General features: G+C 72.3%; 52 protein-coding genes (1 of these 52 cut by a window edge). 28 read left to right on the top strand and 24 right to left on the bottom strand.

What is annotated here, in order from left to right:
- Positions 1-65: the final stretch of a macrolide family glycosyltransferase gene (locus Psi01_RS30630; RefSeq protein WP_204067602.1), read on the top strand. The gene continues 1,108 nt to the left of window position 1, outside the view; the window shows 65 of its 1,173 coding nt (coding positions 1,109-1,173); its start codon lies beyond the left edge, outside the window; the stop codon is at positions 63-65.
- A 181-nt stretch (positions 66-246) separates the two neighbouring features.
- Here Psi01_RS30630 and Psi01_RS30625 read toward each other — a convergent pair whose 3' ends face one another.
- From Psi01_RS30625 to Psi01_RS30605, 5 genes are all read right to left on the bottom strand, one after another.
- Positions 247-1,875 (bottom strand): penicillin-binding transpeptidase domain-containing protein, encoded by a 1,629-nt coding sequence (locus Psi01_RS30625; RefSeq protein WP_204067601.1) that lies wholly within the window; start codon positions 1,873-1,875, stop codon positions 247-249.
- Between the two features lie 201 nt (positions 1,876-2,076).
- Positions 2,077-2,727, bottom strand: a complete 651-nt coding sequence (locus Psi01_RS30620; protein ID WP_204067600.1) for a lysophospholipid acyltransferase family protein — start codon at positions 2,725-2,727, stop codon at positions 2,077-2,079.
- Positions 2,728-3,116: 389 nt separating this feature from the next.
- On the bottom strand, positions 3,117-4,376 hold the full coding sequence (locus Psi01_RS30615) for an RNA polymerase sigma factor (protein WP_204067599.1): 1,260 nt from the start codon (positions 4,374-4,376) through the stop codon (positions 3,117-3,119).
- 32 nt (positions 4,377-4,408) lie between these two features.
- Positions 4,409-4,753, bottom strand: coding sequence for a YciI family protein (locus Psi01_RS30610; RefSeq protein ID WP_204067598.1), 345 nt, complete (start codon positions 4,751-4,753; stop codon positions 4,409-4,411).
- 111 nt (positions 4,754-4,864) lie between these two features.
- Positions 4,865-5,494 carry a TetR family transcriptional regulator gene (locus Psi01_RS30605; protein ID WP_204067597.1) on the bottom strand — a complete coding sequence of 210 codons (630 nt, stop codon included), beginning with the start codon at positions 5,492-5,494 and terminating at the stop codon, positions 4,865-4,867.
- Between the two features lie 190 nt (positions 5,495-5,684).
- Between Psi01_RS30605 and Psi01_RS30600 the strand changes: the two genes are divergently transcribed.
- Genes Psi01_RS30600 through Psi01_RS30585 form a run of 4 tightly spaced genes read left to right on the top strand, consistent with a single transcriptional unit; the run spans position 5,685 to position 11,322 of the window.
- Positions 5,685-7,334, top strand: a complete 1,650-nt coding sequence (locus Psi01_RS30600) for an ABC transporter substrate-binding protein (RefSeq protein ID WP_204067596.1) — start codon at positions 5,685-5,687, stop codon at positions 7,332-7,334.
- Positions 7,331-8,266 (top strand): ABC transporter permease, encoded by a 936-nt coding sequence (locus Psi01_RS30595; protein WP_204067595.1) that lies wholly within the window; start codon positions 7,331-7,333, stop codon positions 8,264-8,266. Before Psi01_RS30600 ends, Psi01_RS30595 begins: the two co-directional genes overlap by 4 nt.
- Entirely contained in the window at positions 8,259-10,349 is a 2,091-nt protein-coding gene (locus Psi01_RS43595) for a dipeptide/oligopeptide/nickel ABC transporter permease/ATP-binding protein (RefSeq protein WP_239128136.1), read from the top strand. The genes Psi01_RS30595 and Psi01_RS43595 overlap by 8 nt, the downstream gene beginning before the upstream one ends.
- Positions 10,339-11,322: an ABC transporter ATP-binding protein gene (locus Psi01_RS30585; RefSeq protein WP_204067594.1), complete on the top strand. Its 984-nt coding sequence runs from the start codon at positions 10,339-10,341 to the stop codon at positions 11,320-11,322. The genes Psi01_RS43595 and Psi01_RS30585 overlap by 11 nt, the downstream gene beginning before the upstream one ends.
- Positions 11,323-11,332: 10 nt before the next feature.
- On the opposite strand, the gene Psi01_RS30580 is transcribed toward Psi01_RS30585, so the two are convergent.
- A complete protein-coding gene (locus Psi01_RS30580) occupies positions 11,333-12,307 on the bottom strand; it encodes a tyrosine-type recombinase/integrase (RefSeq protein WP_204067593.1) in 975 nt (324 codons plus the stop codon).
- Between the two features lie 109 nt (positions 12,308-12,416).
- On the opposite strand from Psi01_RS30580, the gene Psi01_RS30575 reads away from it, so the two are divergent.
- Together Psi01_RS30575 and Psi01_RS30570 are read left to right on the top strand one after the other, a co-directional pair.
- Complete coding sequence (locus tag Psi01_RS30575) at positions 12,417-12,962, top strand: MOSC domain-containing protein (protein ID WP_204067592.1); 546 nt, start codon at positions 12,417-12,419, stop codon at positions 12,960-12,962.
- Between the two features lie 134 nt (positions 12,963-13,096).
- Entirely contained in the window at positions 13,097-14,191 is a 1,095-nt protein-coding gene (locus Psi01_RS30570) for a winged helix DNA-binding domain-containing protein (RefSeq protein WP_204067591.1), read from the top strand.
- 46 nt (positions 14,192-14,237) lie between these two features.
- On the opposite strand, the gene Psi01_RS30565 is transcribed toward Psi01_RS30570, so the two are convergent.
- Both Psi01_RS30565 and Psi01_RS30560 read right to left on the bottom strand, forming a co-directional pair.
- Entirely contained in the window at positions 14,238-15,947 is a 1,710-nt protein-coding gene (locus tag Psi01_RS30565; protein ID WP_204067590.1) for an ATP-binding protein, read from the bottom strand.
- A complete protein-coding gene (locus Psi01_RS30560; protein ID WP_204067589.1) occupies positions 15,944-16,678 on the bottom strand; it encodes a response regulator transcription factor in 735 nt (244 codons plus the stop codon). The genes Psi01_RS30565 and Psi01_RS30560 overlap by 4 nt, the downstream gene beginning before the upstream one ends.
- Before the next feature lie 153 nt (positions 16,679-16,831).
- On the opposite strand from Psi01_RS30560, the gene Psi01_RS30555 reads away from it, so the two are divergent.
- The 5 genes from Psi01_RS30555 (at position 16,832) to Psi01_RS30535 (ending at position 20,234) form a co-directional block, all read left to right on the top strand.
- Positions 16,832-17,422 (top strand): GAF domain-containing protein, encoded by a 591-nt coding sequence (locus Psi01_RS30555; protein WP_204067588.1) that lies wholly within the window; start codon positions 16,832-16,834, stop codon positions 17,420-17,422.
- 73 nt (positions 17,423-17,495) lie between these two features.
- Entirely contained in the window at positions 17,496-18,137 is a 642-nt protein-coding gene (locus Psi01_RS30550) for a LysE family translocator (protein ID WP_204067587.1), read from the top strand.
- Between the two features lie 141 nt (positions 18,138-18,278).
- On the top strand, positions 18,279-18,641 hold the full coding sequence (locus Psi01_RS30545) for an STAS domain-containing protein (RefSeq protein WP_204067586.1): 363 nt from the start codon (positions 18,279-18,281) through the stop codon (positions 18,639-18,641).
- Between the two features lie 184 nt (positions 18,642-18,825).
- Entirely contained in the window at positions 18,826-19,218 is a 393-nt protein-coding gene (locus Psi01_RS30540; protein ID WP_204067585.1) for an ATP-binding protein, read from the top strand.
- A gap of 119 nt (positions 19,219-19,337) precedes the next feature.
- Positions 19,338-20,234 carry a GDSL-type esterase/lipase family protein gene (locus Psi01_RS30535; protein WP_239128135.1) on the top strand — a complete coding sequence of 299 codons (897 nt, stop codon included), beginning with the start codon at positions 19,338-19,340 and terminating at the stop codon, positions 20,232-20,234.
- An 18-nt stretch (positions 20,235-20,252) separates the two neighbouring features.
- Here Psi01_RS30535 and Psi01_RS30530 read toward each other — a convergent pair whose 3' ends face one another.
- Positions 20,253-21,137 (bottom strand): hypothetical protein, encoded by an 885-nt coding sequence (locus Psi01_RS30530; RefSeq protein WP_204067584.1) that lies wholly within the window; start codon positions 21,135-21,137, stop codon positions 20,253-20,255.
- A 198-nt stretch (positions 21,138-21,335) separates the two neighbouring features.
- Between Psi01_RS30530 and Psi01_RS30525 the strand changes: the two genes are divergently transcribed.
- Entirely contained in the window at positions 21,336-21,911 is a 576-nt protein-coding gene (locus tag Psi01_RS30525; protein WP_204067583.1) for a MarR family winged helix-turn-helix transcriptional regulator, read from the top strand.
- 76 nt (positions 21,912-21,987) lie between these two features.
- On the opposite strand, the gene efeO is transcribed toward Psi01_RS30525, so the two are convergent.
- On the bottom strand, positions 21,988-23,133 hold the full coding sequence (efeO, locus tag Psi01_RS30520) for an iron uptake system protein EfeO (protein WP_204067582.1): 1,146 nt from the start codon (positions 23,131-23,133) through the stop codon (positions 21,988-21,990).
- Between the two features lie 13 nt (positions 23,134-23,146).
- Positions 23,147-23,989, bottom strand: coding sequence for an iron uptake transporter permease EfeU (gene efeU, locus Psi01_RS30515; protein WP_204067581.1), 843 nt, complete (start codon positions 23,987-23,989; stop codon positions 23,147-23,149).
- Positions 23,990-24,270: 281 nt separating this feature from the next.
- On the opposite strand from efeU, the gene clpX reads away from it, so the two are divergent.
- Positions 24,271-25,569, top strand: coding sequence for an ATP-dependent Clp protease ATP-binding subunit ClpX (gene clpX / locus Psi01_RS30510; protein WP_204067580.1), 1,299 nt, complete (start codon positions 24,271-24,273; stop codon positions 25,567-25,569).
- A gap of 172 nt (positions 25,570-25,741) precedes the next feature.
- Positions 25,742-26,578, top strand: a complete 837-nt coding sequence (locus Psi01_RS30505) for a putative protein N(5)-glutamine methyltransferase (RefSeq protein ID WP_204067579.1) — start codon at positions 25,742-25,744, stop codon at positions 26,576-26,578.
- Here Psi01_RS30505 and Psi01_RS30500 read toward each other — a convergent pair.
- The 4 genes from Psi01_RS30500 to Psi01_RS30485 form a co-directional block, all read right to left on the bottom strand.
- The gene (locus Psi01_RS30500) at positions 26,565-26,840 is read right to left on the bottom strand and encodes an isoamylase early set domain-containing protein (RefSeq protein WP_204067578.1); all 276 of its coding nucleotides are present in this window, start codon (positions 26,838-26,840) and stop codon (positions 26,565-26,567) included. The two genes, Psi01_RS30505 and Psi01_RS30500, sit on opposite strands and share 14 nt — an antisense overlap.
- A gap of 178 nt (positions 26,841-27,018) precedes the next feature.
- Positions 27,019-28,179, bottom strand: a complete 1,161-nt coding sequence (locus tag Psi01_RS30495; protein ID WP_204067577.1) for a serine hydrolase domain-containing protein — start codon at positions 28,177-28,179, stop codon at positions 27,019-27,021.
- Between the two features lie 111 nt (positions 28,180-28,290).
- Complete coding sequence (locus Psi01_RS30490; protein ID WP_204067576.1) at positions 28,291-29,694, bottom strand: sensor histidine kinase; 1,404 nt, start codon at positions 29,692-29,694, stop codon at positions 28,291-28,293.
- Positions 29,695-29,714: 20 nt separating this feature from the next.
- Positions 29,715-30,389: a response regulator transcription factor gene (locus Psi01_RS30485; RefSeq protein ID WP_204067575.1), complete on the bottom strand. Its 675-nt coding sequence runs from the start codon at positions 30,387-30,389 to the stop codon at positions 29,715-29,717.
- Positions 30,390-30,555: 166 nt separating this feature from the next.
- Here Psi01_RS30485 and Psi01_RS30480 point away from each other — a divergent pair, with 166 nt between their 5' ends.
- The 6 genes from Psi01_RS30480 (at position 30,556) to Psi01_RS30455 (ending at position 37,923) form a co-directional block, all read left to right on the top strand.
- On the top strand, positions 30,556-31,419 hold the full coding sequence (locus Psi01_RS30480) for an SDR family oxidoreductase (RefSeq protein WP_204067574.1): 864 nt from the start codon (positions 30,556-30,558) through the stop codon (positions 31,417-31,419).
- A 102-nt stretch (positions 31,420-31,521) separates the two neighbouring features.
- Positions 31,522-32,004 carry a hypothetical protein gene (locus Psi01_RS30475; protein WP_204067573.1) on the top strand — a complete coding sequence of 161 codons (483 nt, stop codon included), beginning with the start codon at positions 31,522-31,524 and terminating at the stop codon, positions 32,002-32,004.
- 203 nt (positions 32,005-32,207) lie between these two features.
- Complete coding sequence (locus Psi01_RS30470; protein ID WP_204067572.1) at positions 32,208-33,878, top strand: histidine kinase N-terminal 7TM domain-containing diguanylate cyclase; 1,671 nt, start codon at positions 32,208-32,210, stop codon at positions 33,876-33,878.
- A gap of 139 nt (positions 33,879-34,017) precedes the next feature.
- The gene (locus tag Psi01_RS30465; protein WP_204067571.1) at positions 34,018-35,439 is read left to right on the top strand and encodes an amidase; all 1,422 of its coding nucleotides are present in this window, start codon (positions 34,018-34,020) and stop codon (positions 35,437-35,439) included.
- A gap of 132 nt (positions 35,440-35,571) precedes the next feature.
- Positions 35,572-36,570, top strand: coding sequence for an Acg family FMN-binding oxidoreductase (locus Psi01_RS30460; RefSeq protein ID WP_204067570.1), 999 nt, complete (start codon positions 35,572-35,574; stop codon positions 36,568-36,570).
- A 117-nt stretch (positions 36,571-36,687) separates the two neighbouring features.
- Positions 36,688-37,923: an MFS transporter gene (locus tag Psi01_RS30455; protein ID WP_275424614.1), complete on the top strand. Its 1,236-nt coding sequence runs from the start codon at positions 36,688-36,690 to the stop codon at positions 37,921-37,923.
- Between the two features lie 81 nt (positions 37,924-38,004).
- Here the strand turns inward: Psi01_RS30455 and narI are convergent, their stop codons facing one another.
- The 4 genes from narI to Psi01_RS30435 are packed head-to-tail and all read right to left on the bottom strand — an operon-like array spanning position 38,005 to position 44,753.
- Positions 38,005-38,739 carry a respiratory nitrate reductase subunit gamma gene (narI, locus tag Psi01_RS30450; protein WP_204067569.1) on the bottom strand — a complete coding sequence of 245 codons (735 nt, stop codon included), beginning with the start codon at positions 38,737-38,739 and terminating at the stop codon, positions 38,005-38,007.
- Complete coding sequence (narJ, locus tag Psi01_RS30445; protein WP_204067568.1) at positions 38,736-39,362, bottom strand: nitrate reductase molybdenum cofactor assembly chaperone; 627 nt, start codon at positions 39,360-39,362, stop codon at positions 38,736-38,738. Before narJ ends, narI begins: the two co-directional genes overlap by 4 nt.
- Complete coding sequence (narH, locus tag Psi01_RS30440) at positions 39,359-41,017, bottom strand: nitrate reductase subunit beta (protein ID WP_204067567.1); 1,659 nt, start codon at positions 41,015-41,017, stop codon at positions 39,359-39,361. The genes narJ and narH overlap by 4 nt, the downstream gene beginning before the upstream one ends.
- 40 nt (positions 41,018-41,057) lie before the next feature.
- Entirely contained in the window at positions 41,058-44,753 is a 3,696-nt protein-coding gene (locus tag Psi01_RS30435) for a nitrate reductase subunit alpha (protein ID WP_204067566.1), read from the bottom strand.
- A 317-nt stretch (positions 44,754-45,070) separates the two neighbouring features.
- Between Psi01_RS30435 and Psi01_RS30430 the strand changes: the two genes are divergently transcribed.
- The 3 genes from Psi01_RS30430 to Psi01_RS30420 all read left to right on the top strand — a co-directional run bounded on the left by Psi01_RS30430 (position 45,071) and on the right by Psi01_RS30420 (position 48,641).
- Positions 45,071-45,787 (top strand): CBS domain-containing protein, encoded by a 717-nt coding sequence (locus Psi01_RS30430; protein WP_204067565.1) that lies wholly within the window; start codon positions 45,071-45,073, stop codon positions 45,785-45,787.
- A 17-nt stretch (positions 45,788-45,804) separates the two neighbouring features.
- Complete coding sequence (locus Psi01_RS30425; RefSeq protein WP_204067564.1) at positions 45,805-46,845, top strand: Acg family FMN-binding oxidoreductase; 1,041 nt, start codon at positions 45,805-45,807, stop codon at positions 46,843-46,845.
- A gap of 107 nt (positions 46,846-46,952) precedes the next feature.
- The gene (locus Psi01_RS30420) at positions 46,953-48,641 is read left to right on the top strand and encodes a sensor histidine kinase (protein ID WP_275424613.1); all 1,689 of its coding nucleotides are present in this window, start codon (positions 46,953-46,955) and stop codon (positions 48,639-48,641) included.
- Positions 48,642-48,695: 54 nt separating this feature from the next.
- On the opposite strand, the gene Psi01_RS44430 is transcribed toward Psi01_RS30420, so the two are convergent.
- Positions 48,696-50,297, bottom strand: a complete 1,602-nt coding sequence (locus Psi01_RS44430) for a DUF4389 domain-containing protein (protein WP_204067562.1) — start codon at positions 50,295-50,297, stop codon at positions 48,696-48,698.
- A 110-nt stretch (positions 50,298-50,407) separates the two neighbouring features.
- Positions 50,408-51,082 (bottom strand): hypothetical protein, encoded by a 675-nt coding sequence (locus Psi01_RS30410; protein ID WP_204067561.1) that lies wholly within the window; start codon positions 51,080-51,082, stop codon positions 50,408-50,410.
- A gap of 261 nt (positions 51,083-51,343) precedes the next feature.
- Between Psi01_RS30410 and Psi01_RS30405 the strand changes: the two genes are divergently transcribed.
- Positions 51,344-52,063, top strand: coding sequence for a relaxase domain-containing protein (locus Psi01_RS30405; RefSeq protein WP_204067560.1), 720 nt, complete (start codon positions 51,344-51,346; stop codon positions 52,061-52,063).
- 143 nt (positions 52,064-52,206) lie between these two features.
- Here Psi01_RS30405 and Psi01_RS30400 read toward each other — a convergent pair whose 3' ends face one another.
- Both Psi01_RS30400 and Psi01_RS30395 read right to left on the bottom strand, forming a co-directional pair.
- Entirely contained in the window at positions 52,207-52,815 is a 609-nt protein-coding gene (locus Psi01_RS30400) for a nitroreductase family protein (RefSeq protein ID WP_204067559.1), read from the bottom strand.
- 81 nt (positions 52,816-52,896) lie between these two features.
- Entirely contained in the window at positions 52,897-53,670 is a 774-nt protein-coding gene (locus Psi01_RS30395) for a pirin family protein (protein ID WP_204067558.1), read from the bottom strand.
- Positions 53,671-53,792: 122 nt separating this feature from the next.
- Between Psi01_RS30395 and Psi01_RS30390 the strand changes: the two genes are divergently transcribed.
- Positions 53,793-54,257 (top strand): MarR family winged helix-turn-helix transcriptional regulator, encoded by a 465-nt coding sequence (locus Psi01_RS30390; protein ID WP_204067557.1) that lies wholly within the window; start codon positions 53,793-53,795, stop codon positions 54,255-54,257.
- A 146-nt stretch (positions 54,258-54,403) separates the two neighbouring features.
- Here the strand turns inward: Psi01_RS30390 and Psi01_RS30385 are convergent, their stop codons facing one another.
- Positions 54,404-55,288, bottom strand: coding sequence for an NAD(P)-dependent oxidoreductase (locus Psi01_RS30385; protein WP_204067556.1), 885 nt, complete (start codon positions 55,286-55,288; stop codon positions 54,404-54,406).
- A 49-nt stretch (positions 55,289-55,337) separates the two neighbouring features.
- Between Psi01_RS30385 and Psi01_RS30380 the strand changes: the two genes are divergently transcribed.
- Positions 55,338-55,745: a MerR family transcriptional regulator gene (locus Psi01_RS30380; RefSeq protein WP_204067555.1), complete on the top strand. Its 408-nt coding sequence runs from the start codon at positions 55,338-55,340 to the stop codon at positions 55,743-55,745.
- Between the two features lie 185 nt (positions 55,746-55,930).
- Complete coding sequence (locus Psi01_RS44215) at positions 55,931-56,416, top strand: Tn3 family transposase (RefSeq protein ID WP_204067554.1); 486 nt, start codon at positions 55,931-55,933, stop codon at positions 56,414-56,416.
- Positions 56,417-56,695 lie beyond the last annotated feature (279 nt).

Genomic DNA, 56,695 nt, shown 5'->3' with positions numbered 1-56,695 from the left:
TGACGGCCGCGGGCGGGGCTCCGGTGGCGGCCGACGCGGTGGAGGAGATCCTCGCCGGCCGGTGACGTCTCTGCGGGGGCGTTCCGCGGTGGCGCGGCGGGAGCAGGGCCGTGACCCCGCTGGATCGAAGCCGGCGCGCCGAGTGGAGGACCGTGACCCGGGATCGGAGGCGACGCGGCGGGCGGAAGGCCGCGGTCAGCGTGGATCAAGGGTGACGTACCGGATGCGGGGCTGTGGTCCGGGTGGTCATCCCAGGGCGCGCAGGAAGTCCGCCGCCACCGGGGCGGCGACCGTACCGCCTCCCTCGCCCTCCTCGACGATCACCGCGAAGGCCAGGTCGTCCCGGTAGCCCATGAACCAGGCGTGGGTCTTCAGGTCGCCGGCCGGGCCGAACTCGGCGGTGCCGGTCTTGCCGCGGGTGCCGGACGGCAGGCCCGCGTCCTTGGCGGTGCCCTTGGTGACCACCGCCGACATCATCTGCCGCATCGCGGTCGTGACCCCCTCGGGCAGCTCCTGCGGCTCGTTGCGCTGCTCGATGGAGGGGACCAGGGTCGGCGGCCGCCAGGTGCCGTCGGCGAACGCGGCGGCGGCCGAGGCCATCAGCAGCGGGCTGGCGGTGATCCGCCCCTGGCCGAAGGACTCGGCGGCCAGCTCGGCGTCGCTCTCGGCGCGGGGGAAGCTCCCCTTGGCCACCGGGACGCCGATGCTGAGCTGCTTGTTGAAGCCGAACAGCTCCGCCGTGCGCACCAGCTCGTCGGCGTCCAGGTGCTCCTTGGTCAGCGGGGCGAAGGTGGTGTTGCACGAATGGGCGAAGGAGTCGGAGAAGGTGACCGAGCCGTAGGCCGAGTGGTTGGAGTTGCGGATCGGCAGGCCGCCGACATTGACGTCCTTGGGGCAGGTGACCCGGGAGCCGGGCTCCAGCCCGGCCTCCAGCAGGCCGACGGCGGTGATCGCCTTGAAGGTGGACCCGGGTGGGTAGGCGCCGTCCAGGGCGCGGTTGAAGCCGCCCCGGTTGTTGACCACCGACAGGATCTCGCCGGTGGAGGGCCTGATCACCACCATCGAGGCGGTCTGCTTCAGGTCGCGTACCGCGCTGACCGCGGCCCGGTGGACCCGCAGGTCCAGGGTGGTCTGCAGCGGCTCGCCCGCCTCGCCCTCGATCGTGCCGACGGTCTCGGCCTTCTTGTCGGAGCCGACGATCTGGATCTCGGTGCTGGGCGTGCCCGCCAGGCGCTGCTGGAAGGTCTCCTGCAGGCCGCCGCGGCCGACGGCGTCGCCTTTCTTGTAGGAGGATCCGAGCTTCTTGAGGTCCTTGTCCCCGGCCTTGTCCAGGAACCCGACGAGCTGCTGGATCGAGCCGCCGACGTCGGGGCCGTCGATGCGCTCGCCCTCGGCGGCGGTGATCGCCGCGCGCTGCGGCCATCTGGTCTTCAGCGCGAAGGAGGACCCCTGGGAGAACTCGGGGTGCACGGCCGCCGGCGACCACCTGACCCGCCAGTGCCGGTCGGCGACCGCCAGGTCCACGGTCCCGGAGTAGCTCCACTCGCCGACGTTCTTCAGCTTCAGCGTGGCGGTGTAGGCGGCCTGGGCGGTGTCGTCACCGGTCTCGCGCACCGAGTCCAGCCGTACGGCGGTGCTCTCCACCGCCCAGCCCTTGAGCATGTCCTGGTAGGCGCGGTCGAGGGCGGGGTCGGGCGCGGCCAGTTCGGCGCGCATGGCCGCCAGGTCGCCGCGCTGCCAGGCCTGCGTGAAGCGCTGCGCGGTCTCCTGGGGGGTGCCGCGGGTGTGCAGGTACCACCACGCACCCCCGCCGGCGGCCCCCGCCACCAGCGCGACGCTCACCGACGCGATCGCGATCGTCCTGCCGCTCGGCACTCGGCCACCCCCGTTCGTCCGGTCCGGCCCCCTGGACCGGCGCCCGCCGCGGCGGGCGCTCAGCGGACTCACCCTAGCGATCAATCGGACATATGTCAGGAAGAGCGCAATAAGCCCAGCAGCCCCTCGTCAGAGGAGACCGATCCGAGCGTACGGCCCGCGGGACCGGCCGGGGCGGGCTCCGGGAACAGCCGGGCGGGGTCAGCCGGTCCGGGTGCGGGCGGGGGCGTAGCTTCCGACGTACTCCTGTCCGGAGAGTTTCTGGATCGCCGTCATGATCTCGTCGGTCACCCGGCGCCGGTCGCGGGCGCTGGTCTCCGAGCCGGTGAACCTCAGAGGCTCGCCGATGCGCACCCCCACCCGGCCGAGCCGGGGGGTCGAGGCGCCGATCGGCAGGACCTTGTCGGTGCCGGACATGGCGACCGGGATCACCGGCGCCCCGGTGGCCAGGGCCAGCCAGGCGACCCCGACCTTGCCCCGGTAGAGGCGGCCGTCGGGGGAGCGGGTGCCCTCGGGGTAGATGCCGAACAGCCCGCCCTCCTTGAGCACCCGGGCGGCGGCGTCGAGCATGTCCTGGGCGGCGGTGGGGCTCTGCCGGTCGATGGGGATCTGGCCGGTGGCCCGCATCCACGCCGCGGTGACGGGGTTGCCGGTGAAGTACTCGGCCTTGGCGACGAAGCGCACCTGGCGGTGCAGCACCAGCGGCAGGAACGTGGAGTCGAGGACCGACAGGTGGTTGGAGGCCAGGATGGCCGGGCCCGAGTCGGGGACGTGCTCTGCTCCGGTGACCCTGGTCGGCCACAGAAGGTGCAGGAAGGGAGCGCTGACGACCTTGGTCAGGCGATAGAGCACGGGCTCTCCTCACGGGGCGGGTTCACCACATTAGGCGGTGCCCCGCGGACCGGCGGGTGTGCCCATTCGCACAAGAGGGGCCCCGGGGTTTGTAGGGCTCCTCCAAATTCATCCTCTATTTCTCCGACAACCAGAACAATCCGGTCAAAAGCATGCACCGAACGGCGGAGAGGAGAAAGGAGGCGGAGACGAGAGCGCCCCGCGAGGCGCGGGGCCTCGCGGGGCGGGAAGTCTAGGCCGATGTGGCGGTCGCCTCCTCGGCGAGAGGCACAACACGGCTCCAGCCGAACGGTATTCCGTGAAGGCGGTAATTTGCGGCCCGGGGGACACAAACCACATCGGCACGATGACTCTAACGGACGCAGGGGGGTGGTTATTCCACTTCCGGGTTACGGGTGTGCCCGGTGGGGACCGCCGGGACCCGTTTCCGGCCCGGTGGCGGACCCCGAGAGGTCCGCCCGGCGCGACAGCAGGAAGGCGCGTTCCGGGTCGGTGCCGACGGCCTCCAGAGCCCGGCCGTATGCCTCCAGCGCCTCCCGGTCACGGCCCAGCCGGCGCAGCAGTTCGGCCCGGGTGGCGTGCAGGAGATGGTGGCGGCCCAGCGCCCGGTCCAGCCCTTCCAGCAGTTCCAGGCCCGCCTGCGGCCCCTCGGCCTCGGCGACCGCCACCGCCCGGTTGAGCCGGACCACCGCCGATCCGGTGATCTGCTCCAGCGCGCCGTACAGCCGGGCGATGGCGGGCCAGTCGGTGTCCTCGGCGCGGTCGGCGGTCGCGTGCTCGGCGGCGATCGCCGCCTGCAGCAGGTAGGGGCCGGGCGGGCCGTACGGTGCCCTCCGCCGCAGCAGGGCGACCGCCTCGGCGATCTCCTCGCCGCGCCATCGCGAGCGGTCCTGGTCGGGCAGGCGGACCAGCTCGCCGGCGGGGCCCAGCCGGGCCTCGCGCCGGGCGTGGTGCAGCAGCATGAGCGCCAGCAGCCCGTCCACCTCCGCGTCGGCGGGCAGCAGTTCCCGGAGCATCCGGCCCAGGGCGATCGCCTCGGCGGCGAGGTCCTCGCGGATGAGCCGGTCCCCTCCGGTCGCGGCGTACCCCTCGGTGAAGATCAGGTAGATCACCGCCAGCACGCCGTCGCGGCGCTCGGCCAGCTCCGCCTCCGAGGGCACCCGGTACGGGATCCCGGCCTGGGCGATCTTCTTCTTGGCCCGGGTGATCCTGGCGGCCATGGTGGCCTCCGGGACCAGGAACAGCCGGGCGATCTCCCGCGTGGTCAGACCTCCCACGCAGCGCAGGGTCAGAGCCACCCGGGCGTCCGTGGACAGCGCCGGGTGGCAGCAGACGAAGATCAGCCGGAGCCGCTCGTCGGGGATGGCGGAGGGCGGCTCCGGCTCGTCCACGATCAGCAGCGGCAGCTTCCTGGCCACGACGGCGCCGTGCCGGAGCCGGTCCATGGCCCGCCTGCGCGCCGCGGTGAGCAGCCAGGCGGGCGGGTTGGCCGGTTCCGGCGGCCAGGCGGCGACCGCCGCGGCGAAGGCGTCCTGCAGGGACTCCTCGGCGAGATCCAGGTCGCGCAGCTCGGCGGTGAGCAGGGCCAGCAACCGCGCCCAGTGCTCCCGGTAGGCCCGCTCGGCCCCCGTCGCCCCGTCCCCCGCCATGGAGATCCCCGCATCCGCCCGCACGTGGAGACTCAGCCCTGGTACTCGACCACGGGGCGGATCTCCACGGTCCCCGAGGGGCAGGCCCTGGCGAACTCGATCGCCTCGTCCAGATCCCTGGCCTCCACGATGACGAACCCGCCGATCTGCTCGGTCGCCTCCGCGTAGGGGCCGTCAGTGATGATCACCTGGTCGCCGTCCTTCCTGACGACGGTGGCGCTGCCGGAGGGGGCCAGCTCCTCGCCGCCCCGGTCGGCGTTCCTGGACTTCAGCAGCCGGTCGAAGCGCTCCCAGCCGGCGAATACGGCCTCCCGCTCGGCCGGGCCGGCCTGCTCCCAGACCTTCTCGTCACCGACGGCCAGCAGCACGTACTTCATCGCGTGTCCCTTCCCTGTGCTCCACGCGCGCCCGGGCGGCGCGCGTGCCTCTATGACGTGCGACCCGCGCCGGAATCGACACCCCGCCGGAGGAATCTTCGCGGCGGGCCGTCAACCGGAGGTCTTCAGCGCGTGCATGCATCCCTTGGAGAAGGCCACCAGGACGTCGACGGTCTCCTCCACGTCGGGGTAGCGCCCCTCGATGTGCCCCAGCGCCATGGCGTTGGTCAGCGCGTTGAGCCCGTCGGCGACCATCTCCAGGCGGCGCCGGCCGCGCTCGTCGTCGGCGGCCCAGCCGAGGGCGGCCAGGTCGGCGGCCAGGTGGGCGCGGTAGACGGCGGCGGTCTCGGCCGCGAACCCCTGCAGCGGCGAGGACGGGTCGTGCCGGGCGCGCAGCTGGATGCGCAGCAGCTCCGGATGACGGCAGATGGCCTCCAGCGGGATGCGGAAGGTGTCGCGGTAGGGCTCCTCGTCGCTGGGCGTTTCGCCCGCCCGGCGCCGGGCCTCGCGCATGGAGGCGCGCAGCCGTTGCCCGCTCTCGACGGCCAGGGCCTTGAGCAGGTCCTGCATGTCCTTGAAGTGCACGTAGAAGCTCGACTGGGCGATCCCGGCCGCCTTGGCCACCTTGACCGTGGTGAGGCCGGCCTCCCCCTCCTCGTCGAGGATGGCCAGGGCGGAGCGGAGCAACCGGCGCCTGGTCCGGTCCTTGGCCTCACTCCTGGTGAGCGGTGTGCTCGTCACGGCCACTCCAATCCTGTGCGCCCGACTCTAGTGGCAGGTCCGCCGGCCCGGCCGCCGTGCTCTCCCGCTCCGAGGGAGGCGAAGGTCCCTCACATCCCGGCGGCAACAATCCACCGGGAACCCTTGTGAGAAATCTCACCGATAGTACTATCGGTGAAATTGCTCTCGGGGGCCACGGGAGAAGATGCCAATGAAGCGCTGGAAAATCTTTCTGCTGTCCCTGACGTCACTTTCCCTGTTCTCATCGGCGCTGGTCGCCTGCAGCGGGGAGCGGCCGACGGCCACCCAGGCCGGATCCCCTTCCGGCTCATCCTCCGGCGCCTCCTCGCCGGTCAAGGGCGGGCGCCTGGTCTACGGGCTCAGCGCCGACGCCGCCGGGCTCAACCCGGTCACCGACCAGTTCGCCTCGCAGAGCTACAGCATGGTCGGGACGATGGTCGAACCGCTGGTGAGCGTCGACGCGAGCGGGGCCTGGAAGCCGTACCTCGCCCAGTCCCTGACGCCCAACTCCAACAGTGACGAGTGGACGATCAAGGTGAGGAACGGGATCACCTTCTCCGACGGCACTCCGCTGAACGGCGAGGCGGTCAAGGCCAACCTTGAAGCGCAGAAGGCCTCCCCGCTCACCAGCTCGGTGTTCGGGCCGGTCGACTCCTTCGAGCTGGTCGACCCGATGACGGTGAAGGTCAAGCTCAAGCAGCCGTGGGTGGCCTTCCCCTACTATCTGGCCGCGCAGATCGGCATGGTGCTCGCGCCCGCCTCGCTGGCCGACCCCGAGGCCGCCAGCCGCAAGCCCATCGGCACCGGCCCGTTCACGCTCAAGGAGTACGTGCCCGACAGCCGCATGGTCGTGACCAGGAACCCGGGCTACTGGCGCAAGGGCCTGCCGTACCTCGACGAGCTCGAGTTCCGGATCCTGCCCGACAGCCAGACGCGCGCGCAGACCCTGGAGGCCGGCGGGCTGGACGCCATGGGCACCAGCCGCGACGAGGACGTGACCAAGTTCGGCGGGATGACCGACGCCTACAGCGTGCACAGGGCGCAGGGCATGGCCGTCCCCGAGTACATGTTCCTGCTCAACACCGCCGTCGCGCCCCTGGACGACGTCCGGGTCCGCAGGGCGCTGGCCCACGCCACCGACCGCAAGACGGTCATCTCCACCCTGCGCTCGGGGCTGACGGAGGAGGCCGACGGCCCCTGGTCGAAGGACTCGCCGTGGTACGCGCCCGGCGGCACCTATCCGGCCTACGACCTGGCCAAGGCCACCGCCCTGATCAAGGAGGTCGAGGCGGAGAAGGGCCCGGTCTCCTTCGAGCTGCTGTCCACCCCCGACCCCAACACCATGCAGGGCGTCGAGCTGGCCCAGGCCATGTGGCGCAAGGCCGGCGTGGACGTGACGATCAAGCAGGCCGACCAGGCCGACCTGATCAACCGCGCGGTCACCGGCAACTACAGCGCCACGGTGTGGACGCAGTTCTCCTCGCCCGACCCCGACGGCGAGTACATCTGGATGCACCAGAACTACGCCCAGCCCGTCGGCTCGGTCGCGCTCAACTTCACCCGCCTGAAGGACGCCCAGCTCAGCAACGCCCTCGACAGCGGCAGGAGCAACCCGCAGCCCGAGGCCCGCAAGGAGGCCTACGCGATCGTGCAGCAGCGGCTGCGCGAGCTCGTGCCGTTCGTGTTCATCGACCACCTCAACGTGGGCGCCATCGTGGCCAAGGCCAAGGTCCGGGGGATCGGCGAGCAGCTGCTGCCCGACGGCGAGAAGGGCCTGCCGCTGACCGGCTCGCCCATCCCGTACCACCCGTTCTCGCAGATCTGGGTAAACCAGCAGTGATCCTCCACCGGCTGGTCCGGCTCCTGGTGGTGCTGCTCGTCGTCACCTTCCTGTCGTTCGCCCTGCTCGCGCTGCTGCCGGGCGACCCGACCACCCAGATCCTGGGGGTCTCGGCGACGGAGGAGGCGCGCGCGCAGCTCCGCCAGGAGCTGGGCCTGGACGACCCGTTGTTCGTCCGCTACGCGGCCTGGCTGGGCGCCCTGTTCACCGGCGACCTCGGCACCTCCTACATCACCAGCGTCCCGGTGACCGAGGCCCTGGTCGAACGGCTCCCGGTCACGATCGAGCTGCTGATCGCGGCCGAGATCGTCGCGATCGGGCTCGCCGTGCCGATCGGCGTGGCGGCGGCCCGCAGGGCCGGCAGCACGACCGACCAGGCGCTGACCGCGCTGTGCTTCGGGCTGCTGTCGACCCCGGTGTTCGTGCTCGGCGTCCTGCTGATCCTGGTCTTCGCCGTGAAGTGGCAGGTCCTGCCCGCCACGGGATGGACCCCGATCTCGCTGGACCTCGGCTGGAACATCACCTCGGTGCTGCTGCCCGCCATCACGCTGGGCTGCGGGCAGCTGGCCGTCTACGCGCGGCTGCTGCGCGCCGACATGATCGCCACCCTGCAGGAGGACTACATCACCCTGGCCCGCGCCCGCGGCCTGTCGCCGCGGCGCATCCTGTGGCGGCACGCGCTGCGGCCCTCGGCGATCTCGCTGATCACCGCCATCGGGCTCAACCTCGGCGCCCTCGTCGGCGGCACGGTGATCATCGAGACGCTCTTCGGCCTGCCCGGCGTGGGCCGCCTCATCGTGGACTCCATCTTCTCCCGCGACTATCTGACGGTGCAGGGAGGCGTCGTGCTGATCTCGGTCGGCTACGTGCTGGTCAACTTCGCGGTGGACCTGGTCTACGCCGCGGTCGATCCCAGGATCCGGCATGCGTAGGCGCCTGGGTAAGGGTTTCTGGATCGCCTCGGGGTGGATCGGGCTGGTCCTGGCCGCCGCCGTGCTGGCCGACCTGCTCCCGCTGCCGGGCTACGACGAGACCCTGGTCGGGCCGCCGCAGGCCGGGCCGAGCCTGGCCCACCCCTTCGGCACCGACGGCCTGGGCCGCGACGTGTTCAGCCGTGTGGTGTACGGCGCGCGCGTCTCGCTCGGCGTGGGCATCGGCGCGGTCCTGCTCGGCCTGCTGATCGGCGCGCCCCTCGGCCTGCTGGCCGGATACCGGGGCAAGGCGACGGACGCGGTGATCATGGCGGTCAACGACATCGCGCTGGCCTTCCCCGCGCTGGTCTTCGCGCTGGCCGTGGTCGCCTTCGCCGGGGCGAACCTGCGCAACGTGCTCATCGTGCTGGGCGTGCTCGGCGTGCCCGCCTGGACCCGGCTGGTCCGCGGGACGACGATGGCGTTCGCGGGACGGGAGTTCGTGCTGGCGGCCCGCGCCCTGGGCGTGCGCGACCGCAGGATCCTGTGGCGCGAGATCGTGCCCAACGTGTCGGTGCCCGCGGCCTCCTACGCCTTCCTCGGGATGGCCGTGGTGATCGTGGCCGAGGGCAGCCTGGCCTTCCTCGGCCTGTCGGTGCAGGCGCCCACCCCCACCTGGGGCGGTCTCATCAACGAGGGCCGCACCATCATGGAGAACGCCCCCCATCTGGTGCTCGCGCCCGCGCTGGTGATGTTCCTGACCGTGCTGTCGTTCAACGTGGTCGGCGACAGGCTCAGGGCGCTGACCGACGTGCGCCAGAGCGGCCTGGAGCACGTACGGCGGGCCGCCGCGCAGCCGCTGCCGACGGCGCCCCACACCCCGGGCGGGCAGCTGCTGCAGGTGGCGGATCTGCGCACGCACTTCGTCACCGAGCGCGGCGTCGTCAAGGCCGTCGACGGGGTCTCCTTCACCCTGGAGCGGGGCAGGACTCTGGCCGTCGTCGGGGAGTCGGGTTCGGGCAAGTCCATGCTCATCCGCTCCATCCTCGACCTGCTGCCCGGCGCCGGGGTGGTCCGCGGCGGCAAGGTCTATCTCGACGGCGACGACCTGACCGGGTTCAGCCCGAAGGAGATGCGCCAGGTCCTGGGCACCCGGCTGGCCGCGGTCTTCCAGGACCCGATGACCGCGCTCAACCCGGTGCGCACCATCGGCACCCAGGTGGCCGAGCCGCTCCGGGTGCACCTCGGGCTGAGCGGGAAGCGGGCGCGGGCGCACGCCGCGGTGCTGCTGGCCTCGGTCGGCATCCCCGAGCCCGAGCGGGTGCTGCGCCGCTATCCGCACCAGCTGTCCGGCGGCATGCGCCAGCGCGTGACGATCGCGATGGCGCTGTCGTGCGGGCCCGACGTGCTGTTCGCCGACGAGCCGACCACCGCCCTGGACGTCACCGTGCAGGACCAGGTGCTGCGGCTGATCCACCGCCAGCGCCAGGAGCGGAACATGGCCACCGTGCTGGTCAGCCACGATCTGGCGGTGGTCGCCGAGTGGGCGGACGAGGTGATCGTGATGTACGCCGGCAAGGTGGTCGAGCGCGGACCGGCCGCCGACCTGTTCGAGCGGACCCGCATGCCGTACACCGAGGCCCTGCTGCAGTCGGTGCCCCGGCTGACCGACCCGGCCCACCACCGGCTGCGGGTCATCACCGGCCGCCCGCCCGACCTGGCCGCCCTGCCCTCGGGGTGCGCCTTCCACCCCCGCTGCCCCTACGCCCGCGAGCGCTGCGTCACCGAGGCGCCCCCGCTGTTCCAGGAGACCCGCGAGCACCTGTACGCCTGCTGGTACCCGCGGGGCACCGAGGCGGCGGTCGGCGACCCCGTGCCCGTCGCCCTGGGCGAGTCCGGACCCGCGGACCCCGTGCCCGTCGCCCTGGGCGAGTCCGGACCCGCGGCTCTCGGTGAACCGGCCGCCGGTCCCGTGCCCGCGGGCACGGACCGCAACGGCTCCGAGCCCGGCGGTCCCGAGCACAACGGGGCCGGAAGCGCCGGTCCGGACCTCAAGAGACCCGAACTCGCCGGACCCGAAGGAGCCGACAACCGTGGCAGGTAGCGGAAGCGCCCATCTCCGTCCCCCCGGCCAGGCGGTGCTCAGGGCCGAGGACCTCGTCGTGGAGTTCCCCGCCGGCCGCGGCCGCAGCGTGCGCGCGGTGTCCGGGGTCAGCTTCGACCTGCTGCCCGGCGAGACCCTCGGCATCGTCGGCGAGTCGGGCTGCGGCAAGTCGACCACCGCGCGGGCGCTGATGCAGCTGCCGCCGCCGCTGTCGGGCTCGGTCCGGCTGGACGGGGTCGAGCTGACCCGGCTGAAGGGCGAGGCGCTGCGCCGTACCCGGCGGCGGCTGCAGATGATCTTCCAGGACCCGATCTCGTCGCTGAACCCCCGCCGCCGGGTCCGCGACATCGTCGCGGAGGGGCCGCGGGTGTGGGGCGTCGGCGGCGACCGGGTGGACGAGATCCTGGAGGCCGTCGGGCTCGATCCGGACACCGCGGCCACCCGCCGGCCGCACGAGTTCTCCGGCGGGCAGTGCCAGCGCATCTCGATCGCCAGGGCCCTCGTGCTCGAACCCGAGGTGGTGATCTGCGACGAGCCGGTGTCGGCGCTGGACGTCTCGGTGCAGGCGCAGATCCTCGGCCTGCTGGAGGACCTCAAGGAGCGCTACCGGCTCACGCTGGTCTTCATCGCCCACGACCTGGCCGTGGTGAAGAACGTCAGCGACCGCATCCTGGTGATGTACCTGGGCAAGACCTGCGAGCTGGCCCCCGGCTCCGAGCTGGTCGAGCGGCCCGCCCACCCCTACACGCGGGCGCTGCTGGCCTCCATCCCGCGCAGCGGCCTCGGCCTGCCCCCGGCCGACCAGCTGATCAGCGGCGAGCCGCCCTCACCGGTCACCCCGCCCAGCGGATGCCGCTTCCGTACCCGCTGCCCGAAGGCCGCCCCCCGGTGCGCGCAGGAGGAACCCGAGATGCGGTCCCTCGGCGGGGACCGCTGGGTGGCCTGTCACTATCCGGAGGTGGAGACGGCCTGACCTCGGCGGTTCACAGCGGCCGGGAGGCCGGCAGGGTGATCCTGTCGACCGCCTCCCGGCGGCGCCGTTCGGGACGGCGGTCGTAGCGGGCCGTGGTCGCCGGGGAGGAGTGGCCCACCAGTGCCTGGGCGGTGGCCAGGTCCACGCCCGCGTCGAGCAGCTCGCCGATGAAGGTGCGCCGGAAGTCGTGGGGGGTGCGCGGCATGGCCCCGGCCTGGGCCATCCGCCGGGCCAGGATGTCGGCGACGGCCTGGCCCGTCATGGTCGCCGGGCGGCCGTCGCGCACGCGCAGGGAGCCGTGCCTGCCGATGGGGCAGAACAGCGCTCCGGCCGCGCGGCCGCGCACCGCCAGCCACCGCTCCAGCCGGCCCACGGCCTGGGTGGTCAGATAGACCATCCGCTCCTTGTCGCGCTTGCCGCGCACCCGCAGCGAGCGCGCCCCGGGGTCGTAGTCGGCCAGCGTCAGCCCGGCGATCTCGGCGCGGCGGCAGCCGGTGGAGTAGAGCACGGCCAGCAGCGCGGCGTCGCGGGCCCCGGCGGGGGAGTCGTCGCCGTCGCAGGCGGCCAGGGCCGCCCCCACGACCTCCGGCGGGACGTGCTGGCCGGTGGGCAGGCGCGTGTGCTCGACGGTGGGCAGGTCGGCGGCGCGCTGGTAGTCCTCGGCGGTCATCTGGCCCAGCCGCCAGGCCTCGCGCAGCACCCGGCGCAGCGCGACCAGGTGCTTGTTGACGTAGGCGGGCGACCAGCCGCGCTCGGTCATCAGGGCGCGCATGCGCACGGTGTGCTCATAGCGCAGCAGGTGCCAGGGCTGGCCCGCGCCACCGGCGTCGTCGTCCCCGGTGATGAGCGCGGCCAGGCGGTCCAGGCAGCCCCTCATGGTGCGCCGGGACTCGGCGCTGGTGAGGGAGTCGAGATAGACCCGGTAGGGGTCGCGTGCGGGCTCGACGGCGGGGCCGGGCGCGTGGGGAACGGCGGGCAGGCTCACCTCGCCGATCTTACCGCCTACTGCGGATCTACAACGTAAAGGCGCTGGACAGGATCCGAAACCGCCCGGATAGGATCATCATCCCGGCACCGAGAGAAAGCGGTCGTCCATGGCGGAGGCGATGGTGGCGGCGGTCAGCCGCAGCGGTTCGCACACCTTCAGCAAGTACGGCGAGGCGGGCATCCGGCTGGTGGCGGGCCTGGGAGTGGAGGGGGACGCGCACTCCGGCACGACGGTGAGGCACCGCTCGCGGGTGGCGCAGGATCCGACCCAGCCCAACCTGCGCCAGGTCCACCTGATCCACTCCGAGCTCCACGAGGAGCTGCAGGCCGCCGGGTTCGAGGTGAAGGCCGGAGAGCTGGGCGAGAATGTGACGACGCGGGGGCTCGACGTGCTGGCCCTTCCGACCGGCACGCTGCTGCGGCTGGGCGAGGAGGCGGTGGTCGAGGTGACGGGCCTGCGCAACCCGTGCGCCCAGATCGACGGGTTCCAGCCGGGCCTGCTCAAGCAGGTGGTGGGGCGCGACGACTCCGGCCGGCTGGTGCGCAAGGCCGGGATCATGGGCGTGGTGGTGACCGGCGGGCTGGTGCGCCCGGGCGACGCGATCCGGGTGGAGCTCCCGCCCCCGCCTCACCGGCCGCTGGACCGGGTCTGAGCCGCCGCGAGCCCGCACACGACCGTTCCGTGCGGCCGCCCGATCACCCGACGCGCACGACCGTCCCGTACAGTCTCCGGACCGCATGACGCGCACGACCGTCCCGTGCGGCCGCCCGATCACGTGAGAGACCCATGCCCGAGGTTCTGAGCCGCCGCGCCCTCAACAGGGCCACCCTCGACCGCCAGCTGCTGCTCACCCGCGGCGCCGTACCCGCCCTGGAGGCGGTCCGGCGCCTGTACGGCATGCAGGCCCAGGCGCCGAATCCGCCCTATCTCGGACTGTGGAGCCGCCTGGACGGGTTCGCCCACGAGGACCTGTCCGGGCTGCTGCAGGACCGCCGGGCGGTACGGCTGTCGCTGATGCGCTCCACCATCCACCTGGTCACCGCCGAGGACGGCCTGGCGCTCCGCGCGCTGCTGCAGCCGATGATGGACCGGTCCCTGCGGGGGTCGTTCGGCAGGGGGCTGGCGGGGCTGGACCTGGCCGAGGTCGCCGCCGCCGGGCGGGCCCTGGTGGAGGAGTGCCCGCTCACCTTCAGGGAGCTGGGCAAGCTGTTGGCCGAGCGGTGGCCCGACCGCGACCCCGCCGACCTGGTCAGGGGCGTCAGGCAGACGGTCCCGCTGGTCCAGGTGCCGCCGCGGGGCATCTGGGGGGTGGGCGGCCAGCCGGCGCACACGAGCCTGGAGGCGTGGCTTGGCCGGCCGCTGGACGCCTCGGCCCGCCCGCAGGAGATGGTCCGGCGCTACCTGGCGGCCTACGGCCCGGCCACGGTGATGGACATCCAGCAGTGGGCGGGCCTGACCAGGCTGGGGGAGGTGGTGCGGGAGATGGACCTGCGCGCGTCCGTCACCGAGGACGGCGCGCAGGTGCTCGACCTGCCGGACGCGGCGCTGCCGGACCCCGACGTCCCGGCCCCGGTGCGCTATCTGGCGGAGTTCGACAACATGCTGCTGTCCTTCGCCGAGCGCACCCGCACCCGGATCATGGATGACGAGTATCGCGGGCGGGTCTTCACGGTCAACGGGATCATCAAGGCGACGGTGCTGGTGGACGGGTTCGTCCGGGGCCTGTGGCGGGTGAGCGCGCAACGGCGCGAGGCGGTGCTGGAGGTGGAGCTGTTCGCGCCGGTGACGGCCGCGCAGCGGGCCGAGCTGGAGGCGGAGGGCATGCGGATGCTGGACTTCGCCGCCGCCTCGGCGCAGAAGCGGGAACTGCGGTTCGTCTGAACGCTCCGGGCGGGCGCGGCAGGCGAGAGGGGCCGCGAGACCCGCCCTAACGCGGCAGCCGGTCCGTCCAGCGGTGCAGCAGGTCCTCCAGGTCGGAGATGGCCACCGGTTTGGTCAGGTGGACGTCGAAACCGGCCCGCAGAGCGGCGGAGTGGTCGCTCTCCCGGCCGAGGCCCGACACGGCCACTATCAGGGGCGGCAGGCGCTCCGACGGCAGCAGGAGCAGCCGGCGGGCGACCTCGTGGCCGCTGACGTCGGGCAGGCTCAGGTCGCACAGCACCAGGTCGAAGCGGTGCTCGCGGGCGGCGGACACCGCCTCGCGGCCGGTGCCGGCGGTCACCACGGTGTCGCCGCGCCGTTCCAGCAGTTCCTGGTAGGTGAAGGCCAGATCGGCGTTGTCCTCGACCACCAGGACGCGCAGCGGATTCCTGTGACGTGCCGGGTGGCCGGCCCGGTGCGCCGCGGGCCGGTGGCGGGCCGGGGCCAGGGGGAGACTGATGGAGAAACGCGCCCCGGTGCCGGGGCCGTCGCTGTGCGCGGAGACGGCCCCGCCGTGCAGTTCGGCGATGCTGCGCACGATCGGCAGGCCGAGGCCGAGGCCGACGGTGCCCGTGGGGACGTCCTCGGAGTCGGCGGCGATGGGCCGGGTGAACATCTCGAACAGCGAGTCGGCGGTGGCGGGGTCGAACCCGAAGCCGTCGTCCGACACGGTCAGGATCGCCTCCTTCTCGGTGCAGAGGAGTTCGACGTCCACTTCCCCGCCGGGCCGGGTGTACTTCACGGCGTTGCCGAGCAGGTTGCCCAGCAGCTGGGCCAGCCGGACGCGGTCCCCGCGGACCGGCACGGGCCGCTGCGGCACAGTGGTCTCCACCCGCCGTTCGGCCTGCGCGTACTCCAGGCGCATGTCGCGGACGGCGGCGGTGACCACGCTCCGCAGGTCCAGGTCCTCCGGGACCATCCGCAGCCCGCCGCTCAGCGCCTGGCTGGAGTCGAGCAGGTCGTCGGCTATCCGGGTCAGGGCCTCGACCTGCCGGCGCAGCACCTCCAGGGCGGGGTGTCCGGAGATGTCCAGGGCGAGCAGCTCGCCGGCCGCCTGGATCGCGGCCAGCGGGTTGCGCAGCTCGTGGGAGAGGGTGGCGATGAAGCGGTCCTTGCCCTGCTGCTGCTCCATCAGTTTGCGGCCGGCCGTGGACAGGCGCAGGTTGGCCTCGCGCAGCTGCTGGTTGAGGTCCTGCAGCTCCCGGCCGCGGGCGATCAGGTCGCTCTCCATGCGGTCGGCCCGTTCGAGCCGGTCGGCGTCGGTCCGGTCGCGGCACCCGGCCCGGCGCAGGCGCACGAACTCGGTGACGTTCTCCACCCGGTGGATGATGTGGCGGACCCGCCCGGCCTCGTCCAGCACCGGGGTGTTGACCGGGCTCCAGTAGCGCTCTTCGTACGGCCCGTCCGGGCCGGTCCTGACGTCATAGCGTTGCAGCGCCATGGTGTCGGGGCGGCCGGTCTCCAGCACGGTCAGCAGGGAGCGGGCCAGGTTGGCCCTGCCGTCGGCGGAGACGTCGTCCGGGTGTCCGGGGAACAGGTCCAGGATCGGCCTGCCGACGATCTGCTCCCGCTCGGTGAGGAACTCCGCGAGATAGGCCCGGTTGACCGCGGCGACGACCAGGTCGGTGTCCAGGATCACGCAGGGCGTGGGGGCCGCGTCGAACAGCCGCGCGTAGTCGGGGTCCCCGCCGGGTCCGCCGGCGCCGGCCGGCCTCATCCGTCCAGCCGGTAGCCGTAGCCGCGCACGGTGGTGATCCGCGGCGTGGTGACCCCGTGCGCGGAGAGCTTGCGGCGCAGCCGGTAGACGTGCTCGGCCACGGTCGAGGGGTCCTGCCAGCCGGGCATCGCCTGCCACACCTGGTTCAGCAGCTGCTCGGGGGAGAAGGTGCGGCCGGGGGCGGAGGCCAGGAACTCCAGCAGCGCGTACTCCCGGGGGGCGAGGTCGAGCGACACGTCGCCGGCGTGGGCCTGGCGGGCGCCGGTGTCGACGGACAGCTCGCCGATCCTGATCACCGGGACGGACTCGGCCGGCTGCACCCTCCGCAGCACCGCCCGGATCCTGGAGGCCAGCTCCCGCTGGAAGAACGGTTTGACCACGTAGTCGTCGGCGCCCAGCTCCAGCCCGATCACCCGGTCGGTCTCCTCACCGCGCCCCGTCACGATGATCACCGGGATGCGGCTGGTCCGGCGCAGGGACCGCAGTACCTCCAGCCCGTTGCCGTCCGGCAACCCCAGGTCCAGCACGACCAGATCGGCGTCGCCCCGGCCGGCCTCGGCCAGCCCGCCGCGCCCGTCGGCCGCGTGCACCACGCGGAAACCCTCGTGTTCCAGGCAGGCGCGCGACATCGCGGCGAGGTCGGTCTCGTCTTCGATCAGCACGATCAGCGGGCGGTACGGGGGCTGCGGTGTGCCCGGGGCGCCCGCTGTGGGGGAAGCGGGGGTGCGCAATGTTGATCCAGTGTTGAACGGACATGGAAAGCGCGGCCAAATCAGCAAGATATCACTGGAATCGCGGTAGAACGATCCAACGCTTACCGGCTTGTGCAACCGAATCTGATGAAGGGCGGCACCGCGAGAGGAAGCCGGACGAGGGGGGATGGGGTGAACATCCGCGAGCAGAGCGCGCGGCGCGTCTTCATGGAACTGGCGGACACGTTCGTGGAAGGCTTCGATCTCGGCGCCTTCCTGGACACCTTGGCGCGGCGCTGCGCGGGTCTGCCCGGCGTGGCCGCCTGCGGGCTGCTGCTGGCCGGCCGGGGTGGGACCCCGGCCGCGGTGGGCGCCTGCGGCGAGCCGGTCCGGGCGCTGGGGTGGCGGCAGCTGCGTGACCGGGAGGGGCCGGGCGTGGACTGCTTCCGTAGCGGGCAGCCGGTGTCCTGCCTGGACCTGGAGCGCGCCGCGGCCTGGTGGCCGGCTTTCGCGCCCGCCGCCCGCGAGGCGGGATTCGCCGCGGTGCACACCGTGCCGATGCGGCTGCGCGCCGACGTCATCGGGGCGGTGAGCCTGTTCCGCCAAGACCCCGGCGCCCCGGCCGCCGAGACGCTGGGCTCGGCGCGGGAGATGATCGACGTGGCCACCATCGGCCTCGTCCATGAGCGCATCCTGCGGGAGAAGAAGCTGCTCGCCGAGCGGCTCCGGGCGCAGCTCGACGGCCGGCCCCGGGCAGGGGTGATCGACCGGCCGTCCTTCTGAGGCCGTTGTCCTCTAAGGCCATTCAAGGGAATTGGCTGTTTTCCGGGCCGGGGAAAAGGGCGAGGATGCCCTCATGATCTCTGTCAGCGCGTTCCTCGGCATGGCGGCGGTGGCCCTCGGGATGGTCCTCACCCCGGGCCCCAACATGATCTATCTGGTGTCGAGGTCGGTGACGCAGGGACGCAGGGCCGGCCTGATCTCCCTGGGCGGCGTCGCGGCGGGGTTCGCCGTCTACCTCCTGGCCGCGGTCGCCGGGATCACGGTGCTCTTCGCCGCGGTGCCGGCCGCCTACACCGCGCTCAAGCTCGCCGGCGCGGTCTACCTGCTCTGGCTCGCCTGGCAGGCGGTACGGCCGGGCGCGCCGCCCGTCCTGGAACCCGGGAGGCTGCCGGTCGACCGGCCGCGCAGGCTCTTCTCCATGGGGCTGGTCACCAACCTGCTCAACCCGAAGATCGCGATCCTGTACGTGTCGCTGCTGCCCCAGTTCGTCGATCCGGCCCGGGGAGACGTCGCGCTGCAGAGCCTTCTGCTGGGTCTGACCCAGATCACCGTGGCCCTTTCGGTCAACGCGGTGATCGTGCTGACCGCCGGGTCGGTGGCCGCACTCCTCGGCGGCCGGCCGCTGTGGGCACGCGTGCAGCGGTACCTGATGGGCACGGTGCTGGGCGGGCTGGCCGTACGGGTCGCCGCCGACCCCGGCCCGTCCGGCGGGTGATGACCGTAACGGGTGCCCCTGCGGGGCGGAACGTGACACTCTGGAGGCAGCGAGCAACGACTTCGTGGCATCGGCGGCCCTCAGCCGCCGGTCGGTCGTGCCGCGGCACGGGATGACCGTGTCCGAAGACGGAGGTGTCCGGTGACCGTCGCCGTTGAGCTCGTCGTCCGCCCGGACGCCTCCCTGGAGCGGGTGGCGGTCCTGGGCCTGGCCGGTGAGCTGGACTACACCAACGCCGAACAGCTGCGGCAGGACATCGTCGAGGCGTTGCCGCCCACCAGCCGCGATCTCATCGTGGACCTGGCGCACCTGACCTTCTGCGACTCGACCGGGATCAGGGTCTTCCTGGCGCTGCGCAAGCTGGCCGACGAGCGCGGCGGCGTCGTCGCCCTCACCGACCTGCAGCCCCGCCTGACCAGGATCTTCCGTACGACGGGCCTGTCGCACTTCTTCGCCGTGCTGCCCAGCGTCGCCGACGCCGCCGACCTGCTCCGGTCGCGATGAGGCGCCCGCCCCTTGGAGGAACCCGCCGGTGCGCCGGAAGATCCGCGCCGATGGTGATAATTCCGCGCCGAACGGGCAGAGTAGCCCGCGTTGTGCCGTTCATCGGGAACGGCACGCTTCTGCCAGGTGATCCGGTGCGCCCCCCGGTACCGGCCGGAGGAGAAGACCAGCAGGGGGGTTCGTCATGACCGGCATCAACGATCGGCACTGGCCGATCACCACTGACCTCGGAGCTCTGCGAGGGCACGTCTACTCCCACGCGGCCATGGCGGGACTCAGCGGTGAGCGTCTGGACAACCTGCTCATCGCCGCCAACGAGGCCGCGATCAACGTGCTCGAGCACGGCGGGGGACACGGGACCCTGTCGATGCGGAGGGACGGTTCCTATCTCACCGTCGAGGTGGCCGACAGCGTCGGCAAGCTGAGTCCCCAGGACGCGCTCCGCTCCCGCCCGGCCACGGGCGCCTCCAGGGGGTTCGGGCTGTGGCTGATGGGGGAGCTGTGCGACCAGGTCGACATCCACCAGGACGACGAGGGCTCGCGGGTGTGCCTGAGCATGCGCCTGAACGGTCCGTGAGTCCGGCGGAGTGATTCTTACTGGCGAGTCATTAATATGTGAGGCCGACTTGTAAATCTTGCCACGCGGGCTGACATTCTGAGCATCGAGCCGATCGGGGGACGACCCCAGGAGGCCTCATGAATGTCCCGCGCCGTCCCCTCACCCTCCTCGCGGCGCTCATCACGGGTGCCGTTCTCGTCTCGGTTCCGGCCGCGCCCGCATCGGCGGCGACCGTGCCCGGCTCCGCCATGACCGTCTCCACGGCGTCCGTCCCCACGGTGCCCGTCTCCGCCGGGACCGCGACGTCCATCGGGGCGATGGCCTCGCTGGGGGACTCCATCACCCGGGGGTTCAACGCCTGCGGCTTCTACGTCGACTGCCCGTCCAGATCGTGGTCGACCGGGTCCAACCAGACCGTCAACAGCCACTATCTGCGCCTGCGGGCCGCCGAGCCCTCCCTGGTCGCCCACAACGACGCCAGATCCGGCGCCAAGGTCGCCGACCTGCCCGGCCAGGCCGAGCTGGCCGTCTCCCAGGGAGCCGGCTACGTCACGATCCTGATGGGCGCCAACGACGCCTGCACCTCCTCGGAGGCGTCCATGACCACGGTGGCCGCCTTCGAGGCCGCGTTCCGTACGGCGATGCGGACGCTCACCACCGGCCTGCCCACCGCGTCGATCTTCGTCTCCAGCATCCCCGACATCAGGCGGCTGTGGGAGGTCGGCAGGAACAGCTCCTCCGCCCGCACGGCCTGGGCGGCCCTCGGGATCTGCCAGTCGATGCTGGCCAGGCCGCGCTCCACCGACCAGGCCGACGTCGACCGGCGCGAGCGCGTGCACCAGAGGGTGGCCGAGTTCAACGCGGTGATGGCCCGGGTCTGCGAGGAGCAGGCCACCTGCCGCCACGACGGCGGCGCCGTCTTCGGCTATCCGTTCACGCTGTCGCACCTGAGCCGCTGGGACTACTTCCACCCCAGCACCGCCGGGCAGAGGCTCCTGGCGGAGGTGACCTATCCGGCCGTCCCCGTCCTGTGATCCGGAATCGGGCGGACCTCAGTCCTTCTTCTTGCCCGCCCTCCGCTCCGGTGACTTCTTCGCCGGCTTCTCCGGTTTCTCCGTCGTCTTCGCCGTCTCCTCCGCCGGGGCCTCAGACGAGGCCTCGGGCGGGGCCGCCGGCGGAGGCGCCGAGGGCGTGGCGAACTTGAAGATGCCCTCCAGCAGGCGGCCGTACGCGCCGGCGCCGGGGATCACGTCACAGTAGGGATAGGTCCATCCGGTCATGGGGATGGCGCCGCAGACCTCCGTCCCGGCCGGCGGGACCACGGGGACGGAGGGCGGGTGCGGTCCGACCGCACCGGTGCCTATGCCGGTGGAGGGCCGTGCGCGGGGCGTGACGGCGGCCTTCGCCCGCGCCGCCCGCTTGGCGGCCGCCCGCTTGGCCCGGGCCTGCCGGCGCGCCTGGAGATCCCGGGACCGGTCCCGGCCCTCCTGCGCGCGGGGAACGGGCGCCGGGGCCGTGGGTCCCCGCCACAGGCCGCTCTGGGGCACGTCGGGACGGTCGCGGCCGGCCGCGTCGCGCCCCTGCCGCACGAGGGCCTTGTCGGCGCGGCGGCGTGCCGGAGAGTCCCCGCCGGCCCGGCGGCCGGACCCGGCCCGCACCCGCGGGGGTTCCAGGGTGAGCGCGAGCGCGTGCGCGCCGTAGGGCCGCTGGAGCTCGACCCCGGTGGGAGCGTCGCCTGAGGATCCGCGGGAGAGGCTCTCGCCGGATTCCACGGTGAACGCACCGGCCACCGCGGCGGCGGCGACCAGCGCCGCGCAGACGGTCATGTACGGCCGCCAGTCGCGTGTCCTGGTGGCCCAGGTCACGGCGGCGGGCTCGTCTGGATGAGGACGCCCATCGGGAGCGGGGTCCGCCGTGACGGGATCGTCGTTCTGCATCCGGCCTCCTCGATCGCCACTCTGTGTAATCAGTGTGTCACCATCTCGGGTGAATAGATGCGATCTCTGCGGCGCGTCGTGTGCTCTCCGTGCGCGGACGGGCTCATCCCGTGCGCGGTGCGAAGGTCGGCCCCCGGTCAAGGAGTAGGGTTCCTCATTGACAGTCAAAATCATTGATCGGTTGTTGCGGAGACGGTCATGGAGAACGGCGCGGGCGAGCAGGCGCCTCCCGACCTCGGGATGCTGGTCGGCCAGCTGATGTTCTCCGTGCAGCAGGAGCTGTTCGAGACCCTGGCCCGGCAGGGGCACCCCCACGTCCGGCCCCGGCACGGGACGGTGCTGGCCTATCTGGCCCCGGATGGCGTACGGGCCACCGAGCTGTCCCGGCGCTCCGGCCAGCACAAGCAGATCATCGGCAACATCGTCGACGAACTGGTCGAGCTGGGATACGTCCGCCGCGAGCCCGACCCGCGCGACCGCCGGGCCAAGCTGATCGTCCCCACCGAGCACGGGATCGACGAGATCGCCAAGGCCCACGCCATCCTGGCGGGCATCGAGCGGCGCCACCGGCGGGCCCTGGGCGAGGAGGCCTACGCCGCCTTCAAGAACGCCTTCCAGGAGGTCGCCCGCCTCCAGCGGGCCTGGCGCCGCTCCACCGAGGAAGTCCCACCGCAGGAGGATCCCTCCGAGCGCCGGTCCGCCGAGGAGGCCTCGCCGCAGGCGGCTCCTCCCCGGGACGTCCCGCCGGAGGCCGCCGCCTCCGCGACCGGCTGACCGCCGGGGCTTTCCGCCCCTTTCCGCAAGGATTACCCGGAAGGCCGGTCCGCGCAGTGGCGGACCGGCCCCCGGGTCACTTGGTGACGACGGCGGCGACCTGGCTGATCGGCTCGGCCAGTGCGTTGATCGTGTCGGACAGCTTCTTCAGCTCCGCCTCCGACAGCTCGTTGTGCAGCCGCCAGCCGTCGCCTTTGCGGTGCTCGCCCAGGGCGGCCTCGGCGGCGGCGAACTTCTCGTCGAGCGTCTTGACCAGATCGGGCGCGCGCTTCTCCAGGACCGGGCGCAGCGACTGGACGGCGGCCCGGGAGCCCTGCAGGTTGGCGTCGAAGTCCCACAGGTCGGTGTGCGACCAGATGTCCTCCTCGCCGGTGATCTTCCCGGTGGCCACCTCGTCGAGCAGTTCCTTGGCGCCGTTGGCGAGCTGGACGGGGGACAGCTCCGCGGCGTTGGCCTTGTCGACGATCGTCTTGACGTCGGTCATGAGCTTGTCGGCGATCGGGCCGTCCCCGGAGACGTCCTTGGTGATCCACAGGTCCTTCTCGATCCGGTGGAAGCCGGTCCACTCCTGGCCTTCCTCCAGGTCGGCCTCCCGCGCGTCGATGGCGGGGTCGAGGTCGCCGAAGATCTCGGCGACCGGCTCGATCCGCTCCCAGTAGGTGCGCGAGACCGGGTAGAGGGTCTTGGCCTTGTCGATGTCACCGGCCTTGACGGCGTCGACGAACTCCTGGGTCTTGACGAGCAGGGTGCCGCTCTGCGACTTGACGTAACGCTTGTAGCCGGCCGTCGCGGCGGCCAGCTCGGCGTCCTCGGTCAGGGGCTTGTGCTGGCCGGTGGCCTTCAGCGGGGTGCGGATGCCCTTGCCGATCATGCCGGGCTTGCAGGCGGCCTCGTAGCCGCCGGGCGGCAGTTCGACGATGAGCTCGCGGGTCAGGCCCGGGACGATGTTCTCCACCTCGCCCATGACCCGGTCTCCCGGCGCGTAGACGTAGAACTCGGTGACCTTGGAGCCGTTGTTGGTGACCGCGAAGGTCGAGGTGCCGGCGTTGACCTCGCTGACCGCGACCTTGCACTCGGTGTCACCGGCGGCGACGGAGATCTTGCCGTCCTCGGCGGGGCTCGCGCCGCCGTTCGCGGCGCCGCCCGGCTGGGACTCGCCCGAGCAGGCGGACAGCGCGACCAGGACAAGTCCCGCGGCGGTGAGGGCGATGGGGGTGCGCATGATTCTCCTGTTTTCAGGCGGTGGTGGGAGTGGAGGAGGGAGCGGACCGCCGGGGAGAGGCCGGCCGCAGGAAGAGGATCAGGGTGGGCACCGCGTAGGCGAACCAGGCGACGGTCTCCAGCACGGTCGGCTGCGGTGTGATGTTGAACATCCCCGCCAGGAGGGCGCCCCACCAGGAGTCGGCGGGCAGGACGGCGCTGATGTCGAACGCCTGGGTCGACAGGCCCGGAAGGACGCCGGCCTCCTGCAGGTCGTGCACGCCGTACTTGAAGATGCCGGCGGCGACCAGGATCAGCAGCAGGCCGGTCCAGGTGAAGAACGTGGTGAGGTTGATCTTCAGGGCGCTCCGGTAGAGGCCCCAGCCGATCACGATCGAGGTCAGGACGCCGAGGGTGATGCCGATCAGCGGGCTGGTGTTCGAGGACGCGCCCTGGGCTGAGGCGAAGAACAGCAGCGCGGTCTCCAGGCCCTCGCGGGCCACCGACAGGAACGCCATGACGATCACGGCGAGTGGGCCGAGCCGCAGCGCGTCGCTGAGCTTGGCGCGCAGCTCGCCCGAGAGCGAGCGGGCGGCCCGGCGCATCCAGAAGATCATCCAGGTCACGAAGGCCGTGGCGAGCAGCGAGGTGACCGCTTCGAAGAGCTCCTGCTGCCGGTACTCCAGGCGGGCGGCGGTGAAGGTGAGCAGCGCGCCGAACCCGATCGACAGGACCACCGCGGCGCAGACCCCCGCCCACACCAGCGGGAGCCGGTCCCTGCGGTCACTCTTGACCAGGAACGCGACGAGGACGGACACCACCAGTGTGGCCTCCAGTCCCTCGCGCAGGCCGATGAGATAACTGGCGAACACCGTCACTCCAGAATGTTAGGGAAGGGTCACCTAAATTAGGGCAGGGAAACCTTAGTTCATGCAAGGTGGCGATCGGGTGACGGGTCCCACTTCCCGGGGCCGGATCGCCTCCGGATGGCGCTGCGGCGTTTCCCTCACCCTCCGCTCGCCGTACCCTCGAAGGAGGCGGGGCGTGTTCCCGGCCCGGGCGCCCGGCGCCCGGAGTCACCTCCCGTATCCCTCCGACCCCGAGGGCCGGCCCGATCCCACCGGGGCCGGCCATCCCGACTTCGAGGAGATGTACTCGAGTGACACGCACCGGCGACCGCAGTGACCTGCTGCAATGCACCTTCTGCGGGAAGAGCCAGAAGCAGGTCAAGAAGCTCATCGCGGGTCCGGGCCGCATCTGCATCTGCGACGAGTGCGTCGAGCTGTGCAACGAGCTCATCGAGGAGGAACTCGGCGAGAGCACCGAGGCGACGTCCTGGAACCTGCCGAAGCCGCGGGAGATCCACGAGTTTCTCGGGCAGTACGTCGTCGGGCAGGAGCGGGCCAAGAAGGCGCTGTCGGTGGCGGTCTACAACCACTACAAGCGCATCCGGCCGGGCGCCGGCGGGGCCGTACGGCAGGCTGCCGCAGGAGAGCAGATCGAGCTGGGCAAGTCCAACATCCTGCTGGTCGGCCCGACCGGTTCCGGCAAGACCCACATCGTCCAGACGCTCGCCCGGATGCTCGACGTCCCCTTCGCCATCGCCGACGCCACCGCCCTGACCGAGGCGGGCTACGTCGGCGAGGACGTGGAGAACATCCTCCTCAAGCTGATCCAGGCCGCCGACTACGACGTCAAGAAGGCCGAGACCGGCATCATCTACATCGACGAGATCGACAAGATCGCCCGTAAGAGCGAGAACCCGTCGATCACCCGCGACGTCTCCGGCGAGGGCGTGCAGCAGGCGCTGCTGAAGATGCTGGAGGGCACGGTCGCGAGCGTGCCGCCGCAGGGCGGGCGCAAGCACCCGCAGCAGGAGTTCATCCAGATCGACACGGGCAACGTGCTGTTCATCTGCGGCGGCGCCTTCGCCGGGCTGGAGAAGATCATCGAGGAGCGGACCGGCCAGCGGGGCGCCGGGTTCGGCGCCGAGATCCGCGCCGGGCACGACGAGGCGGACCACGACGCCTTCGCCGACGTCATGCCCCAGGACCTGCTGAAGTTCGGCCTGATCCCCGAGCTGGTCGGCCGCCTGCCGGTGGTGTCGACGCTGCGGCCGCTGGACCGCGCGACGCTGATGCGGATCCTCACCGAGCCGCGCAACGCGCTGGTCAAGCAGTACCGCAGGCTCCTGGAGCTCGACGGGGTCGAGCTGGAGATCACCGAGGACGCCGTCGGCGCGATCGCCGAGCAGGCGCTGCTGCGCCGCACCGGCGCCCGCGCCACGCGGGCGATCCTCGAGGAGGTCCTGCTCAACGTGATGTACGAGGTGCCCAGCCGCGACGACGTGGCCAGGGTCGTGGTCGACCGCGACACCGTGCTGGACAACGTCAACCCCACCCTGGTGCCCCGCGAACGGCCGGGCCTCGGGCAGGAGCGCCACGACAGGTCCGCCTGAGCACGGCCGCGGATCACCGCCTGTAGTAGGGTTGCCGTCCCGGAAGTGAACGATCGCGAGGAGGTGAGTCCCCATTACCGCCGGATCAGTTCGGGTGCTCTCACCTCACGGTCGCCGGTAGGCCCGGCGCGGGTGGCGTGGGGAGCGCCCTCGGCCCTTCGAAGGGTTCCCCATGTCGGTTCACTGTCCTTCACCGTCGCGCTCCGCGGTCGTCGCCAGGCTCAGGGACGCCGGCTGCGTCTTCGCCGAGGACGAGGCGCGGCTGATCATCTCCACGGCGCGCACGCCGTCCGACCTCGCCGCGATGGTGGAGCGGCGGGTCGCCGGTCTGCCGCTTGAACACGTCGTCGGCTGGGCGCGCTTCTGCGGCCTGCGGGTGAGCGTGGATCCCGGGGTTTTCGTGCCCCGCCGCCGCACCGAGTTCCTCATCCGGCGGGCCGCCGACCTCGCCCGCCGGTCCACCGGACCGTCGCCGGCCGTCATCGTCGACCTGTGCTGCGGCTCGGGCGCGCTGGGCGCCGCGCTGGCCACGGCCCTGGGGGAGGCCGAGCTGCACGCGGCCGACATCGACGCCGCCGCGGTGCGCTGCGCCCGCCGCAACGTCGCCGCCGTGGGCGGCCGGGTCTATCACGGTGACCTCTACGACCCGCTGCCCGGCACGCTGCGGGGCCGGGTGGGCTTCCTGCTGGCCAACGTCCCCTACGTGCCAACCGGGGAGATCGGCCTGCTGCCCGCCGAGGCGCGCCTGCACGAGGCCAGGGTGGCGCTCGACGGCGGCGCGGACGGGCTCGACGTCCTGCGCAGGGTGGCCGTCGCGGCGCCGTCGTGGCTGGCGCCGGGCGGCCGGCTGCTGTTCGAGACGAGCGAGCGCCAGACGTCGGCGGCCGTCGGGATCGTCACCCGCGCCGGGCTGGTCCCCGAGGTGACCGGATCCGCCGAGCTGGAGGCGACCGTCGTCGTCGCGACCAGGCCCGCCCCGCCGGGGGCGGGCGGGACTACAGGCGCATGATGCTGCTGTGCTGGTCGATGCCGTCGGCGGTCTCGTCGTCGAACCACACCCCGCCGGTGGCCAGATAGCGGAAGCGGTGGACGCCCGGGGGCAGGATGACGGAGACGGTGCGGACACCGTTGCGTCGGTGGCGCAGCTCGTGCAGGCCGGGCTGCCAGCCGTTGAAGTCGCCGACGACACTGACGGTGCCGCCCGGCTGGTCGACGGGCAGGGTGAAGGTGACACGGGTCTTGCTGCCGAACAGCGGTGTACGCCTGAGCATGGTCGATGTTCCTCCCCGAGAGGTGTGGGATGAGGCCAGCTTCCCGCGTGCGCGGGATCGGCGATAGGGGTGGGCCCAGGCCGTAACACAGTGTTCACTTCGAGGTAGTACCGTCCGGCGATCCCCGTGATCACCTCCCGCCCGGGCTCTCCCACGTCCGCCGCCGTGCCGTCTCCGCTCAGCGGGTCCGGGCGACCTCCCCGGCCACGGCGCGGAACGCGACCAGCGTCTCCTGCCTGGCCGGGACCGAAATGGAGCGGACCGATTTGACGATGACCACCCCGTGCCGGGGCGAGACGTAGATGTACTGCCCGCCCAGCCCGGCGGCCATGAAGTCGCCCTCGCCGCCGCCGAGCCACCAGTGCAGGCCGTACCGGGAGTTGAAGGCGGCCGAGGGCCTGGTCGACCGGCTGACCCAGGAGCGCGGCACCACCTGCCGGCCGTGGGCCTTCCCGCCGCGGAGATAGAGCAGACCGAAACGGGCGAAATCGCGGTCCGTGGCGTAGTAACAGCAGTATCCGAGGCCGTCGCCCTCGGAGTCGGCGCCGATGTACGCCGCGGAGGCCATGCCGGCGGGCTTCCAGATCCTCGTCTCCACGTACCGGTGGTACGGCATGCCCGTGACCTCGGAGACGAGCCTGGCCAGCACGTGGGAGTTCATGCTGGTGTACTCGAACCTGCTGCCGGGCTTCCAGCCGCGCACCTGGCGCGCGGCCATCTCCCCGGCCGGCACGCCCCGGTTGACGGCCGCCTGCAGCCGCGGCACGTCGGAGCGCTCATCCCAGGCGATCCCCGACGACATCCGCAGCAGGTCGCGGACGGACACGCCGTCGTAGCCCGAACCGCGCAGCTCGGGCAGGTAGCGGGTCACCGGATCGTCGATCGAGCGGATGCGGCCCTCGTGCAGGGCGATGCCGACCGCGGCGGAGGTGAAGGACTTCGCCACCGACCAGGACTGGAAGAGCGTGTCACGGTCCGCCCCGGCGTAGCGCTCGTAGACGATCTCCTGCCCGTCCAGGACGACGAAGCCGTTGGTCTTCGTGCGCGACAGGAAGTCCTCGAGGGTGTGTTCACGCCCCCGGTAGGTGTACTTCACGGAGAGCCGCCTGGGAGCGCTCCGCAGTTCGACGGGGTGCGCCGAGGCCTCCACGCGGTCGGGCGGGCCCGGCTCGCCGCGGGCGGGGGAGGCGGGGGATGCGGAGGCGGGGGACGGCGGCGCCGTACGGGAGAGTCCCCGTGCGGGGGCCGCTCCGGCGGTGGTCGCCAGGGCGCCGAGGGCCGTGGCGAGGGTCACGGCGAGGCCGGTTCGCAGGCGGCGGTCGAGGGTGGTCTTTCGCATGTTCCCTCCGGCGGATCGGTCGGGCGGGTGGCCGGGCACGGCGGGAATCGTGGCGCGCTTTCCTGGCAGATCTCTGGCAGTCCCCTGTCCTCCCGGTTTCTCCCGGGCGGTTCAGGCTCCGGTGGTACGGCCGGCCGCCGGCAGCCGCACCTCGACGCGCGTGCCGGGACCCCGCCCCGGGTCGGTCACCGAGACCGTGCCGCCGTGCAGCAGAGCCTGCTGGCGCACGAGGGTGAGCCCGAGACCCGAGCCGGGGCTGCCGGGCCGGCGGTGGAAGCGGGTGAACACCGACTCGTGCTCGGCCTCGGGTATGCCCGCTCCGGCGTCCCGGACGGCGAGCACGGCGGTCCCGCCGCCGGCGGACAGCGTCACCTCCACCGTGGCGCGGCCGTCGTCGCCGGCGCCGTGGACGGCGGCGTTGTCCAGGAGGTTGTCGGCGATCATCCTTAGCCCCTCGGCCCACCCCCGCACCGGCAGGCCGTCCGTCCGGGAGAAGGCGATCTCGGCGTGCGGGTGACGGCGCCGCGCCTCCTCGACCGCGACGGCGACGATCTCGGTCAGGTCGGCCTCGGTGAAGGCGGCGGGGTCGGCGAGCTCGCCGTCGGCCAGCCGGCGCAGCATGGTGATCAGCCGCTGCGCCCGGACGTGCTCGGCGCCCAGGTCCGTGACGATCTCGGCCCGCTCGGCCGGATCCAGGTCCGGGCGGCCGAGCAGGGTGAGGTCGATCCCCATGCTGGTCAGCGGGGTCCGCAGCTCGTGCGCCACGGAGGCGGCGAAGGAGCGGGCGGTCTCCAGCGCCTCGCCGGTGCGCCGCACCGCGGCGTCCCGCCGGTCCAGCAGGTCGTTGAGGCGGCCGGCGAGCTCGTCGATCTCGGTGACCCCCGAGGAGGTCGCCAGCCGGGCCGCGCCGGGGGAGGGAACGTCGATCCTCCGTGCCTGCGCGCGCAGCGCGGTCAGCGGCCGCACCGCGAACCGGCCGAGCAGCAGACCGGCCACGGCGCCCGTCCCCGCCGCGGCCAGGGTGATCAGCACCAGCCGTTCGCGGAGCAGATCGAGCTGCCGGTCGAGACGCTCCTCGGACTCGAACACCCGCAGGCGGGCCAGATTCCCCCGCCGTCCCAGAGCGGCGGCCACGAACCGCCACCGTCTCCCGTCCCGGGTGAAGGTGGCGGGCCCGTCCTGATCGGCCGGGGGCATCACCGCGGGCACGTCCCCGACGACGAGCGGGGCGGCACCGGGCACCTCCAGGTGCACCCCTCCGGGGCCGCCGGACTCCAGGGCCGCCCCGGTCAGCCTCTGCTCCAGGAAGTCCGGCGGTACGGCGGGCGCCAGCAGGACCCGGAAGGAGTAGGAGGCCGCCATCGGCTCCAGCGCGCGCGAGCGCAGCACCAGCTGCCGGTCCCGCTCGGCGCGCAGGTCGTGGGAGACCACGCCCAGCACGATCATCCCCGTGGGCAGCATCAGCGCCGTGACGAGCGCGGCCAGGCAGATCGCGAACCGGGTGGACAGCCTCATCGGAGGTCTCGTCGGCAGTCTCATCGCAGGACGAATCCCACTCCCCGCACCGTGTGCACCATGCGGGGCTCACCGCCCGCCTCCAGCTTGCGCCGCAGGTAGCCGACGAAGGTGTCGACGGCGTTGCCGGTCACCTCGAAGTCGTAGCCCCAGACCCGCTCCAGCAGCACCGGCCGGGACAGCACGATGCCGGCGTTGCGCGCCAGCACCTCCAGCAGGTCGAACTCCCTGCGGGTCAGCTCGATCTCCCGGCCGTTCAACGTGACGCGGCGGGCGGCCGGATCGACCGTCAGCGGCCCCGCCCTGACCGCCCCGCCGGCCGGGCGCCCGGCCCGGCGCAGCAGCGCGCGCAGCCGCAGGACCAGCTCGTCCAGGTCGAACGGCTTGACGACGTAGTCGTCGGCGCCCGCGGCCAGCCCGGCCACCCGGTCGGCGACCTCGTCCATGGCCGACAACATCAGGACCGGCACCTCCGCCCCGCCCGCCCGCAGTCGCGCGCACACCTCGATCCCCGACAGCCCCGGCATCGAGACGTCGAGGACGATCGCGTCTGGCCCGTCGCCGCCGGTCAGCTCCAGCGCCCGCTCACCGGAGCCGGCCGTCTCCACCCGGAATCCCTCCAGCAGCAGGCCGCGCCGCAGGGAGCGCAGGATCGAGGCGTCGTCGTCGACGACGAGGATCCGGTGACCGTTCATCACAGCGCTCCCGTGCGCGTCGGAGGTCGAGATCGCGAAGCGCCGTCCGGGGACGGCAGACAGGCATCCTGGCAGAAGTCCGGCCGCGGGGGCAGCCCGCCGGCGCCGGGCAAACCCTGGCCGTCTGCGGGCGTTAGGCGGGCACGAGGACGGGCACGCGATGGTCATGCCAGAGGAACCGAACACCACACCACCGCCGCAGAGCCAGCCGTACCCCGGGCACAGCGGGGACATGGATCCCGAACCCCGTGACGAGATGCGCGACTACGTCGGCAGGGAACTGCTGGCCGGCAGGCGCGCCCTGATCACCGGGGGCGACTCGGGCATCGGCCGCGCCGTCGCGATCGCCTTCGCCAAGGAGGGCGCCGACATCGCGATCGCCTACCTCAACGAGCACGAGGACGCCAACCACACCAGGAAGCTGGTGGAGGCGGCCGGACGGCGCTGCGCGCTGCTCCCGGGCGACCTGGGCGACCGCGACCACTGCGGCTCGGTCGTCGAGCAGGCGGTCTCCGAGCTCGGCGGCCTGGACATCCTGGTGAACAACGTGGCCTACCAGGCTCCCGTGGAGTCGCTGGAGGAACTGAGCGACGAGCAGTGGGAGCACACCTTCGCGGTCAACATCCACAGTTACTACCGGGTCACCAAGGCCGCGTTGCAGCACATGCGCGAGGGCAGCGTGATCATCAACACCTCGTCCATCAACGGGCTGCGCGGCAACAAGACGCTCATCGACTACGCCGCGACCAAGGGCGCGATCAACGCCTTCACCTACTCGATGGCGCAGAACCTCGTCGAGCGGGGCATCAGGGTCAACGCCGTGGCGCCGGGCCCGGTCTGGACGCCGCTGATCCCGGCGACCTTCCCGCAGGAGAAGGTCGAGAAGTTCGGCGAGCAGGTGCCGATGAAACGCGCCGCCGACCCGGACGAGATCGCGCCCTCGTACGTCTTCTTCGCGGCCGGTCGGCTGTCGTCGTACTACACCGGCGAGATCCTCGCCCCGATCGGCGGGGAGACGCTGCCGGGCTGACCGGGCGGGACCCGGGACGACGAGTCTGCGGACAACGGGACGGCAGGCCCGGATAATGTCGGTGACGGTCGGTAGCATCAGCGCTCTGACGAGGAGGCCGCCATGATCCACCCATTGATCATCCCTGTGCTGGTCACCACCGACCTGCCGCCGGAGACCGATCTGGCCGCGTTCGGGCAGCTGCTGGCCGACGCGGTCGTCGTCCTCGGTCCCGGTTCCGGCGAGCCCTACCCCGGACATCTGCACGGGCGGACGTTCTGGCTCGACCGGCCGGTGCCGCCGGTCGAACCCGGCGTGGCCCCGTCGCCCGCCGAGCAGTTGCGCTTCGCCGCGACGCTGGGGTTCCTGTCCGCCGCCGTCGACCGCCCGGACGCCTCGGTCAAGACGGTGATCGCCGACGCCCGCGCGGCGATCACCGCCGCGGTCACCGCCTGTTACGGCGACCTGGGCAGCCCGCCGGCGGTGCTGGCCATCCGCGCCGAGGACGTCCGCGAGCGCACCCCGGAGACCGCCGTCGTGACGGTGACCGCCGACGCCGCCCCCCAGCTGGCCCGGGCCGCCCACGCCCGGTTCCAGCTCGTGTGAGGCATCTCACCGCCTGACCCCCCACCGGACCCGGCTCCGGCCGTGCGCGGGGCCTCATCGGCCGTGCCCGCCGGGTGCGGGTCCCGGTGACCCCGAGATCGGACGGGGCTCTCAATGTGACGCTGAGGAATCCTCAGGTCACGCTGTGGTCGTGCCGATGATGCGCTCGTACCGGTCCACCGCGGCAGTGAGAGGAGATGATCGTGGCGGGGGATTCCCTTCTGGCGTTGATCTTCGTGCTGTCCGCAGTGGTGGCCTTCACGGTGGCCGCGCTCGCCTGGCGGCGGCGGCACGTGACGCCCGCGGTCAGCACGCTGGCCTTCCTGGCGGCGGGCATCGGCGGATGGTCCACGACGGACGTCGTGCTGGTGCTGACCGGAGTCCCGGTGACGGCCCCGCTCGCGGCGGCCGCCAAGTTCGCCGCGGTCAGCTGCGTGGTGGCGGGCTTCTTCTGCCTGTCGCTGGCGGTGGTCGACCGCGCCTGGCGCCTGTCGCGCCGTACGGCCGCGCTGCTGGCCGTCGAGCCCGTGCTCCTGCTGGCCACGGTGCTGACCGACCACATGCACCACCTGTTCCACGCCTCGCAGGCCTCGTCCGGCGCCCAGGTCCCGGCCTTCGGCCCGCTGTTCTGGGTGCACGCCGTCTACAGCTACCTGCTGCTCGTCTCCGGCGGGATCCGCATGGCCCACGCGTGGTCGCGGGGTCCGCGCCTGCTGCGCCCGGTCTACGCCGCGACCCTGCTGGGCGCCCTGCCGCCCGCCCTGGCCGACGTCCTGACCCTGATGGGGGTGGCCGACGGGGTGGACATCACCCCGATCGGGTTCTGCCTCAGCATGACCGTGATCTACTGGTCCCTGATGCGCAGCTCGGTGCACGAGCTGGTGGCGGTGGAGCGCACCCACGTCTTCGACGTGATCAGCGACATGGTCACCACGGTCGATCGCTCGGGCCGCATCCTGGACCTCAACCCGGCGGCTGAGCGGATGTTCCGGCGCATCGTGCCCGGCCTGCCCTCCCGGCTGTCCGGACTGCCGATCACCGAGCTTCTCGGCGAGTCGTTCCTGCCCGACCGGGCGGAGGACGGGCTGGAGATCGACCGCACCGTCGTCGACGCCGACGGGTGCGTGGTCGACCTGAGCGCCCGCCTCGGCGTCCTGCACGACAGCCGCAACGAGTGGGTGGGCTGGGTGCTCGTGGCACGTGACGTGACCGCGCTCAACGCCCAGCGCCGCCAGCTCGAGGAGGCCAACGCCCAGCTCAACGAGAAGCAGCGCGGCCTGCAGGAGGCAAACGAGCAGTTGCGCGAGCAGGTCGCCACCATCGAGGCGCTGCGCGCGAACCTGGCCGAGCAGGCGGTGCGCGACACCCTGACCGGCCTGCACAACCGCCGCTTCCTGATGACGGCCCTGGATCGGGAGATGAACCTGGCGACGGCGCAGGACACGCCCCTGAGCGTGGCGCTGCTGGACATCGACCACTTCAAGCAGATCAACGACCGGTACGGGCACGGCGCCGGCGACCAGGTGCTCATCCGCTTCGCCAAGCTGCTGGGCGGCAAGGTGCGCCAGGGCGACATCGTGGCCCGCTACGGCGGCGAGGAGTTCGTCATCGCCCTTCCCGGCGCCACGGGAGAGCAGGCGCTGGCCCGGATGAACGAGCTGCGCCTGTGGGTGACGGCCGGGCGGATCCCCGCCGGGGGTCACACCCTGTCGGTGACCTTCAGCGCGGGTGTGGCCGAGCGGGTCCCCGGCCAGAACCTCGCGGAGTTGCTGCACGCGGCCGACGAGGCCCTGTACGTCGCCAAGGGCGCGGGCCGCAACCGCGTCGAGCTGGCCGCCACCGAGCCGCCGGGCCCCTCCAGCGCCGCCGCCTGAGCCGCCCTCCCGCGCCGTCCGGGCGCCGCCCGGGGCCGGATCCGGGATGCGGCTTCAGGGCCGGATCTCAGTGCCAGCCCTGATGCCGCCGCCGCCGCGCGCGGTCACCCTGGGTGCTCCGACACACACGAGGAGCACCATGGAACCGTACGAGTACGCGAGATACGACGGCCTCGGGCTGAGTGAGCTGATCAGCCGGGGAGAGGTCGGCGCCGCCGAGGTCGAGACGGCGGCCAGGCGGGCGCTCGAATGGGCCGACTCCAGGCTCAACGGCCTGACCGCGCCGGTGTTCGGCACGGCGCTCGCCCACTCGGACGACGGCCCGTTCACCGGGGTGCCGTTCCTGATAAAGGACCACGGCCCGGTCGCCGAGGGCGTGCCGTTCAGCATCGGCAGCAGGTCCCTGCGGGGGATCGCGGCCGACCACGACACCGACCTGATGAAGAGGTTCAGGGCCGCCGGGCTGGCCACCCTGGGGGTGACCACCGTGCCCGAGATGGTGGTGGACTTCGTCACCGAATCCGATCGGTACGGCGTCACCCGCAACCCCTGGGATCCGGACCGCAGCCCGGGCGGGTCGAGCGGCGGGGCGGCCGCCCTGGTGGCGGCGGGAGCCGTGCCGCTGGCCCACGCGAGCGACGGCGCGGGCTCGATCCGCATCCCCGCCTCCTGCTGCGGCCTGGTCGGTCTCAAGCCGAGCCGGGGCCGTGTCACCAGCGGGCCGGACATGGGCGAGCCGATGTTCGGGATGGCCTACGAGTTCGCGTTGACCAGGACGGTCAGGGACGCGGCCCACCTGCTCGACGCCGTGCACGGGCCCGCCGTGGGCGACAAGTACACCGCGCCCCCGCCGGCGCGGCCGTACGCCTCGGAGGTGGGCGCCGACCCCGGCACGCTGCGCGTCGCCGTGACCACCGCGGCGTGGTCGGGCGTGCCGGTGGACCCGGAGGTGGCCGCCGCGACGGTCGCCGCCGGGGCCGTGCTGGAGAAGATGGGCCACCTCGTCGAGGAGGGCGCTCCGGCGGTCGACTGGCAGGACACGCTGCGGGCCATGCGGGCCCAGCGCGTCGCGATCGCCTCGACCGTGCTGCTGGCGCCCCGGGAGCCCGACCCGGACCTGCTGGAGATCTCGACGCGGCACCTGCTGCAGGACGCGAAGGAGACGAGCGCGCTCGGCCTGATCCTGGGCTTCCACGCCCAGAACCGGGTCACCCGCTCGGTGAGCGCGTTCTTCACCGGGTGCGACCTGCTCGTCACACCGGCGCTGGCGTGGTTGCCGGTGACGCACGGCGCCTTCCGGTACGACGCGCAGGACCACCCCGCGCTGGAGGAGCGGCTGGCGAGGATCTTCGAGTACGGGCCGTTCACGATGGTGTTCAACGTCTCGGGTCACCCGGCGGTCAGCCTGCCGCTGGGATGGAGCGCGAGCGGCCTGCCCATCGGGGTGCAGCTGGTGGCCGGGTACGGGCGCGAGGACCTGCTGCTGCGGGTCGCCGCCCGTCTGGAGGAGGCCATGCCGTGGCGGGACAGGCTCCCGCGAATCTGGGCCGGCCACGCCTGAGCGCCGCCCTTCGTCCTCCCCCGGTTCCTCCACTCCTGTGACGGGTGTGCCTGACGTCCTCTGCCGCCGGGACCTTCGGCCCTGCCCCAGGTGGCGGGTGGTGCAGGACCCTCAGAGGAAAGGAGGAAGACCATGTTGAACCCTCTCGCCACCCACGCCGGCGTCCGTCGTCTGATCACCGCGGCGGGCGCCGCGCCCTCGGTGCACAACACCCAGCCGTGGCGTTTCGAGGTCCGCCGGGGACGCTATATCGAGCTGCACGCCGATCTGGACCGCAGGTTGCACGTGGCCGACCCGCGCGGCCGGTCGATGTCCATCAGTTGCGGAGCGGCGCTGTTCAACCTGCGGCTCGCCATGCGGGTGGCCGGCATGCGGCCCGTCGTCCAGCCGATGCCCGTCGCCGGGAGCGGACCGTCGGCGCTGCCGTCCGACCTGCCCTCCGAGCTGCCTCCCACGTTGCTGGCCGCCGTCTGGCCCGCGGACGCCGTCCCCGCCTCCGCCGCCGAGTACGAGCTGTACGAGGCCGTCAAGGTCCGGCGCACCAACCGGCTGCCGTTCTCCGGCGACCCCGTCCCGGTGGATGTCATGGCCGAACTGGCCGCGGCGGCCAGGATCGAGGGGGCCTCGCTGGTCGAGGTCGGCGGGGCGGCCGCCGCCGCGCTGCTGGAGGAGGTCGCCGCGGCCGACGAGGCGCTGACCGTCGACCGCGACTACCGCCTGGAGCTGGCCCGTTGGACGGCCGGGAACTCGCGCTCCGACGGGATGCCGCTCTACGTCCAGGGGCCGCGCCCCGTCGGCGATCTCGCGCCCGTGCGCGACTTCGCGCAGGCGCGCGGGGAGCGTGCCCGCTTCGAGTCCCACCCCCGGCTGGCCGTGCTGACCACCCGCGGCGACGGTCCCGCGGACTGGCTGCGCGCCGGCCAGGCGCTGCAGCGGGTCCTGCTGGTGGCCACGCTGCACGGCGTGTCCGCCTCGTTCCTGAACCAGCCGCTGGACCTGCGCGACATGCGCCACCGCACCGACCCCCGGCATCCCGGCGGTCACCCGCAGATGATCATCCGCCTCGGGTACGGCGCCGCGGTGCCGCGAGCTCCCCGCCGCCCCGTCCCGGAGTTGCTGCGAGCGGCGTGAATCGACGCAGCCACTTAGTGAGAAACCGCCTATTAGGGAAGAAACCTCAGGTGGGCGCGTTGCGGGAGCAGAAAGAACCGCAGCCGCCCACCCGAACTCTGATTGAGGACTGGTGATATGAGTACCGTCAGAACGGATGGATCGGGGACCGGCCGCAGTCCGCTGCTGATGCTGGCCGTGGCGACCCTGGGGTTCGCGGTGAACTTCTGGGCGTGGGCGCTGCTCAGCCCGCTCGGCCCGCGGTTCAAGGAGCTGCTGGAGCTGTCGGCCTCCCAGCAGGCGCTGCTGGTGGCGGTCCCGGTGATCGTCGGTTCGCTCGGCCGCATCCCGGTCGGTGCGCTCACCGACCGTTTCGGCGGGCGGGTGATGTTCCCGCTCATCTCGGCCATCACGATCGTCCCCGTTCTGTTCATCGGCCTGTTCGGCCAGAACTCGCTGGCGGCGCTGCTGGTGGGCGGCTTCTTCCTGGGCATCGGCGGGACGGCGTTCGCCGTGGGCGTGCCCTTCGTCAACGCCTGGTTCCCCCCGGAGCGGCGCGGGCTGGCCGTGGGCATCTTCGGCGCGGGCATGGGCGGCACCGCCATCAGCGCCCTGACCACGGTCAACCTGGTCAAGGCCGGCGGCTCGGCGACGCCGTTCGTGATCACCGCGGTCGTGCTGGCCGTCTACGCCGTCGTCTCCTGGCTGGTCCTGCGGGACGCGCCGGGCCGTACCATCCCGACCCAGCCGCTGGTGGCGCGCCTGGCGGCCACCGCCAAGCTGTCCATCACCTGGCAGGCGTGCATCCTGTACGCGGTGGCCTTCGGCGGCTACGTCGCCTTCTCCGTCTATCTGCCGGCCTACCTGCAGACCGCCTACGGGCTGGAGCAGGCCGACGCCGCCAACCGGATGGCCGGTTTCGTGATCCTGGCGGTCGTGATGCGCCCGGTGGGCGGCTGGCTGTCGGACCGGATCGGGCCGCTTCCCGTCCTGGCCGCGGTCTTCGCCGTGGTCGCGCTGTGCGCGGCGGTGCAGGCCTTCACCCCGCCGCTGATGTTCCTGGGCACGGCCGCGTTCCTGACCATGGCCGCCGCGCTCGGCGCCGGCAGCGGCGCCACCTTCGCCCTGGTCGCCCAGGTGGCCCCGGCCGACAAGGTCGGCTCGGTCACCGGCCTGGTCGGCGCCGCCGGCGGGCTGGGCGGGTTCGTCCCGCCGCTGGTGATGGGCTTCGTCTACGGCCGCTTCGGCTCCTACGGCGTGGGCCTGGCCCTGCTGTCGGCGGTGTCGGTGCTGACCCTGCTGCTGACGGTCACCGCGGTCCGCTCCTTGACCCGGCGGCAGGCGGCGCCCTCCTCGCGGGTCCGCTCGGCGTGATGCGAAGAACCCGGAGGACGTGAAGAAGGGGCCCGGCGGATCCGCCGGGCCCCTTCTTCGTTTCTCTGTCTCTCCGCGGGGTCACCGCGAGGACGGCTCCCAGCCTCGCTGCGGAGCGCGGGCACCGGTCCGGTGCTCCTCACGGCTGCGGTAGACGATGTAGGGCCGGGTGAGATAGCCGACCGGGGCGGTGAGCATGTGCACCAGCCGGGTGAACGGCCAGATCGCGAACAGCAGCAGCGCGCTGAGCGCGTGCAGCTGGAACAGCAGCGGGGCCCCGGCCATCAGCGAGGGGTCCGGCTGGAAGTAGAAGATCGACCGGAACCAGGGCGAGATGGTGGTGCGGTAGTCGTAGCCGCCGCCGACGATGTTCGCCAGGACCGTCGCGGCCAGGCCGAGCACGATGGTCAGGGCCAGGACGGCGTACATGAGCTTGTCGTTGCGGGTGGTGGCGCTGAACACCGGGCCGACGGTGCGGCGCCGGTAGATCAGGATCGCCAGGCCGCCCAGCGTCGCCACGCCCGCGATCGTGCCCAGCACGACCGCGACCACGTGGTAGAGCTCCTCGCTGACGCCGACCGCCTCGGTCCAGCTCTTGGGGATCACCAGCCCGCCGACGTGGCCGAGCACCACCACCAGGATGCCGAAGTGGAACAGCGGGCTGCCGATGCGCAGCAGCCGCGACTCGTACATCTGCGACGACCGGGTGGTCCAGCCGAACTTGTCGTAGCGGTAGCGCCACACGTGCCCGAGCGCGAACACCGTCAGGGCCACGTACGGGGCCACCACCCACAGCACCACATCCAGTGCGTTCACCGGCCTGCCTCCATCACTGCGTAGGGTTCGAGTCCGACCTCCTCGGCGGGCGGCCCCTGGGCCGCCAGGCGCAGCGCGGCCTCCCGCTGGCGCGGGCCGGCCGCCGGGAGCGTGGCCAGCACCGCGGCCACGACGTCGGCGTACGGCGAGTCCTCGGCCTCCAGAGCGGTGCGCAGCAGCTCCAGGCCCGCCCGGTTCTCCTGCATCAGCCGCTGGGCCTGCCGTACGGCGCCGCGGCCCGACAGCTCGCACACCACCGACAGGTGGTCGGGCAGCTCGCCGTCGGCGAGTTCGAAGCCCGCCTCGCGGAAGGCGTGCTTGAACCGCAGCAGGGCGGCGCCCCGCTTGCGGGTGTCGCCGTAGGCGTAGTAGGTCAGGTACGGGCAGCAGCGCCTCTTGAGGTCGAAGGTCGCCACATAGTGGGCCGCCAGGGCGCTTCGCGAGGTGGCGGCGCAGCGGCCGAGGAAGGACTCCAGCCGGGCGCGCACCTCCCCGTGGGGGAGCCCGGCCACCGCCTCGGCCAGGACCGGCAGCTCGCCGTACATCCGCTCGTCGGGATAGCCGAGCAGCACCGAGGCCACCATGTGGGCGGTGCGCACCGGGCCGTCGTCAGGGCTCGTCATGATCGCTTCTCACCGTCTCCGTTCGGGAACAGGCCGTCAGGGGTGCCCTTGCCGTCCCAGTTGAGGAGGTTGACCCGGCCGCGCAGCTCGTGGGCCTGGTCGAGGTCGTCGCCGGACTGCCGTTCCCGCAGCGCGTGGAAGTTCTCCACCGCGACCGGGGCGGGCATCCCGGAGGCCTCGCCGAACGGGCCGTTCATGCCGGGCCCGCCCTCGTAGTCGAGGCTGCAGCCGGTCGCCAGCTCCTCCAGCTGCGCGCCCTGCTCGGCGTGGGCCTTGGGGATGACGTAGCGCTCGCCGTAGGGGGCCAGGGCCAGCAGCCGGTGCATCCCCTCGACCTGCTCGCCGGTCATGCCGACCGCCGCCGCGATCGACTCGTCGCGCTCCTGCCCGAGGTTGACGCGGCGCATGTAGGAGCGCATCGCGGCCAGGCGGCGCAGCACGGCGCGCACCGGCGCGGGGTCCCCGGCGGTGAACAGCTCGGCCAGGTAGCCGATCGGGATGCGCAGCGCGTCGATCGCGCCGAACAGGTTGCCGGCGTCCTCGCCGTCGTGGCCGGTGCCGGACAGCACGTCGACGACCGGCGACAGCGGCGGGATGTACCAGACCATCGGCATGGTGCGGTACTCCGGGTGCAGCGGCAGCGCGACCCCGTACTCGAAGATCAGCTTGTGGATGGGGGAGCGGCGCGCCGCCTCCAGCCAGTCCTCCGGGATGCCGCTGGCGCGGGCCGCGGCGATCACGGCGGGGTCCTCCGGGTCGAGCATCACGCTCTTCTGCGCCTCGTACAGGGCCTTGTCGTCGGGTACGGAGGCCGCCTCGACCACCCGGTCGGGGTCGTAGAGGATGATCCCGATGTAGCGCAGCCGGCCCACGCAGGTCTCCGAGCAGACGGTGGGGATGCCCACCTCGACCCGGGGGAAGCAGAAGGTGCACTTCTCGGCCTTGCCGGTGCGGTGGTTGAAGTACACCTTCTTGTACGGGCAGCCGGTCACGCACATCCGCCAGCCGCGGCAGCGGTCCTGGTCGACCAGGACGATGCCGTCCTCCGAACGCTTGTACAGCGCGCCGGACGGGCAGGAGGCCACGCACGAGGGGTTGAGGCAGTGCTCGCAGATGCGCGGCAGGTAGAACATGAAGGCCTGCTCGAAGGAGAGCCTGACCTGGTCGGACACCTTGCGCAGCACGGGGTCGGCGGGAGCCAGCTCCGGGCCTCCGGCCAGGTTGTCGTCCCAGTTGGCGCTCCAGCTGATCTTCGTCGGCTCGCCGGTGATGAGAGACCGGGGCCGGGCGACCGGGGTGTCCTCCTGCATGGGCGCGGAGAACAGCCGGTCGTAGTCGTAGGTCCAGGGCTCGTAGTAGTCCTGGATCGAGGGCATCAGCGGGTTGGCGAAGATGGAGAACAGCTTCCTGACCCGCCCGCCGGCCTTGAGCTTCAGCCGGCCGAGCGAGTTGAGCTCCCAGCCGCCCTTCCACCGCTCCTGGTCCTGGTAGGTGCGGGGATAGCCCTGCCCGGGCCGGGTCTCGACGTTGTTGAACCACACGTACTCGGTGCCCGACCGGTTGGTCCACGCCTGCTTGCACGTCACCGAGCAGGTGTGGCACCCGATGCACTTGTCGAGGTTCATCACCATGGCGAGCTGCGCCATCACCTTCATCGCCGGACCTCCGTCCCGCCGTACCGGATCTCCTGGTGCATCAGTAGTCGACCTCCTGGCTGCGGCGGCGGATGACGGTGACCTCGTCACGCTGGTTACCGGTCGGCCCGAGATAGTTGAAGGCGAACGACAGCTGGGCGTAGCCGCCGATCAGGTGGGTGGGTTTGATCAGCAGCCGGGTCAGGGAGTTGTGGATGCCGCCGCGCCTGCCGGAGGTCTCGCTCTTGGGCACGTCCACCACCCGCTCCTGGGCGTGGTACATGTACACCGTCCCGGCGGGCATGCGGTGCGAGACGATCGCCCGGGCGACCACGACGCCGTTGCGGTTGACCGCCTCCACCCAGTCGTTGTCGCGGATGCCGGCCCGCTGCGCGTCGACCGGGCTCATCCAGATGGTCGGGCCGCCGCGCGACAGGGTCAGCATCAGCAGGTTGTCCTGGTACTCCGAGTGGATGGACCACTTGGAGTGCGGGGTCAGATAGCGGACCGTGATCCCCTGCTCGCCGCCCTCGCCCACGCCCGGCTCGCCGAACAGCACGGTCATGTTCAGCGGCGGCCGGTAGACCGGCATCGTCTCCCCGGCCTCGTGGATCCAGTCGTGGTCCAGGAAGAAGTGCTGGCGCCCGGTGAGGGTGTGCCAGGGTTTGCGGTGCTCGACGTTGAGGGTGAACGCCGAGTACCGGCGCCCGCCGGTCTCGCTGCCCGACCACTCCGGCGAGGTGGTCACCGGCACCGGCCGCGACTGCGTGTCCGCGAAGGTGATCTTCTTGTGCTCGTCGGCCAGGCCGTCGAAGGAGGTCCCGGTGCGGCGGCCCAGCGTGGCGAAGCCCTGCGCGGCCAGGTGCCCGTTGGTGGTGCCCGACAGCGCCAGGATCGTCTCGCACATGTCGACGTCGCGGGCCAGCGACGGCCGCCCGTCGGCCACCCCGCCGCGCACGGTGCCGTTCATCCTGGCGAGCCGTTCGATCTCCTCGCCGACCTGGTAGGTGATGCCCTTGGTGGTGGTGCCGAGCCTGTCCAGCAGGGGGCCGACCGCGGCCATCTTCGCCGCGACGGCGCCGTAGTCCCGCTCGACCACCGTGATCTTCGGGAAGTTCCGGCCGGGCACGGGTATCTCGCCGGTGACCCGCCAGTCGCTCACGTGCCCGTGCGGGGTGGCCAGCTCGTCGGGCGTGTCGTGCAGCAGCGGCACCGCGACCAGGTCCTTGCGCACGCCCAGATGGGCGGCGGCCAGCGAGCTGAAGGCCTTGGCGATGGCGTGGAAGGCCGAGAAGTCGGTGCGCGTCTGCCAGGGCGGGTCGATCGCCGGGCTGAAGGCGTGCACGAACGGGTGCATGTCGGTCGAGGACAGGTCGTGCTTCTCGTACCAGGTGGCGGCCGGCAGCACGATGTCGGAGAACAGCGTCGTGGAGGTCATCCGGAAGTCCAGCGACAGCAGCAGGTCGAGCTTGCCCCGCGGCGCCTGCTGCTGCCAGGTGACGTCGTCCGGGCGCTGCCCGAGCGCGGCCTCGGCGGCGCGCACCGAGGAGTCGGCGCCCAGCAGGTGCCGCAGGAAGTACTCGTTGCCCTTGGCCGAGGACCCCAGCAGGTTGGCCCGCCACACCGTCAGCACCCGCGGCCAGTTGGCCGGCGCGTCGGGGTCCTCGCAGGCGAAGCCCAGCTCCCCGGAGGCGACCTTGGCCGCGATGTACGGCCCCGCCTCCTGCCCCGAGCCGGCCGCCTCGTCGGCCAGGTCCAGCGGGTTGCGGTCGAAGGTCGGATACGACGGCATCCAGCCCAGGCGCGCCGACTGCGACAGCAGGTCCGCCGTGGCCTTGCCGGTGAAGGCCCCGCCGCCCAGCGGGGAGGAGACCACCTCGGCGCTGTAGGTGTCGTAGCGCCACTGGTCGGTGTGCAGGTACCAGTAGGCGGTGCCGATCATCTGCCGGGGCGGGCGCGACCAGTCGGTGCCGAAGGCCATGTGCGCCCAGCCGGTGATCGGGCGGCACTTCTCCTGGCCCACGTAGTGGGCCCAGCCGCCGCCGTTGACGCCCTGGCAGCCGGTCAGCGTGGTCAGCGCCAGCATCGCGCGGTAGATCGTGTCGGAGTGGAACCAGTGGTTGGCCCCCGCCCCCATGATGATCATCGATCGGCCGCCGGAGTCCTCGGCGTTGCGGGCGAACTCCCTGGCGATCCGCACCACCTGCGCCGCCGGCACCCCGGTGATCGTCTCCTGCCAGGCGGGCGTGTACGGCGCGCCGGCGTCGTCGTAGGAGGCCGGCCACTCCCGCGTCTCCTGCGCCGAGGCGCTCGCGCTCGACCCGCCCGAGGGCCGGGCGACGCCGTACTGGGCGAGCATGAGGTCGAAGACCGTCGTGACCAGCCGGCCCCCGATCTCGCGCACCGGGACGCCGCGCCGCAGCACCCCGTCGCCCGCGCCGCCCTCCTGGTCGAAGCGGGGCAGCAGGACCGTCACGGTCCGCCCGCCCTCCAGCGTCAGCAGCGGGTCGACGCCCTCCAGGTCCAGGTTCCAGCGTCCCTCGCCCGCGGCGGCGTAGCGGAAGCCGAGCGAGCCGTTGGGCACCACCGGCTCACCGGTCGCCGAGTCGACCAGCACCGTTTTGAACGCCGCCTCGGGCTCCTTGTCCCGGCCCAGGTCGGCGGCGGTGAGGAACTTGGCCGGCACGTAGCCGCCGTCGCGCTCGTCCAGGGTCACCAGGAACGGCAGGTCGGTGTGGCGCTTGACGTAGTCGGTGAAGTACGGCACCTGCCGCTCGACGAAGAACTCCCGCAGGATCACGTGCCCCATCGCCATGGCCATCGCGCCGTCGGTGCCCGGGTGGGGCGCCAGCCACTCGTCGGCGAACTTGGCGGCGTCGCTGTAGTCGGGGGCGACCACGACGACCTTCTGCCCCCGGTAACGGGCCTCGGTCATGTAGTGGGCGTCCGGCGTGCGCGTCACCGGCACGTTGGAGCCCCACAGCATCAGGTAGGCCGCGTCCCACCAGTCGGCCGACTCCGGCACGTCGGTCTGGTCGCCGAACATCTGCGGGGAGGCCACCGGCAGGTCGGCGTACCAGTCGTAGAACGAGAGCATGGTGCCGCCCAGCAGCGACACGAAGCGGGCGCCGACCGCGTGGGAGACCATCGACATGGCCGGGATCGGGGAGAAGCCGGCGACCCGGTCGGGGCCGTAGGTCTTGATGGTGTGCACGTGCGCGGCCGCGATGATCTCGGTGGCCTCCTCCCAGGAGACGCGCACCAGGCCGCCCCTGCCGCGGGCCGACTGGTAGCGGTGACGGCTGTCCGGGTCGGAGGTGATCTCGGCCCAGGCCGCGACCGGGTCGCCCAGGCGGGCCTTGGCCGCCCGGTACATCTCCACCAGCACGCCGCGGGCGTAGGGGAAGCGCACCCGGGTGGGGGAGTAGGTGTACCAGGAGAACGCGGCGCCGCGCGGGCAGCCGCGCGGCTCGTACTCCGGACGGTCGCCCCCCACGCTGGGATAGTCGGTCTGCTGCGCCTCCCAGGTGATGATCCCGTCCTTGACGTAGACCTTCCAGGAACACGATCCGGTGCAGTTCACCCCATGCGTGGAGCGCACCACCTTGTCGTGGCTCCATCGGTCGCGGTAGAAGGCGTCACTTCGCCGGCCGCCGATCTGGTGGAGCGTCCGCAGGTCCTCGGAGACCGTTCCGGCACGCAGATGCCGGCCCAGACGCAACAGGGCGTCACTGACCGGCCCATCCATACCCGCCATAGACGTAACTCCTCATCCTCACGCACAGATCGTTCTTGGGAGCACGGGCATACGGCCGCGCCCGGATCTCTCCGGCGCCGGCCGGTGTGCGCCATCCACGCCGGACGCCGGAGCCCCGGCGTGGCGCGTTCATCCTTTCGGGGGCCATATCCCGATCTCAGAGTCTTTAGTCCCGCTGATCGAGCCCAAAGACCCAAAATCTCCGGAGAAACCACCGCTGTCCGGGTCATAAGTCCCGTGCGACGATGGCCCAACAGCCCTGTCCCCGCCGCGTGACCGTGACTTGACTGGACGCAGAGCGGAGGAAGGAGCCCGCGATGAGGAAGACAGCCCGGCCGACGGTCGCCGACGTCATGACGCGGGACGTGCTGACCGTGATGGAGGAGACGGCGTTCAAGGACATCGTGGAGGTCTTCGCCGAACGGGGGGTCAGCGGCGCCCCCGTCCTGGACGGCTCCGGTCACGTCGCCGGCGTCGTGACCGAGGCGGACCTCCTGCGCAAGGAGGAGGCCAAGGAGGCCGGCGAGCGGCGTCCCAGGATCATCGAGCACCGCCGCGACCGGCTCGCGCGGGCGAAGTCCGGAGCCGACACGGCCGGGGAGCTGATGAGCGCCCCCGCCGTGACGGTCGCCCCCGGCGCGACGCTCCCCTCCGCGGCCCGGCTGCTGGCCAAGCACGGGATCAAGCGCCTGCCGGTGGTCGACGGGACGGGCCGCCTGGTGGGCGTCGTCAGCCGCGCCGACCTCCTGACGATCTTCCTGCGGCCCGACGAGCGGATCCGCCAGGAGGTGATCGAGGAGATCATCGTCCGGACCCTGTGGGAGGACCCGCGCAGGATCTCGGTCGACGTGCGCGACGGCGTGGTGACCCTCACCGGCCGGGTCGAGCTCAAGAGCCTGATCCCCTTCGCCGAGCGGCTGGTCATGGCCGTCGACGGCGTCGTGGATGCGGTCGTCGATCTCACCTACGAGCGCGACGACTCCGTTCCCCCGCAGGACCCCCCTGCGCTGCGGCCGATATGGCGGCACAGCTGAGCACCGCGAGGTGAGACATGCGCGACAGTGAAGAGATCGGCAAGGCCGTGCACGCCGCGGTGGAGGCCGCGGTGTGGGCCCCGTCGGTGCACAACACCCAGCCCTGGTCCTTCGTCGTGTCCGGCGAGGAGATCAGCGTGCGGGCCGACACCGGCCGCCGCCTCCCCGTGGAGGATCCGGCCGGCAGGGAGATGCTCATCAGCTGCGGCGCCGCGCTGTTCAACGTGCGGCTGGCGCTGCGCGGGCTCGGCCACGAACCCGTGGTGCGGCTCCTGCCGGACCCCGACCGGCCGGCGCTGCTGGCGCTGGTACGGCCGGGCGGCGCGGCGCAGCCCGACGAGCACACCCGTCTGCTGCACGCGCAGATCGAGCGGCGCCGCACGCACCGCGGCGACTTCACCGGCGGGCCCCTGCCGGACAGGTTCGTCGAAGCCATGTGCCGGGAGGCGGCGGCGGAGGGGGTGCGGCTGACGCCGATCAGATCCGGGCCGGCGGTGCGCGCCCTCGCGGCCGTCACCCGGGCGGCCCAGGAGGTGCAGTCGCAGGACAGCGGGTTCTCCCTGGAGGTGCTGCGCTGGTCCCGCTCACCGGAGAGCCGGCGCCGCGACGGCGTGCCCGCCGACGCCTATCCGCGCTCCTCCGAGCAGGACAGCGCCTCGGGGCTCTTCCCCGGGAACGGCTCCCTGTTCGCCCGGCGCGACTACGCCCGGGGGCGGCCCTGGGGCTACGAGCGGCCCTGGGGTCACGAACGGGCGCCGGACCGGCCGGAGGCCGGGCCGCCGGAGTTCGTGGCGGTGCTCACCACCGCCGGGGACGAACGCGAGGACTGGCTGGCGGCCGGGCAGGGGCTCCAGCGGGCGCTGCTGTTCGCCTCGGCCTACGGGGTGCGCGCCGCCTTCCACACCCAGGCCCTGGAGCTGTACCACCTGCGCGAGTTCGTCCGCCACGGGCTGTGCGCGGGGGAGTACCCGCAGATGATCGTACGGATGGGGATCACCGAGGAGGAGGCGGGCACCGTACGGCGGCCGCTGGAGGAGATGCTCGACGAGCGGCCGTGAACACCGGATGAAGATCCTGAAATGTTCCCGCCGGACTGGGCATTCAGGACTTTTGCTGGAAAAATCCGGCTATGACCAGTAGGGAGACACGTTCCGTCATTCCGCACATGCGGCTGGATGAGCTCTTGGCGGAGCTCCAGGTGCGGCTCGAGGCGGTGCTGGCCACCCGGGACCGGGTGCACGCGCTGCTGGAGGCCGTGGTGTCGGTCGGCAGCGACCTGGACCTGGAGACGGTGCTGCGGCGGATCGTGGCGACCGCCACCACGCTGGTGGACGCCGGGTACGGCGCGCTGGGCGTGGTGGGCGAGGAGAACACGCTGGTCCAGTTCATCCCCGTGGGGCTGAGCGAGGAGGAGATCGCCAGGATCGAGCACTGGCCGCACGGGCTGGGCCTGCTGGGACTGCTGATCAAGGAACCGCAGACGCTGCGGCTGACGCGCATCTCCGACCATCCGGAGTCCTACGGGTTCCCGCCGGGGCACCCGCCGATGGGGTCGTTCCTCGGGGTGCCGGTGCGGGTGCGCGACGAGGTGTTCGGCAATCTCTATCTGACGGAGAAGCGCGGCGGGCTGGAGTTCGACGAGGAGGACGAGGCCGTGGTGGTGGCGCTGGCCACCGCCGCGGGCGTGGCGATCGAGAACGCCCGGCTGTACGAGGAGACCCGGCGCCGCGAGACGTGGCTGCAGGCCTCCTCGGAGGTGACCACCAGCCTGCTGTCGGGCGCGGGACCGCAGGAGGTGCTCACCCTCATCGCCCGGCGGGGACGGCAGATGACCGGCGCCGACATGACCCAGGTGCTGCTGCCCGGCGACGACGGGCAGGCGCTGCGGGTGGAGATCGCCGAAGGCGCCGCGGCCGGGGAACTCCGCGAGGCGGTGTTCCCGGTCGGGGCCTCGGCGGTGGGGGCGGTCTTCTCCCGGGGCGAGCCGCTGATGTACAGCGATCTGCAGGACATCCCCTACCCCGAGTCCCCGCTGCGCGCCGGCGGGTTCGGCCCCGGGCTGCTGGTGCCGCTGGGGGCCGCCAACGCCGTCCGCGGGGTGCTGGTCCTGGCCAAGGAGGCCGGCCGGAGCCCGTTCAGCCCCGCCGACCTGCGGATGCTGCAGGCCTTCTCGGGGCAGGCCGCCATCGCGCTGGAACTGGCCGAGGCGCGCCGCGACGCCGAGCGGCTGAGCCTGCTGGAGGACCGCGACCGCATCGCCAAGGACCTGCACGACGTGGTGATCCAGCGGCTGTTCGCGGTGGCGATGACGCTGATGAGCACGGTGCGGCTGGTGGAGCGGCCCGAGGCGTCGGGCCGGCTGCAGCACGCGATCAACGAGCTGGACGAGACCATCCGGCAGATCCGCTCGACCATCTTCGCCCTGCAGAACACCCGCGAGGAGGCCGCCTCCAGCCTGCGCGCGCAGATCGTGGACCTGGTGGAGAGCGCGCGTGGACACCTGGGCTTCATGCCGGGACTGCGGATGGAGGGCCCGCTGGACAACCAGGTGCCGGAGACGGCCGCCGAGCACCTGCTCGCGGTGCTGCGCGAGGCGCTGTCCAACATCGTGCGCCACGCCAAGGCGAGCAAGGCCGAGGTGGCGGTGGAGGTGGCCGGCGGGCGGCTGTCGCTGGTCGTGCACGACAACGGCGTCGGCCTGCCCGAGGAGGGCAGGCGCAGCGGACTGCGCAACATCGAGGAACGGGCGGCCGGACTGGGCGGCTCCCTGGAACTGGAGACCGCCGGAGAGGGCGGGACCCGCCTGTGCTGGAGCGTCCCGATCACGGCCGGCGAGGACGCGCCCGCGGTGTGATCGAAAGCCGTACCGGCGCGGGCGCCTCGGCTGCCCGCGCCGGTACGGCCTCCGTCATGATCTGCTTCCCGATCCGGTGGGGACCGGCGGGGCGGGGACGGGAGCCGGCGGAGGCGGTGGAGGCGGTACGGCGGCCAGGCGGACGCCCAGGGCGATCAGCCCGGCGCCGGCCGCGACCAGGACCGCCGTGGTGACGAACAGCAGCGTGACCAGGTCGTCCAGCCAGGGGAGCGTGGCCCCCACGCGGACGTCGGCCGACACCGGCGCGGAGGCGTCGGCGTTCATGAGGACGATCGCCCAGTCGCCCGGCTGGATGTCCCAGATGAGCGTCTGCTGTCCGGTCCCGCTGACCTGCGCGGTCCAGAACGACTGCGTGCCCGGGGCGGACGCGGGCGCCGCACCCTCGTGGCGGGTGTAGCCGACGTCGTCGCGCGGTACGGAGGAGAAGGCCAGGTGCGTCACCTCGTCGTAGGCCACACCGTCCAGGTAGGCGGTGACGTCGCGGTACGGGGCGATCCCAATGAACAGCGGCTCGTCCGTCCCGGTGGCCTGGATGCGCATCCGGCCGACGGCGCCGCGCAGGAACACGACGCCCTGACCGGCGACCTCCACGTCCTCCGCGGTGAGCGCGTAGGCGGAGGTGCTCATCCGCTCGGTGGCGGTGGAGATGAACCCGCCGGAGTCGTGCTGGGTGTTGAACCAGGCCGTGGCGACGCCCGCCGCGGCGGTGCCGAGCCCGCCGAGGGCCAGCAGGGAGCCGATCACGACCGCGGCGATCGCGCCGCCCGGCCAGGAGCGGTACTGCCCTGCAGGGGGAGCGGTCACGGGCCCTGCACCTGTCGGCGGAGCGGTGAGGGGTCCGGCGCCCGCCGGGGGAGCGGTGAGGGGTCCGGCGCCCGCGTACACGCCCTCTCCGGGCGCCCCGTCCCCGAACGTCACGTGCCCGGGCGGGGTGCCGGCCTGCGAGGCAGGGTGCGGCCGGGCGGCGGGCTCGCGCTCACCGGCGTCGAGGCGGAAGGGCGGGTAGACGTCGGTCATCAGCATGGCGTAGGCGGCCACGCGCAGCGCCCAGCGGTTCATGCCGAGGACGAAGTCGAACACGCCGCGTGGATAGCGGCCGGTGAACAGCAGGATGAGGGCGGCGATGAGGACCAGCAGGCCGATGAGACCGCCCCAGTCCAGGGCGTACAGGACGCCGCCGGTGTTGTCGGGCAGGTCGCTGCGCCAGGTGACGGCGCTGCCGCTGGTGAACAGCGCGACGACGAGATAGTGGGGAATGGCCAGCAACCACCATTTCACCAGGACCAGGCCGCGGGAGAGCCGTGCCGGATAGTCGACCTCCAGCGTGGCCGGATAGTCCGGGGCCGGGCCGAGGGTGAAGGGCGGGTAGCGGTCGGTGCCCAGGGCGCCGTAGGTGTAGTAGGTCACGCGCCAGGTCCAGCGCATCACCCCGACGTTGAATTCGAAGATCGACCGCGGATAGCGGCCGGTGAACAGGATGGCGAAGAAGGCGATCACCGTCAGAACGGCGAAGGCGACCCACAACAGTCCCAGGATGAGGTAGTGGGGGATGGCCAGCAACCACTTGACCAGCCACAACCCCCGGTTGAGCGGCTCGTCGAGACGGGCCTGCACGCGTACGGGATAGGCGTCCATGATCTGATCTCTTCTCGATCGGATGCGGACGGTCCTGCCGGGCCGCCGCATCGCCGGGAGGTTCCGATCGGGGCCCGCCCCACCGGACGGGCCCGGTGCGGTCGATCACCTCAGTTCTTCTCGGCGGGTTCGCCGGCGGGGATCCGCCGGGGCCGCTCGACGGCGTGGGAGCGGCGTTCGGCCCGGGACTTGATGCCGAGCAGCATCTTGCGCTCCATGACGAGACTGCCCGGCTCCATGATCAGGAGGTTGACCAGCCGGTCGAACGGGGTGGCGCCCGAGGCGGAGATGCGGTTGCGGCTGATGAGCCGGGTCGTGTCCCCCTCCGGCACCAGGACGAACGTCCAGACCCAGTCGCCCTCGCCGGAACGGAAGGTCAGCACCCGCTCGGGTTCCACGATCTCCGCGATCATGGTCGGGCCCGACCCGCCCATGGGAAGCGCGTCACCGACCTTGAGGTCCTGGAACTGCGGCAGGATCTCGTCGGCGCTGTGCATGTCCAGGCCGAAGAGGTTCTCGATCCAGTCGTAGGTGTAGGCGCCGCCGCGGCCGCTGCCCATCTGCACCAGCCACGGCCAGATCGCCGAGGGCGGCGCGTCCACGCCGACGGCGCGGGTGGCGACCAGGTCGGCGTCCGGCAGCAGGTCGTCCCCGGGCAGCGCGCGGGCCGCCTCCTCCTCGGTGGCCCCCCAGGTCAGGCACCATCTGCGCAACAGCAGCGGATAGGCCAGCGCGGCCAGGCCGGCGCCCAGCAGGCCGGTCCCGGCGAGTGTCCTCACTGTCATGCCCATCGTGTCCTCCTCGATGTCCGGCCGGTCTCCATCGCACCTCCGCCCGGTCGGCGGGCACAGGGTCCGAGGTCCTCACGCGGACGGGCCGATGGGCTCTGGACCCGCCGGGGACGGGTCGCCGCCGGTGACAGCTTCCTGACAAGAGCGTTGATGGATAGAAAGATTGCTTGTAAAGTCCGGGAGGCGTGCCGCCCCGCGATCATCCGCGGTCGGCACCGGACGTGCCCCTTCCCCTGTCATCCGGAGCGGGACCTCATGGCCTGGATCACCGAACTCGGCCCCTCGGCCGTGCAAGTGCGTTACCGGCTGCGCGGCGGCGCCATGTGCGATCGCCGCCGCTCCATCGACGGCCCGCCGCAGCCGATCGACGCCGCCCCGGTGTGGGACCGCCGGGAGGTCCTCCGCGACCTGCCGGGGGCCCGGGACCCGGTCTGGTTCGGCTCGGCCCTGGCGTGCTTCGCCATCACCCCCGGCGCCCCGCTGACCCCGGACCAGCACGTGCCGGCCGCGGCGTTCATGGCCGGCCGCCACCCGGGCACCGGGCAGATGCTGGTGGAGGCCTGCGATCGCACCCGCAACCGCGGATTCGACCTCACCCTGGCCGCGCCCGCAGACGTCAACGCCCTCTACGCGCACAGCCCCCGCGCGGCCGACATCGCCGACCGGTTCGCCGCCGCCGTGACCGCTGGCGCCGCCCATCTCGAACAGCGGATCACCGGCGGGTCCCGGTCCGCAGGCCTGCTGGGGTGGATCACCTGGCACCTGACCGCGCCCCGCCCGGCGGGCATGCCACCGCAACCGTGCCTGCACGCCCACCTGGTGATCGCCGCCCTCATGTGGGCCCCCGGCGGCCGCTGGCGTGACATCACCGGCCCCGAGCGGGACCACCTGCGGCTGTGCGTCGCCTCCGCCGACCGCCACACCGCGGCCCACCTCCGGCAGGCGATGGCGGGACATCCCCGCGTGCCCGGCTAGATGGGCAAACCCTGAAGTTCGAGAACGGGTACGGCGCTGCGTGCCGGTCGATGGACCCACCCTTGGGGCGTGTCCGCGGTGAGCTGGGTGCCGCCTACTCTGGCTGCGCCGTACGGCCGACGGGCCTGACCGTCGCGCCGGTCTCAGGCGGCCCGCTGCTCGGGGCCGGGTGCGGCGGGCAGCAGCAGGGTGTCGAGCGGGTGGCGGGTGCGCGGGGCGCGCTCGCGGGCGGCCAGTGGCTCGGGGAGCTCGGCGGCGGTGTCCAGCCGTCCGACGGCGACCACGACGACCGGGGTGAGGCCGTCGCCGAGGCCGAAGCCCTCCCGGGCTGCCGCCGCGTCGAAGCCGCCCATCTGGTGGACGGACAGGCCCTCGGCCTGGGCCTGCACGGCCAGGGCCGCGACGGCCTGGCCGGTGTCGTACAGCGCCCACGGGCGTGCCCGGCCGGTCTCGTCGGCGGTCTCGGCGGCCACCAGCACCAGCGCGCCGGCCGTCTCCGCCCAGGTCCGGTTGCCCGGGTTGAGGACGTCCAGCAGCCGGGCGAAGGCCTCCTCGCCGCGGCGTGCGACCAGGAAACGCCAGGGCTGGCTGTTGTTGGCCGACGGCGCCCAGCGGGCGGCCTCCAGCAGCGCGCGCAGCTGCCCGTCGCCGACGGCGTGGGCGGCGTCGAAGCCACGCGGGCTCCATCGCCCGGCCAGCAGCGGGTGCACCGGCACCGAGGTCGTGGCGGTCTTGTACGTTTCCAGGCTCATGGTTCGGGTGTCCTCGATGATGGTCGTGCGGGTGGTTCTGCGGGAGCCGCCCCGTCCGCTGTCGCGGACGGGGCTCAGGCCTCAGGCGGCGGTGGCGTGCATCTCCCACACCAGGATCTCGGCCGGTCCGGTCGCGGTGACCTTCTGGCCGCCGGTGGCGGTGAACCGTACGGCGTCCCCGGTGCCCAGCGCGCCGGCGCCCTCCAGTGCGACCTCGCCGCGCGGCACGAACAGGTGCAGGAACGGGGCCTCGGGCAGCTCGACGCTCTGGCCGGGCTGCAGGCGGGCGGCGTACAGCGCGGCGTAGCGGTTCTTGATGCGGATGGCCGCGGCCCCGTCGTGCTCGGCCATGCCGGAGGCCACCGGCACCAGGCCGCCGCCGAGCAGCTCGGCGTCGATCTCCAGCTGCTCGTAGCCCGGCGTGATGCCGGCCTCGTCGGGCAGCACCCACATCTGCACGAAGTGCACCGGCTCGTCGTGGACGTCGCCCTGCAGACGCCAGGAGTCGTTCTTCTCGGAGTGCAGGATGCCGGTGCCGGCGCTCATACGCTGGGCCAGGCCCGGGTAGATGACACCGTTGTGGCCCTCGGAGTCCTGGTGGACCAGGGAGCCCTGCAGCACCCAGGTGACGATCTCCATGTCCCGGTGCGGGTGGGTGTCGAAGCCGAAGCCGGGCCGGACGACGTCGTCGTTGTTGACCAGCAGCAGGCCGTGGTGGGTGTTGGCCGCGTCGTAGTGGTGGCCGAAGGAGAAGGAGTGCTTGGAGTCCAGCCAGCCGATCTCGGTGGTGAAGCGCTCGTTCGCGCGGCGGACGTCGATCTGCGGGGTCAGGTGGAGGCCGGTGGTGGCGGTCATGTCAGCCCTCCGAGGAGATCCGAGAAGAAGATGATGTGTCATGCATCGGTCTCAACCTACATGACACATCATCTATTCCGTCAAGTCGATGACGTGTCATTTATGTCGGGTACGATGGACGCATGGACACCCCGCGATGGCTCGACGACGACCAGCAGCGTGCCTGGCGGGCCTACCTGCGCATGCAGGCCCAGCTGGGCGCCGCGCTCAACCGGCAGCTGCAGGCGGCCTGCAACCTGTCCCTCGCCGATTATGACGTGCTGGTGCACCTCACCGACGTGCCCGACGGGCGACTTCGCCCTTACGAACTGCAGCGCGCGCTGGAGTGGGAGCAGAGCCGCCTGTCGCACCACCTGAGCCGGATGCAGCGCCGCGGCCTGGTCGAGCGCCAGGAGTGCGCCGACGACGGCCGGGGCGCCTTCGTCGTCCTCACCCAGGCCGGCCGCGAGGCGATCACCACCGCCGCCCCCGGCCACGTCGAGACGGTCCGGGCCCTGTTCTTCGACGCTCTCGGCCCCGAGCAGGTCGAGGCCCTGCAGCAGCTGACCACCCAGGTCCTGGCCCGGCTCGACGCCGCCGGCGGATAGGGGCGCGGGACGCGCCGGGGCGCACGCGGTGAAGGGTGGCGAGGGCCGAGGTGTGACCGACGGCCTCGCCACCCTTCGCGACCGCACGGCAGGTCGGGATCGCCGACCGGCCCGGGCGCCTGCCCCGCCGGTGGTGTCCGGGCGGGTCAGTCGCCGCGAGGTCTGCCGAACTCCTCGATCAGGACGGGGTACTGCTCCGCGCCGTGCCCGGCGGCGATCGAGCGGTCGGCCATCGCCTTGATCAGCCTCGGCAGTTCGGCGTTGACGCCCGCAGCCTCGCTCTCCTCGATCAGGTGCGCCATCGCCCGCGCGTCGGTCTCCAGGGCCGACACCTCGGCCGGGAAGGAACCGCTGTCGATCTGCTCGGCGTACCCGGGCAGCCATCCGGCCACCCCGGTGGCGATCTGCTGCGCGAACGGCGCGTACGTCGCGGCGTCGACGCCGGCCGTCCTGAGCAGGGCGGTGCCCTGGAGCCAGGCGTTCAGGACGCTCCACATCATGGCCAGACCGGCCGTGTCGTACAGGGACGCCAGTCCGTGGTCCGCGCCGAGATGGGTGACGGTGCCCAGCGCGCCGAGCGTCGGGCGGTGCGCCTCGAAGTCCGCCTGCGGCCCGCTGTGCAGGATCACCGCCTCGTCGGTCCCGATCGCCGGCGGGACGGCCATGATGGCGCCGTCCAGGTAGCGGGCGCCGCGCTTCCCGGCCCATCGGGCGGTCTCCCGGGCCTGGGCCGAGGTGCCCGAGGTCAGGTTGACCAGCGTCGTGCCGTCCAGTGCGGCCTCGCTCGCGCCGAGCAGCTCGTGCACGGCCTGATAGTCGGTGAGGCAGATGATCGTCAGAGGGCTCGCCCTGAGCGCGTCGCCGGCCGTCGGCGCCTGCCGTGCGCCTTCGGCCACCAGCCGGTCGGCCTTGGCGGGTGTGCGGTTCCACACGGTCGTGGGGTGCCCGGCCTTCAGGAACGCGCCCGCGAGCGCCCGGCCCATCAGCCCGAGCCCGATGACTGTCACGGATGTGTCGGTTCTGTGGTTCATGGCAGCATCGTCAACGTTGATACCGGTATGAAGGTCAAGTGAGGTTTCGATGCGGATCGGGGAACTGAGTCGCCGGACGGGCGTCAACCCTCATCAGTTGCGCTACTACGAGGCGCAGGGCCTGCTGGAGGCCGAGCGCGGCGCGAACGGCTACCGCGAGTACGACGAGGGGGCCGTGCTGCGGGTGCGGCAGATCCGTCACCTGCTCGATGCCGGGCTGTCCTCCGAGGACATCGCGTATCTGCTGCCCTGCGCGGTCGGAGAGGTCCCGGAGCTGCTCGGGTGTCCCGAGCTGCTGGCCGCGATGCGGTCGCGGCTGCGGCGTCTGGAGGACCGGATGGACAGGCTCGCCCGGTCCCGTGACGCTCTGACCGGCTACATCGCCGCGGCCGAGCGGACGGGCGGCGAGAGCTATCCGCCCTTCGACGGCTCCGGCCTGGAGTCCGTCCCGGCCTGAGCGGCCGGGGGCGCCGCCGCGCGGCAGAACGGCTCCGGCGCGCCCTCCTCGTCGGCGAGTTCCTCAGCGCCACCCGGAGGGGGTGCCGGTAGCAATGAAGAAATTTCCAACGAAGTAGCATCTGAGCTGCGATGATGCTGACTCCTTCGGCTAAAGTCTCGATTCGCTTACGGTGTGGAGCATGAGTGACAAGCCGGAGTTCGGGTACGGCGCGGGCGGTCGCCCGCTATGGACGGCGCGGGACCGGACGCCGAGATGATCCGGGCGGTGTTGCGCACGGCGGGACGGCGGGAGTTCGGCGCCCGGGTAGGACAGGCGGCCGCGTCCGGCGACGGGACAGATGCCGACGGCCGCGGGGGTGCGCCGGCGAGGGCGCGCTGCGGCGCCGGCACCATGAGCAGCAGACCGAACAGATGTGGTGCCTGACCCTGGCGATCAACGCGATCGTCTGCTGGTTCACCGAGTACCACGGCCTCGGCGTGGCCGCCCTGCGCCGGACCGGCCGCCAGATCGACGACGAGGTCCTGGTACACCTCTGGCCGGCCCACCAGGAGAACGTGCACTGCTACGGCACCCACTCCGTCGACATCGACGGTGAGCTCGCCCAGCTCGACCACGACGGCTACCGGCCGCTGCGGCTGGCTGAGATCGCCTCAGCAGCAAGCCGCTGACCGCGCTGCCGGCCGAGACCTGACCGCGATTGCGGACTGTGGCTCCAGGCGATCGTGGCCTCGGCGGCGGGTGCGTGCGCAGCCGACGCTGCCGACGACGAGGGTGTCGCCGCGGCAGACGCTGGCTCAGCATCGGCTGCGCTCGGTCGGCGGTGCTCAGCTGCCGAGCATGAGGTGACTGCGGCGGGTTTCTGCCGTGCGGGCGCGTGTCCGTTCGATGAGCAACGCCGATGCGGCGATTGCTTCGGCCGCCGTGCACCAGGCGGCGTCGGCGGCGCG

The sequence above is a fragment of the Paraplanobispora siamensis genome (assembly GCF_016863175.1).
Classification (GTDB): domain Bacteria; phylum Actinomycetota; class Actinomycetes; order Streptosporangiales; family Streptosporangiaceae; genus Planobispora; species Planobispora siamensis.
The sequence above is the reverse complement of the archived record's forward strand: the minus strand, read 5'-3'. Positions and strand labels throughout refer to the sequence as shown.

Coding starts and splice junctions, on each gene's coding strand:
- Psi01_RS30420 (WP_275424613.1), top strand. CDS start 46,953: ATGCGGCTGGATGAGCTCTTGGCGGAGCTCCAGGTGCGGCTCGAGGCG.
- Psi01_RS30485 (WP_204067575.1), bottom strand. CDS start 30,389: ATGAACGGTCACCGGATCCTCGTCGTCGACGACGACGCCTCGATCCTG.
- Psi01_RS30475 (WP_204067573.1), top strand. CDS start 31,522: ATGATCCACCCATTGATCATCCCTGTGCTGGTCACCACCGACCTGCCG.
- Psi01_RS30610 (WP_204067598.1), bottom strand. CDS start 4,753: ATGAAGTACGTGCTGCTGGCCGTCGGTGACGAGAAGGTCTGGGAGCAG.
- Psi01_RS30490 (WP_204067576.1), bottom strand. CDS start 29,694: ATGAGGCTGTCCACCCGGTTCGCGATCTGCCTGGCCGCGCTCGTCACG.
- Psi01_RS30615 (WP_204067599.1), bottom strand. CDS start 4,376: ATGGCGGGGGACGGGGCGACGGGGGCCGAGCGGGCCTACCGGGAGCAC.
- Psi01_RS30435 (WP_204067566.1), bottom strand. CDS start 44,753: ATGGCGGGTATGGATGGGCCGGTCAGTGACGCCCTGTTGCGTCTGGGC.
- Psi01_RS30535 (WP_239128135.1), top strand. CDS start 19,338: ATGAATGTCCCGCGCCGTCCCCTCACCCTCCTCGCGGCGCTCATCACG.
- Psi01_RS30550 (WP_204067587.1), top strand. CDS start 17,496: ATGATCTCTGTCAGCGCGTTCCTCGGCATGGCGGCGGTGGCCCTCGGG.
- Psi01_RS30460 (WP_204067570.1), top strand. CDS start 35,572: ATGTTGAACCCTCTCGCCACCCACGCCGGCGTCCGTCGTCTGATCACC.
- Psi01_RS30565 (WP_204067590.1), bottom strand. CDS start 15,947: ATGAGGCCGGCCGGCGCCGGCGGACCCGGCGGGGACCCCGACTACGCG.
- Psi01_RS30570 (WP_204067591.1), top strand. CDS start 13,097: ATGCCCGAGGTTCTGAGCCGCCGCGCCCTCAACAGGGCCACCCTCGAC.
- Psi01_RS30425 (WP_204067564.1), top strand. CDS start 45,805: ATGCGCGACAGTGAAGAGATCGGCAAGGCCGTGCACGCCGCGGTGGAG.
- Psi01_RS30400 (WP_204067559.1), bottom strand. CDS start 52,815: ATGAGCCTGGAAACGTACAAGACCGCCACGACCTCGGTGCCGGTGCAC.
- narH (WP_204067567.1), bottom strand. CDS start 41,017: ATGAAGGTGATGGCGCAGCTCGCCATGGTGATGAACCTCGACAAGTGC.
- Psi01_RS30410 (WP_204067561.1), bottom strand. CDS start 51,082: ATGACAGTGAGGACACTCGCCGGGACCGGCCTGCTGGGCGCCGGCCTG.
- Psi01_RS43595 (WP_239128136.1), top strand. CDS start 8,259: ATGCGTAGGCGCCTGGGTAAGGGTTTCTGGATCGCCTCGGGGTGGATC.
- Psi01_RS30525 (WP_204067583.1), top strand. CDS start 21,336: ATGGAGAACGGCGCGGGCGAGCAGGCGCCTCCCGACCTCGGGATGCTG.
- Psi01_RS30390 (WP_204067557.1), top strand. CDS start 53,793: ATGGACACCCCGCGATGGCTCGACGACGACCAGCAGCGTGCCTGGCGG.
- Psi01_RS30540 (WP_204067585.1), top strand. CDS start 18,826: ATGACCGGCATCAACGATCGGCACTGGCCGATCACCACTGACCTCGGA.
- Psi01_RS44430 (WP_204067562.1), bottom strand. CDS start 50,297: ATGGACGCCTATCCCGTACGCGTGCAGGCCCGTCTCGACGAGCCGCTC.
- Psi01_RS30500 (WP_204067578.1), bottom strand. CDS start 26,840: ATGCTCAGGCGTACACCGCTGTTCGGCAGCAAGACCCGTGTCACCTTC.
- Psi01_RS30385 (WP_204067556.1), bottom strand. CDS start 55,288: ATGAACCACAGAACCGACACATCCGTGACAGTCATCGGGCTCGGGCTG.
- Psi01_RS30600 (WP_204067596.1), top strand. CDS start 5,685: ATGAAGCGCTGGAAAATCTTTCTGCTGTCCCTGACGTCACTTTCCCTG.
- Psi01_RS30380 (WP_204067555.1), top strand. CDS start 55,338: ATGCGGATCGGGGAACTGAGTCGCCGGACGGGCGTCAACCCTCATCAG.
- Psi01_RS30575 (WP_204067592.1), top strand. CDS start 12,417: ATGGCGGAGGCGATGGTGGCGGCGGTCAGCCGCAGCGGTTCGCACACC.
- Psi01_RS30395 (WP_204067558.1), bottom strand. CDS start 53,670: ATGACCGCCACCACCGGCCTCCACCTGACCCCGCAGATCGACGTCCGC.
- Psi01_RS30505 (WP_204067579.1), top strand. CDS start 25,742: ATGTCGGTTCACTGTCCTTCACCGTCGCGCTCCGCGGTCGTCGCCAGG.
- efeO (WP_204067582.1), bottom strand. CDS start 23,133: ATGCGCACCCCCATCGCCCTCACCGCCGCGGGACTTGTCCTGGTCGCG.
- Psi01_RS30465 (WP_204067571.1), top strand. CDS start 34,018: ATGGAACCGTACGAGTACGCGAGATACGACGGCCTCGGGCTGAGTGAG.
- Psi01_RS30480 (WP_204067574.1), top strand. CDS start 30,556: ATGCCAGAGGAACCGAACACCACACCACCGCCGCAGAGCCAGCCGTAC.
- Psi01_RS30495 (WP_204067577.1), bottom strand. CDS start 28,179: ATGCGAAAGACCACCCTCGACCGCCGCCTGCGAACCGGCCTCGCCGTG.
- Psi01_RS30430 (WP_204067565.1), top strand. CDS start 45,071: ATGAGGAAGACAGCCCGGCCGACGGTCGCCGACGTCATGACGCGGGAC.
- Psi01_RS30405 (WP_204067560.1), top strand. CDS start 51,344: ATGGCCTGGATCACCGAACTCGGCCCCTCGGCCGTGCAAGTGCGTTAC.
- Psi01_RS30455 (WP_275424614.1), top strand. CDS start 36,688: ATGAGTACCGTCAGAACGGATGGATCGGGGACCGGCCGCAGTCCGCTG.
- narJ (WP_204067568.1), bottom strand. CDS start 39,362: ATGACGAGCCCTGACGACGGCCCGGTGCGCACCGCCCACATGGTGGCC.
- Psi01_RS30530 (WP_204067584.1), bottom strand. CDS start 21,137: ATGCAGAACGACGATCCCGTCACGGCGGACCCCGCTCCCGATGGGCGT.